This is a genomic window from Haloarchaeobius salinus, from assembly GCF_024464185.1.
GTDB lineage: Archaea > Halobacteriota > Halobacteria > Halobacteriales > Natrialbaceae > Haloarchaeobius > Haloarchaeobius salinus.
Genome location: NZ_JANHAU010000002.1, coordinates 331,763 through 386,789, shown reverse-complemented (window position 1 = coordinate 386,789; position 55,027 = coordinate 331,763). Strand labels below are relative to the sequence as shown.

Sequence of the window (55,027 nt, the reverse complement as noted above, 5' to 3'; positions counted from 1 at the left end):
CCAGCGTCGAGGCCGTGATCTCGACGTTCGTCCACAGTGTCTTCGCGGCCGTCCCCGTCGCGCTGACGTTGCCGAGCTCGCCGGCCGTCCAGACCGCCGTCGCGGCCGCGAACACCGCGAGCGGTGCACCACCCGGCACGTCCCGGTTCCGGACCGCGAATGCGGCGACCGCGACCGAGAGCACCAGCGAGCAGACCAGCGGCAGGTGGTACGGCGTCAGCTGCAGCGCCATCGCTCACCCCAGCGGAGCGGTCCGTCCCGCGGACCCACGGCTGGCTGCCGCTCGAACGACGGCGACCGACGGGGGGGACGAAGGACGATAATCGTCTGGTATGAGGCCCAGACGCCAAAGAAGGTTGTTGCCGTCAGTCCCGCCCGACGTACACCGTCTTCTCGACGGTCGCGTGCGTCGTCCCGTCGGCCGAGATGACGTCGACCTCGTACTCGCGGTCGACGCTCTCCTCGCTCCGCAGGCGCTCCCGGATCGTCGTCAGTTCCTCGTCGGACAGCCGGAACCGGGCGTACAGGTCCTCGGTGCCGGGGCGTTTGAACGCCACCGACGCAGCCCTGTCCCACACCGTGTACTCGTCCGGCAACGCCTGGATGAGCATCATCGCGTAGATGGGGTCACACGCCCCGTAGATGCTCCCGCCGAACGTCGTCCCCATGTAGTTCCGCGTCCGGAGGTTCCGCGGGATCTCGACCCTCACCTCCTGCCAGTCCTCGGCGATGTACCGGACCCGTCCGCCCGTCCCCCGATACGACGGCCACAGGTTGAACCCGAGCCGCTGCAGTCGGGTGCGCCACGATTCGCTCATTGGTTCTGTTCGAGGCCGTTCGAGGTTGTGAGTGCTGTGGAACTGATGTCGCGTCGTCTCGTGTTTTCGACGCCGCTGTGCTCGGTCGACGGAGTCGCGTGTGGCGGAGACAGCCAGATGCCCCGCCCGTCGATGGTATCGCTGCGATCGACATCGCCCAGAAAGTCCCGGGTAACAGACGACGAACGCTGGGTCAGGCCGGACACGTCGTACTGCCGACGATGGTGCCCTGCGGGCCGACGAGGGTGACGCGGCCGTCGGGGCAGAGCCGGTCGTCGCGGTTCGCGCCGCGGACGAACTTCGGGGGGTCTGAGCGGTCCATGCCCTCGAGGACGCTGGTGGACTCGACGGCGACCCAGCTCCCGGGTTCGAGCGTGAGGCGGTCGAACTCGTAGACGATGCCGTCGTCGTACTCCAGCAGGTAGCCGCGCATCGGCACGTCGGTGGTGCCGTCGTTGTGGACGTAGACGCGCTCGCCGTTCTCGCCGGGGCGTTCGATGTCGAGCCGGAGCTCGGCGTCGGGCGGGTGGGTGCCGGGGGGCTCGACGGTGTCGAACGTGCTGAGACAGCCGCCGAGGCTCGCGACGGCGGCGGTCAGGACGGCACGGCGGGACGCCGGGTGCATGGCACCGGCTTGCAGGGGAGGGTACAAATACGTGTGCGACGGGGGCGGTCGGAAACCCGGGACAGTGGGTCGACAGTTCTGGGACGTTTATGACGCGCCGGGTCGACGGGCGTGGTATGAAACCACGAGTCACGAACGAGGACGGGAATTCGGACCTGGTGTTCGTCCTCGGCTGGGGGAACCGCCACGAGCACGAGACCGTCGACTGGCTCGTCGGGCAGTTCGCCGACGCGGGCTACCGGGTCCACGCGCTCCAGATTCCGGTGTTCCCCGACGACTTCTACGCCGACTACGTGGAACCGGTGCAGTCGTACGTCGGCGACCTCGACGGGTTCCGGCTCGTGGGCCACAGCACGGGCGGGCTCATCGCGGCGTACCTCGACGGGGCCGAGACGACGACCTACCTGAGCCCGTGGTGGGACTTCCCGCCGGAGTCGAAGGGCGTACTGTTCTCGCTCGTCTCGAGACTCGGGTTCGACGCGAAGTTCGTCCCCTCGGAGGTGGACGACCGGTCGGTCATCGGCGAACTGACGACCGACCGGCAGCTGTCGGACATCCCGTCGAAGGTCTCGCCCAGATTCGTCCGCGAGGCGAGCCGCGGCCACCGGAACCGGCCCGCCGTCGACGACGACGCCGTCGTCTTCTGCTCGCTCCGGGACCGGGTCGTCAGCGTGCGGGCAGTGGGCGACGCGGCCGACGCCGACCAGATCCGACCCTACGAGGGCGGCCACGAGCTGTTCTCCTCGCGTCGCCGCGACGAGTACGTCGAGGACGTGCTCGCAGCCGTCGACGACGGACTCGCCGGGGTCGACTGCGGCCTCGACGCGGTCTGAGCCGACAGCGAAACCCGTATCCCGTCGGACGAGCTAGGCGTCGTCGATGACCGAGTGCACCAGGTGCGGCCGGGAGGCCGTCATGCACGCCGCCTACTCCGGCGCGCACCTCTGCGAACCGCACTTCTGCGAGTCCGTCGAGAAGCGGGTGCGAAAGCGCGTCCGCGAGGACGACCTGGTGCCACGCGACGCGACGCCCGACGACCCCGAGACGTGGGTCATCGGGCTCTCCGGCGGGAAGGACAGCGTCGTCCTCACCCACATCCTCGACGAGACGTTCGCCGAGGACCCCCGCATCGAGCTCCTCGCGCTGACCATCCACGAGGGTATCGAGGGCTACCGCGACGAGAGCGTCGACGCCTGCGTCGAACTCGCCGACGAGCTCTCGATGCGCCACGAGCTGGTCACCTACGAAGAGGAGTTCGGCGTCCGCATGGACGACGTGGTCGAGGACGACCCCGAGAACATGGCCGCCTGCGCGTACTGCGGCGTGTTCCGTCGCGACCTGCTCGAACGCTACGCCGACGAGTTCGGCGCGGACAAGCTGCTGACCGGCCACAACCTCGACGACGAGGCCCAGACGGCGATGATGAACTTCCTCGAGGGCGACGTCGCCCAGATGGCCAAGCACTTCGACGCCTCCATCGGCGGCTTCGACGGCGACGACGCCCGGAGCGAGCAGGACGAGTTCGTCCCCCGCGCGAAGCCGCTTCGCGACGTGCCCGAGAAGGAGGTCGCACTCTACTGCCACCTCCGCGACCTCCCGGCGCACATCACCGAGTGCCCGCACTCCAGCGAGGCCTACCGCGGGGAGATCCAGCAGCTGCTGTACGGGCTGGAGGAGAACCACCCCGGTACGCGCCACTCCATCATGGCCGGCTACGAGGAGCTGGCGGGCGTGCTCGCGGATCGGTACGACGAGGACGACGCAGGGCCGGACCTGAACGAGTGCGAGGACTGCGGCGCGACGACGACCAGAGAGCGCTGCCGGAAGTGCTCGCTGCTCGACTCCCTCGAGGCGGTCTGAACCGGCTGTTTTCACGGTCCACCTCGGACGTGAGACGCGTCGACGGCCTGGTGTGTGACGTGTAAGACACGCCCGCACCGCCGATCCCCAACGTACTCGAAACGGATTTCCGACGCGCCTCGAAACGCCGACCATGGGACTGCTCGACACGCTGCGGAGCCTGCTGCGGTCGTCGGGGTCGGACGATTCCATCGAGGACCCCGGAGAGCGTGCGACGCCGGCGGCCGACCCCGACCGGATGTACGCCACCGCACCGTCGGACGACGGCGACGGCCCGGACCCCGACCCCGTCGGGACCGACCGCCCGTCGGACCCACCCGAGCTGTTCGCCCACGAGGCAGCGGAGTGTGCCGACTTCTGGAGCGACTACGACCTCGACTTCACGACCGACTCCCTCTCGCGGCTCGACGACGCCGTCGACGAACGGTTCGAGTCGCGCCGGTTCGTCGGCGTCGACCCCGACTCCGGTGGGAGTCCAGACGCACGAGCGTTCGAGCGCGTCGTCCGCTCCTTCGGTAGCTACTGCGGCGAGACGCTCGTCCGCGACGCCGGCTGGGAGTGGGTCGAGCGCGGCGACTGGGTCGTCACCGACGGCGAGGAGACGGTCGATCCGTTCGCCATCGCGACGGGCGCGTTCCGCTCCGAGACGACGTTTACGTCCGCGCTGGACTGACTACCGACGGCTGCCGTCTCACATCGACCGAGCGCCGCCGCTGCCCGGTCGGGTCGAAAGAAGGGTGCGGATACCGAGTCAGCGGATGACGTCGAGTCCGTTGTTCTGCTCGATCTCGTCCTGGCCGCCGTCGCCCCAGGTGCTGCCGGAGTTCGAGCCGCCGTTCAGCGACTGGTTGCCGCCGTTCTGGGCGGGCTGTCCGCCGGGCTGGGCCTCGAACTCCGCCTCGTCGACGCCGTCGATGGCCTGGCGGGACTTGTTGGCCTGCTTCTGCGTGCTCGGGCCGAGCACCTGCGCGCTCTGGACGCCGGTCATGATGGCCATGACGCGGACCTTGCCCTTGTAGTTCTCCTGGATGCGTGCGCCCCAGATGACGTTCGCACTGGCCTCCAGCCGCTCGGTGATGTTGTTCGCGATGCCCTCGGCCTCCTTCAGCGTGAGGTCGGGGCCACCCGTGATGTGGACGAGTCCACCGGATGCACCACGGTAGTCCACGTCCAGCAGTGGGTGGTTCATCGCGTCGTTCACCACCTCACGCGTCTTGTTCTTGTCCTGTGTCTCGCCGACGAGCATCACCGCGACGCCACCCTGGTTCATGATGGACGTCATGTCGGCGTAGTCCAGGTTGATGAGACTCGGCTGCGTGATGGTCTCCGAGATGCCCTTGACGGTCTCTGCGATGATCTGGTCCATGACCGAGAACGCCTTGCCGATGGGCAGGTTCGGGACGTAGTCGAGCAGCCGGTTGTTGTCCAGCACGATGATGGAGTCGGCCTCCTCGCGGAGCTTCTCCAGGCCCTCCTCGGCCTTCACCGTGCGGGCGCGCTCGACGTTGAACGGCGTCGACACCATGCCGACGACGATCGCGCCCTGCTCCTTCGCGATACTGGAGACGACGGGCGCGGCACCGGTGCCGGTCCCGCCACCCATGCCGGCGGTCACGAACACGAGGTCCGCGTCGCCGAGCACCTCCTTGATCGTGCCCTGGGCCATCTCGGTCGCGCGCTCGCCCATCGAGGGGTCGCCGCCCGCGCCGAGCCCGTTGGTGAGGGACTTGCCGACCAGGATCTTCGTGTCGGCCTCGATCATCTTGAGGTGCTGCTTGTCGGTGTTGATGGCGACCGTGTCGGCACCGTCGACACCGATGTTGTACAGTCGGTTGACGGTGTTGTTGCCGGCACCACCGCAGCCGACGATGACGATGCGCGGATCGCCGAACTCGTCACCCGTCGCGTCGGCCTGCTGTTTCTGCTCTCGTTCCTCGTGTTCGAGGGCTTCTTGGACGATATCCTGCATCGTTACACCTTGGCCCAGGTCCGCTGGGACTTTTCGTTCGAGCGGTCGTTCTGCTCGTTGAGCATCTCACGGACTGCCGACCGGATCGCTTCGCTCCGGTTCGGGTACTCGCCCGTCTCGACCATCTGTTCTACCTCCTCGATCTGCTGCTTCGGTATTCGCAGTGTCACACGCTCCATGGTTCTGATTCCCCTTTGGGTAAGACGTCCCGCGTGGGATTCTTTCGCACGCGTTCCGTCTTACACACCGATTTCGCACGCGGGAGCCCCGTATTCTCCCGAATCCGTGGTGTGTAAGACACCCGTCTTACGCAATTGTATGCACTGTGTCATACATAATAAAGGTACCGCCTATTTCGAGGTCCGATTCGTCGCCATGTGTGACGACGACCCGGATCTGTCCTACGTGGAGTCCAACACGTCCGCCGCCGGCGTCCGACGCCCGCAGCCCGGGCAGAACGCCCAGTCCGACCTGATCTCGTCGCCGCAGTCACAGAAGACCCGGCGCGAGGCCTTCTCGCCGCAGTTCGGGCAGTACACGTGGTCCTCACCGAGCTCCTCGCCGCACTGGCCGCAACTCCGGTCCACCCCCTCGTGCTCGGGCGTCGCCACCGGCTCGTCGGACACCGACGCCCGACCCGCCGTCGCACCCTCGAGTCGGAGGTTCACGTTCACGTCCTGCTGTCGCGTGCGCATGTGGTGCTCAACGCGCTCGTCGACGAGTTCGGTCACACGCTCGGCGAGGAAGCCGTCCAGCGTGTCCACCGGCTCGTCGGACGATCCGCCCGATGGCTCGGTGGACCCGTCGTCGAGATACGCCCGGAGCGCCTCCCGGACGAGCTGGCTCTTCGACTCCTCGCGCGCCTCCAGGCGCTCGACCAGCTCGTCGTCCGCACGCACGGTAATCTTACTCATACCCGCTTCGCACACAGTTCTATGCGCCAACTATTTCAATCTATCTGCCGCGTCTGACACGCGTCGTACTACACGTCGCGGAACCACGAATGATAACCCTTAAATCGGACTCGGCGACTACGTCAGAGTGCGCCCGCCCTTAGCTCAGACTGGTAGAGCAGTCGACTGTAGATCGACTTGTCCCCCGTTCAAATCGGGGAGGGCGGACTTCTTTCGAAGACGGTTCACAGTAGCGATACTCGAGTACCCACAGGAGTTACGCCACTGGCTTCCCACCGGACGGGTATGACGACGGAGCTCACGGACGTCGAGACGGTCCACGACGAGCGGTCGTGGCTGTTCACCGCGCGGGACCCCTACGGCGAGCCCGAGGAGGTCATCCTCGTGCCCTGCGAGGACGGGGTCGAGGCGTGGGTGAACCGGTGCACGCACGAGGCACAGAAGCTCGACCGGGGGATGGGCGCGGCGATGCGGGACGGCCAGATCATCTGTCCGAAGCACGGATCGATGTTCGACGGCTGTTCGGGCTACTGCGACAACGGCGAGGCGGCGGAGACGACGCTCGTCGGCGTGGACGTGACCGTCGAGGACGGGACGGTGTACCTCGACGATGCGACCTACGAGTTCAGCCACGAGGGCGGCGCGGACGACGACGGCGACGACGATGACGACGACATGCCGAGTTCGACCTCCCACATCGGGCTGTAAGACGGTGCTGGCTCGTCGGCGACCGGGACCGCGTCGTTCAAGTAGAATTGCGCTAGTCTCACGGTAGTGGCAGTCTCGTTCGACCTGTTCGGGACGCTGGTCGAGCGCGTCGACGCCGGGGCAGGCGACCCGGCGGCGCGTGTCGCGGCCGAGCTGGCGACCCGCGACGTGGCGGTCCCGGACGACTGGGCGGCGGCCTACCGCGAGAGACACATCGACGCGCCGGAGGGCGCGGAGGTACCGCTCCCGGCGCACGTCTCCGCGGCGCTCGCGAGCCGCGGGGTCGACGCACCGGGCAACGCGGCCCGCCGGGCGGTCGTCGCCGCGTTCGACCCCGAGATACGTACCCGCGACGGCGCGGTCGACGCGGTCGCGGCCGCTCGCGAGCACGGCCCGGTCGCGCTCTGCTCGAACTGTTCGGTGCCGGAGCTCGTCGGCCGCACGCTGGTCCGCTCCGAGCTCTCCAGAGGCGACTTCGATGCGGTCGTGAGCAGCGTCGGCTGTGGCTGGCGCAAGCCCACCGCCGCGATGTTCGAGACGACGGCACGCCAGCTCGACGTCGAGCCCGCCGACCTCGTCCACGTCGGCGACGACCCCCGGACGGACGGCGGAATCGAGGCACTGGGCGGGCGGTTTGTCGACGTGACCGACGTCCCGCTCACCGAGCTCGCCGACGAGCTGGGGTGGTCGGGATGACGACGCGGCGGAGGGGCCGGCCGGCGCGGTCGAGTGGCCGACAGGCGCGTACGAGGTGGTCGCGGTGCCGGTGACCGCAGCCGCAGCGGTGGTCGTCGCGGTCGCTCTCGACGTCCTCGTCGGTGAACCCCCGACCCGGCTCCACCCGGTCGCGTGGTTCGGTCGACTCGTCGCACCCGTCGACCGGGAGTGGAACCGACCCCTGCTCGTCGGCGTGGTCGCAGCCGTCGCGCTCCCGCTGCTCGCCGCGGGGGTCGTCGCCGGCGTCGTCCGGCTGGCGGCACAGGTCGACCCGTGGGCGGGCGCGGTCGTCGCGGGCCTCGCGCTGGCGGTCGCGACGAGCCTGCGGATGCTCGTCGCGGAGGCACTCCACGTGGTCGAACTCTCGACCGAGGACGTCGACGCGGCACGGGAGTCGCTGCGCTCGCTCGCGGGGCGGGACGCCAGCGAGCTCTCGCCCGGGCTGCTCCGGAGCGCGGCCGTCGAGAGCGCCGCGGAGAACCTCGCGGACGGCTTCGTCGCCCCGCTCGGCGCGTTCGCCGCCCTCGCACCGTTCTCGCTCACGCTGGCGGCGGCGGGCGCGGCGTGGGTCAAGGCGGTGAACACGCTGGACTCGATGCTCGGCTACCGGTCGAAGCCCGTCGGCGGGCCGAGCGCGCGCCTCGACGACGTCGTGATGTGGCTCCCGGCACGACTCTCGGCGCTGCTGCTCGCGCAGGTCGCCGGGCGACCGTGGGCGCTGCTGCGGGCCCGGCAGTGGCTCCCCGAGGTGCCGTCGCCGAACTCCGGCTGGCCGATGGGGACCGTCGCGGCCGCACTGGAGGTCAGACTCGAGAAACCGGGCGTGTACGTGCTCAACGCCGGTGCGTCGCTGCCGTCGCCGCGGTCGGCCCAGCGCGGTGTCTTACAGGTGGCCTCCTCGGGCGTCGTCGCGTCCATCCTCGCGGGGGTGGTGGCGTGGCTCTGAGCGCGCTCCGGGGTGCGGTCGGCTTCCTCACGCGGCTCCCGGTCGGCCACGACGAGCACGCGTGGACCGCCTTCACGGCCGCGCCCGTCGCGGCCGTCCCGGTCGGGTACGTCGTCGGTGCGTGCCTCGCGCTGCCGTTCGTCGCGGCCGGGACAGCGCCGGCCACCGTCGTCGCGTTCGCCTACCTCGTCGCCACCTACGGGCTCACCGGCATCACCCACCTCGACGGCGTCGCGGACTGCGGCGACGCGGCGGTCGTCCACGGCGACCCCGAGCGCCGCCGTGAGGTGCTGAAGGACACGACGACGGGTGTCGGCGCGGTCGTGGCGGTCGCAGTCGTCGTCGCCGGGCTCGCGCTCGGTGCCGTCGCGGTCGCCGGGCTCGATGTCGGGGAATCGGTCGCCGTCGTCGTCGCCAGCGAGGTCGGTGCGAAGGCGGCGATGGCGGCGGTCGCGTCGGTCGCGGACCCACCCCACGAGGGGTTGGGGAGCGCGCTCGCCGACGGCTCGGGCGTGGTCGCGCTCGTCGCCGCGGTCGCCGTCGCACTCCCGATATCGGGGGTGGGCTGGTGGGCCGGCGGGGACCTCCCCGGACTCCTCGCTGGCGGTGCACCCGTCGCGGCCGCGCTCGTCGTCGCCGCCGTCGCGGTCGGCTGGGCGCGGAGCCGGCTCGGCGGCGTCTCCGGCGACGTGTTCGGCGCGACGAACGAGCTCGCCCGCGTCGTCGGGCTCCACGTGGGGGTGATCGCGTGGACGCTCTCGTGATGTGTGGCGGCGAGGGCAGCCGGTTCGAGGGCGACGTGGAGAAACCCCTGTTCCCAGTCGACGGCGTCCCGATGGTCGACCGCGTCTGCGACGCGCTCGGGGCCAGCCGGGTCGACGAGGTGTACGCCGCGGTGTCGCCGAACGCACCCAGTACTCGAACGCGGCTCGCGGAACGGCCCGACGTGACAGCCATCGAGACACCGGGCGAGGGCTACGTCGCGGACCTCGGCGTGGCCATCGAGGCGACCGGCGGCGGACCCGTCCTGACCGTCGCCGCCGACCTGCCGCTGCTCGCGGCAGGGCCGGTCGACCGGGCGCTCGACGCGGCGCTGTCGGCCGACGGCACGGTACGGAGCCTGAGTGTGGTCGTCCCCGTCGCGCTGAAGGAGCAACTCGGCGTCAGCGTCGACACCGAGATGGACGGGCTCGCACCCACGGGACTCAACGTGGTCGGCCCCGAAGCCGAGGACGAGACGCACGTGAACTTCGATGCCAGACTCGCCGTGAACGTGAACAGGGCGGGCGACGCGGCCGTCGCCGAGGCGCTCGCCGGGGAGGTGGACAGCCGTGAGTCGTGACCCGGGGGTGGACCGGCGTGGATCGTGAGTCCGTCCGCGACACCGACCGCGTGCCCCACGGCGGGACGACCGACCGGGACGTGCTGGACCTGAGCGCGAACACGAACCCCCGGTCGCCACCCGGCACGACGGCCGTCTACGAGGCCGCGCTCGCGGCGTCCAGACGGTACCCCGACGACGGGTACCCCGAGTTCCGCGAGGCCGCAGCGTCGGTCGTCGGCTGCGAGCCCGGGCAGGTCGTGCCGACGCCGGGCGGGCTCGCGGCCATCCGGCTCGCACTCGCGACCGCCGTCGACCCGGGCGACCGCGTCGCCGTTCCCGCCCCGAGTTTCGGTGAGTACGCCCGCGAGGTGCGCCTGCAGGGTGGTGACCCCGAGTTCGTCCCGTCGGACGGAATCCTGGACGTGGATCCCACCGACTACGCGGTCGTCGTGGTCTGCACGCCGAACAACCCGACCGGGGCGCTCCCCGACCGGGGCGACCTCGTCGCGCTCGTGGACCGCTGTGCCGATGCCGACACCCGCCTGCTCGCCGACGAGGCGTTCCTGGGGTACACCGAGCAGGCGTCGCTGGCCAGCCATCCGGCCGTCGTCGTCGCGCGGTCGCTGACGAAGCTGTACGGGCTGCCGGGTCTCCGGGCGGGCTACGCCGTCGCGACGGGCGCGGCGCGGGACGACCTCGCGACGGCTCGCCGTGCGTGGAACCTCGGTGCACCCGCGGCCGCCGTGGGCACGCACTGCCTGCGCCAGCACGAGTTCGTCCGGGAGACGCGCGAGGCGGTCCGTCGAGAGCGCCACCGGCTCCAGGAGGGCCTCGAGCCCGCGTTCGACGTGCACCCCTCGGCCGCGCCGTTCCTGCTGCTCGACTGCGGGGGGCAGGACGTGGATGAACTGCTGGCCGACGCCCGCGACCAGGGCGTGGTCCTCCGCGACGCCCGGACGTTCCGGGGGCTGGACTCGCACGTCAGGGTCGCGGTGAAGGACCACGCGGCGACCGACCGTGCGCTGGAGGTGTTGGATGTTCGAACCGACGACGCGTGACGGCGTGGTCCGCCTCGGTGCACCGGGCACGGAGTGGCTCTCGACGGGCTGGCGTGGCGGCCGCCGACGCGCCGACGCGGCCTACAGCGTCACCGTCCCCGAGGACTGGCGCTGCGACGACGTGGCGCGGTTCGTCACCGGCCGGCTCGAATCCGCGGGTTTCGACGCCGCCGAGTTCCACGACGGCGCGCCCGTCCTGCTGACCGGCGTCGCGACCCGTCACGCCCGGGGCGCACGTCTCGGCCCCGTCGTCGCCGTCGCCACGGCGGGCGTCTCGAACCCCGCCGAGCTGCCGATGGACCCTCCCGGCGGCGAGCTCCCCGACGGCGAACTCGTCCCCGGGACGGTCAACGTCGTCGTCGGGACGACCCGGTCGCTGGCCGACGGCGCGCTCGCGAACCTCGTCGCGGTCGCCGCGGAGGCGAAGGCCGCGACGCTCCTCGACGCGGTCGGCGTCCCGGGCACGACGAGCGACGCGGTCGTCGTCGCGAGCGACCCCGACGGCGAGCCCACGACGTTCTCCGGGAGCGCGACGCGTGTCGGCGCGGCCGCTCGGGCCTGCGTTCGTGAGTCGGTGTCGGCGGCGCTCGCGGCGAGATACGGTGAGGACGAGCCGCCGACTGGAGTCGAGGACGCGCGCTATGGCGTCAGCACCGACGCCCGAGCGGACGTGTTCGAACTCGGCGGCGAGTGAGTCAGGCCTGCTCCGTCGCCGGCTCGTCGTCGCCGTCGCCGGACTCCTCGACGACGGTCACATCCGTCGCGTCGACGACGGCGGTGCTCGACAGGTCGTCACCGCCGGTGGCGCTGTCGTCGCCGGTGCTGGCCGCCCGCGCGTCAGCGTCGTCGAGCAGCCGGTCGAGTCGAGAGGGCATCCGACTCCGGTCCAGCTCCTCCTCCTCGCGATGGAGCTGCTCCAGCTTGCGCTCGAACGTCTCGCCCGATATCTTCCCCTCGACGTAGTCCTCCTTGACCTGCGCGAGCTTCTCCTCGGCCGTCGGCTCGGGGGGTGCGAGCCAGCCCGAGAGGTCAGCTGCGCGCGCCGCCGGCACGTAGTACTCGACGGACGCAGCCGCCCGCGAGAGACGCTCGCTCTCCAGCCGCGGCGACGGGAGGGAGATGCGACTCGCCAGCGCGATGACGAGCCAGAGCAGCAGTCCGCCCGACAGCAGGACCAGAAGTACGGAGGCGAGCAGCCACGGCGCGACCGCGCCGACCACCGCCGCGAGCAGGGGCTGGCTGCCGGGCGCGAGCAGCGCGAGCAGGCCCTGGAGCAGCCCCCAGACGGTCGTCCCGACGAGGGCGAACAGGCTCAGCACCAGCCCGACGGTGAGGGCCTTGACCTTCGTGTCGCCGAAGCGTCCCATTGCGGAGGGGTATGCCGTCGCGACACTTCAACTGGACGGTGCCGCGTGGTCAGTCGTCGGACTCGTACGCCCGCTTCAGCTCGCGGAGGTCGGCCGCGAGCGCGTCCTCGTCGGGGTCCGGCTCGTGCTCGCTCAACACGTCGTGGACGTCGATGGCCGCACCCATCGAGTCGAGCTCCCGGATCAGGTCGTCGACCTCGGGGCTGTAGACATCTCTCCCGTGGGTCACGACGTCGGTGTATGGGCTGTCGCCCGGTTTGCCGTTCGGCATGGTGTTCGGACGGAGTCACCCATGGGGTAAAGCACTTACCGTTGGAAATCCGGTTCCGAGTATGCGCCGCCGCGCCCTCCTCGCCGGCCTGGCAGTCGGTCTCGCCGGCTGTTCCGGACGGGACGAGCCCACCGAGTCGACGACGAATCCGCCGTCGACCACAGACGGGACGACGGTTCGGACGACCAGCAACGACACCCAGACGCGGACACGGACCGAGCAGACCGACTCTCCGACGGAGTCGACCGATGAACCGACCGAGACGACCGACGAACCGACCGAGACCGTCGTCGTCGAGCCCGGAGACGACGTGGAACTGTATCAGGGACCCATCACGCTCGGAGAGTTCGTCGGCCCCCAGGCGAACTTCGGCACGTGGCGTCGATACGGTGGACGTGTCCTGGGCGGTGACGACCGGATATACGCCGTCTTCGACGCGGACCTGTCGGACTACGACAGCAGGAACATCATCGCCGGCAGCCAGTGCGAGGTGACCGTGAACGGCGACCCGATATCGCTCGAGTACGCCGAACTCGGAGCGGATTTCAGCGAGAATCTCGACGGCCAGGCTGCCCGACTCGCTGCCCCCTTGCCGGTCGGCGAGGTGCCCGAGACTGCCGCGCTCCTGTTCTACGGCTCGGACCGGCTGTACCGACTCCCGATCCCCGAGCACATCCGGACCGCGATGGGCCATACGCCGGACCTCTCTGTCACGGCCTCTATCCCAGAGACCATCGCGACCGCGGACGACCCGGCCGAGGTCGATATCGAGTTCCTCGTGACGAACGACGGTGACCGGTCGTGGACACTCGACTATCGGGTCGACCACGACAGAGTTATAGACGGCGGGTGGTCCGCACAGCTGACAGTGCCGCCGGGTGAGCAACGGCGTCCGTCACTGACCGTGTGGGTCCCGGTCAGGGAGGCTCAAGAGGTGACCATCGACGCCTCCTGGGGGTTCGGCAATATGGAGCGAACGGTCCCAATCGAGCGGGAGAACTGAGGACAGACCCTCGGTCGTGCCGGAAATCGCACGAGACGGTCGACCTTACTCCCTGCGGTCGTTCGGTCGCTGCGACCCGCTGACTTTAGACACTCATTCGGCCTGTGGCCTCAGTCGTGTCTAAAGCACCGTGACAGCAGAGCTGTCACGAGTTTCAGACACTCACTCGCTGGCGCTCAATCGTGTCTGAAAGCGCGTGAGACTCGCTCCGCTCGTCTCACTGCTTTCCGGCACTCCCTCGCTAGCGCTCAGTCGTGCCGGAAACACCGCTGCCCGGTCATGACCATCGCCATCCCGAGCTCGTCGCAGGCCTCGATGACCTGGTCGTCGCGCTTCGAACCGCCGGGCTGGATGACGGCCTCGATGCCGGCCTCGGCGGCCTTCTCGACAGCGTCCGGGAACGGGAAGAACGCGTCCGATCCCATCACGGCGCCCTCGGCGGACTTGCCCTCGGCGTCGCGGTCGGCCTTCATCGCGGCGATCTCGACCGCGTCGACTCGGGAGACCTGGCCGACGCCGAGGCCGACCGTCTCCGTGTCCGTGGCGAACACGATGCCGTTGGACTTCACGTGCTTCTGGACCTTCCAGGCGAACAGCATCGTCTCGATCTCCTCGTCGGTGGGCTCGCGCTCGGTGACGACCTCGAGGTCGCGGCGGGTGACCTCCGCGAGGTCGCGCTCCTGCACGAGCGTGCCGCCGACGAGGTCCTTGCTGGTCATCGGCTCGGAACGCTCGCGCAGTGCGGCGGGCTCGCAGCCGAGGTCGAGCACGCGAAGGTTCTTCTTCTCGGTGAGGGTCGCGAGCGCGTCGTCGGTGTAGCCGGGCGCGACGACGACCTCCTTGAACGAGTCATTGATCAGCTCGGCGGTCTCGGCGTCGCACTCGCGGTTCAGGGCGACGATGCCGCCGTAGGCCGACTTCGCGTCGGTCGAGAGCGCGTCCGAGTACGCCTCGGCGAGCGTGTCGGCGGTGGCACAGCCGGCCGGGTTCGTGTGCTTGATGACGGCGGCGGCGGGCTCGTCGAACTCCTTGACGAGGTTCAGCGCGCCGTCGGCGTCGTTGTAGTTGTTGTAGCTGAGCGCCTTCGCGCCCTCGTTCAGCTGGTCGGCGTGGACGACGCTCGGCTCCTCGCAGGTGTAGTCGGCGTAGAGCGCGGCGTCCTGATGGGGGTTCTCGCCGTAGCGCAGGTCGGCGTGGCGGTCCTCGGTGACGACGCGACGTGCCGGGAGGGGGCCGCCCTCGTCGCCCTCGACGGAGACCGTGTTCGACTCGCAGTCGACCGTGGCGCGACCCTCGGCGAACCACTTCACGGCACGCGGGTAGGCCGTGAACTCGCCCTCGTAGAGCACGCGCTCCTTCAGGCTCTCACGGTCGTCGCCCTCGTAGACGGGGACGGGCTCCTGCGTGACGATGGGGCCGCCGTCGACCTCGCTCTCGACGACGTCGCCGTCCTCGTCGGTCGCGTCGGTGACGACGTGGACGGTGCAGCCGACCGTTTTGACGCCCGCGTCGAGCGCGTCGCCCCAGGCGTCCATGCCGGGGAACGACGGGAGGAGGCTCGGGTGGACGTTCAGCGTCGTCGGCGTCTCGTCGAGGAACGTGTCGGAGAGGATGCGCATGTAGCCGTCGAGGCAGACGAGGTCGAACTCGTGGTCCGCGAGCGCGTCGAGCACCCGTCGCTCGTGGTCGCGGCGGGACTCGTCGTCGCCGAGCGGGACGACTTCGGTGGGGATGCCGCGCTCCGCTGCGGCGTCCAGCACCGGGGCGTCGGGGGCCGTCGCGAGCACGACGGCGAGCTCGGCGCCGCCCGGTTCGAGGTCGTCGATGTGCAGGAGGTTCCGGCCGCGGTTGCCGGCGAGGCCAGCGATGCGTGTCATACCAGAAGTGGGTCCGGCCCGGGCAAAAGGAGTTGCGGTCTCCGCCGGTATTCTATGCACCTACCGACATACTCCATGGCTCGAAGGCACTACGATATGCACGTTTCTGCATAAAACGGCGGCTCGTGGGGGAACGCATCCGACACGCTTTTTCCGGGTCGGGGAGCAGTGACGCGTATGCCCGACCCCCTCGACGCCGTCTCGCCGCTGGACGGTCGCTACGCCGGTCGCACACGTCCGCTCGCGCCGTACGCCAGCGAGTCCGCGCTCCTGCGCGCTCGCGTGCACGTGGAAGTCGAGTACCTGCTCGCGCTCGCCGACCTCGACGCCACGCCGCTGGCCATCGACGCCGACCAGCGCGCCGCACTCCGGTCGCTCTACGAGGACTGGGACAGCGAGGACGCCGAGCTCGTCAAGACCATCGAGACGGCGGGGTACGAGGACCTCCCCGCGACGAACCACGACGTGAAGGCCGTCGAGTACTTCGTCCGGCTGCACCTGCCCGACGACCTCGACGCCGCGCAGTGGATCCACTTCGGCCTGACCAGCGAGGACGTGAACAACCTCGCCCACCGGCTGCTCGTCCGTGGGGCCGTCGAAGACGTGCTGCTGCCCGAACTCGCGTCCATCCGCGAGACGCTGACCGAGATGGCCCGCGAGCACCGCGACGTGCCGATGCTCGCCCACACCCACGGCCAGCCCGCCACCCCCACGACGTTCGGCAAGGAGTTCGCCGTCTACGCCGCCCGCCTCGGACGTGCGGAGGCCCGCATCCGCGCCGCCACCGAGGACGTCACCGGCAAGCTCGGCGGGGCATCCGGGACGCTCGCGGCCCACGTCGCCGCCTACCCCGACGTCGACTGGCGTGCGTTCAGCCGCGAGTTCGTCACCGGCCTCGGCTTCGCGCACGAGCCGCTGACGACGCAGGTCAACCCCTGCGACGACCTCGCCGCCGTCTTCGACGCGGTGCGGGGCGCGAACAACGTCCTGCTCGACTTCGACCGCGACGCCTGGCTCTACGTCTCCAAGCGGTACCTCGGCCAGGAGACCACGGCCGGCGAGACCGGCTCGTCGACGATGCCCCACAAGGTCAACCCCATCGACTTCGAGAACAGCGAGGGCAACCTCTCGAAGGCGAACTCGGACCTCACGTTCCTCGCGGACTACGTCACCACCTCCCGGCTCCAGCGCGACCTCTCCGACTCGACGGTCAAGCGCAACATCGGCGCGGCGTTCGCCCACTGCCTCGTCGCCTACGGCAAGACGGGGAGCGGGCTCGCGAAGGTCGTGCCGAACGAACGGGTCGCCCGCGACGACCTCGAATCGACCCCCGAGGTCATCGGCGAGGCCGTCCAGACCATCCTCCGGCGCGAGGGCGACACCGCGGCCTACGAGCGCGTCAAGGAGCTCACCCGGGGCAAGCGCGTCACCCTCGACGACTTCCACGACCTGTTCGACGACCTCGACGTGGACGAGAGCGTCCGCGAGGAACTGAAGGCGCTCACCCCGGCCGGCTACGTCGGCGTCGGGAGCGAACTCGTCGACGAACTCGACTGACAACGGTCCGCACACCTCCACAAAGGATTTTACAGCGGTTCCCGACACTCCTGGCAACGATGAGTCACTGAACTCGCCCGGCCGTCGGGTCCGCCGACCCCGACAACCGCGTAGCCCCGACTGGACTCGACGCCGGTTCCCGCCGACCGTGACCCCCCGATAGCGTCCGCGTCGGCGGTGTTCTTCCGTATTCACCAGTAGCCAGCCGACCGGCCGTCGCACGTCGACGGCTCGCACGCTGGGCTCCGCACCATCGCAACACAGCGACCAGCCAGCCATGCACGCTTCCACACCCGACACCACGGACCGTCCCGACGACCGACGCATCGCCTCCACGACCACGCACAGTCAGCAGACACGAACCACAGAGACACACGACAGATGAACTACGACAGAACCGCGGATAGCGACACGATTCAACGGATGGTACAGCTGATCGAACCGAACTGGCAGATAACCGAATCGACGCCCGCGACGGCCGGCCACCAGATCGTCTACCTGCTCACCGTCGAGACCGGGAGCGGACCGCGCGACTGCGTCCTCAAGGCGACGCCCGAGGGCAAACCGGCTAGCTGCGACGTGGAGGCACGGATGCTCGCCATCGTCGACGAACACACCACCGTTCCCGTCCCCGAGGTGTTCGGGGTCGTGGACGAGCACGACGCGCTCCCGGCCCCCTTCTTCCTCTCGTCGCGGGTACCCGGCGAGGACTTCGACCGGACCGGCCTCGGCGGGCTGCCCGACGACCGAATCGACGCCCTCGCACGCTCGTCCGGCCGGCATCTCGCCAGCCTGCACGCGATGGACGCCGTCGACGGCTACGGCTACGTCGGCGTCGAGTACGACGAGGCGCTCGCGGGCGGTCGCCCGAGCGGCGACACCGACCAGCTCGTCGTCACCGACGCGACCGACGACTGGACGGCCTGCCTCCGGGCGTCGGTCGAGGGCGTCGTCGACGGACTGGACGAGACGCGCTTCGCCGACCTCCAGACGACGGTGGAACCGGCGGTCGAGGCCGCCATCGAGGCGGTCGACGACCCCGCCGACCCGACCGTCTGTCGCGTCGACCACTCGCTCGACAACCTGCTCGTCGACCCCGACAGCGGCGAGACGACGGCGTTCCTCGACTGGGAGTTCCAGTTCGCCGGCACGCCCGCCTACGACCTCGCGTTCGTCGAGCGCAGTCTGGCCGGCGGCTCCTGGTCGTTCACGCCCGACGCGCCGGACCAGCACGGCCGCATCCGTGCCGCCCTCGTCGCGGGCTACCGCGAGGCCGCCCCCGACACGGTCACCGACCGCCTCGAGTCGAACCGCACGGCCTACCAGCTACTCGTCGACTGCCACGAGCTGTTCAACTTCGACGACGCGCTCGACGTGTTCGGCGTGCCCGAGCCGCAGCGCGAGGCGGCGGCCGACCGGCTTCGGACGACCGTCCACGAGCGCTGCGCCCGGTGGGAGGCGTAGCGCCTACGCTGTCAGGCCCTTCGCCACCGCCCGGATGACGAGGTCCCGCGTCTCCCGGTAGCGGTCCCGGCCGATGTCCTCCCGATGCAGCGTCAGGAAGGAGACCGACCGGATGGCGTTCGCGACGACCTCGGGACTCGGCCCCTCCACCTGCCCCGCCTCGTACCACGCCTCGACGTACGGCAGGAAGTACGCGAGGCTCCGTTCGCGCTCCTCGCGCAGCTCCGTCCCGGTGTGGTGCTCGCGCAGCCTGTCGAGCTCGTCGGTTTCGATGACGAGCTGTCGCACCAGCGGGTTCGTCTCTATCTCGTCCAGCAACGTGGTGAGGAACCCGACGATGGCGTCCTCGGGGTCGTCGTGCTCCTCGAACGGCGCGAGCATCTGCGGGAGCAGTTTCTCCCCCTCTCGGTCGAGGATTTCGAGGTAGAGTGCCTCCTTCGAGTCGAAGAACTGGTAGAACGTGCTCGTCGCGATCCCGACGGGGTCGGTGAGGTCGGCGAGCGTCGTCTTCGACAGGCCGTAGCGGCTGAACAGCTCTCGACCCTCGGCGACGAGCCCCTCGCGGATCCGCTCGCGTTCGGCGTCGCTGAACCCGCCGCTCATTGGATGTCCTTCCGCCGGAACAGCTCCCGGCTGACGAGCACGAGCACGAGCGTCGCCACGAGCAGGATACCCGCCCCCTGGAGGTCCCAGCTGCTGCGGACGAGGATCGCGGCCGGGTCGTAGTAGCGGGTCGGCGAGAGCGCCCCGAGCCACGCGAAGTCGGTGCTCGAGGTGACTGAGTCGACGAGGAAGAGCCCGAACACGACGCCCATCGCGGCGCGCTGGGCGATGCTCGCCCGGTCGAACGCGACCGACGCGAGGAGCCCGACCGACGCCGCCGCGAGCAGGTACGGGATCGACAGCGCGTGCACCATCACGAGGTCCGCGACGGGGATGGACTCGTCGATGGCCAGCACACCGACGTAGACGATGACCGGCATCACCAGGTTCACGAGGAACACCGGCACGAGCATCGACGCGAACTTCTCCAGCAGTACGCGCGACCGGGTCACCGGCAGCGAGAGCGTCATGTCCATCCGGCCGTGCTCCACGTCGTCGGCGACGAGCGACGCCGCGCTGTAGGCGACGTACAGCCCGAGCAGGATGACCCAGCCGAAGGCGTACAGCTCCGTCGCGAGGAACCCCTCGATGGTCGAAAGCGACTCCACGCCGAACGCCTCCCGGAGCGCGGGCGGCCACGCTTCGACGTACTCGTCCAGGTTCACCTCGCTGGTGATGGTCGGGAACATGTAGACGTACAGCGCCGTCATCAGGCCGAGGCCGACGGTCAGCGCGCCCGCACCCTTTATCCGTCGACGGCCGTGGTACCACGCGAACTCGAACATCAGGCGGTCACCTCCCCGTCGTCGTAGAACCGCATGAATATCTCCTCCAGCGGAGCCTCCTCGACATCGAGTTCGAGCACTTCGAAGTCGGCCACGAAGTCGACCAACGCGTTCAGGTCGCCCGTGAAGGTGAACGTGAGTTCGGTCGCCGTCGCGGTGACGGTCCCGCCCGCGCCACCAGCGGCCGCCTCGGCGGCGACGCCGTCCACGGGCCGAACGGAGACGTCGTGGACCCCGTCGAGCGTGACGTCGTCCGCGCCCACCTCGCTGGCGACGGCGAGCCGGACGAACTTCCCACTGCGGTCGAGCAGGTCGCCGACGCGCTCGACCGTGACGATGCGGCCGTCGCGGATGATGCCGACCCGGTCACAGACCCGTCGCACCTCGCTCAGGACGTGCGAGGAGAGGAAGACGGTCGTCCCGTCCGCCGTCTCGTCGCGGATGAACTCGTTGAACCGCTGCTGGACGAGGGGGTCAAGCCCCGCGGTCGGCTCGTCCATCACGACGAGGTCGGGGTCGTGCATGAACGCCTGCACGAGCCCGAGCTTCTGCTTCTGTCCGGTCGAGTAGCTCCGTATCTTCCGCTCGACGGGGACGTCGAACAGGTCGAGCAGTTCCGCGCGGCGCGGATCACCCTTGACCGACGCGTGGAGGTCGAGTATCTCCATCCCGGTCGCCGTCTCGTCGAAGCCGGGGTTCGACGGGAGGTAGCCGACGTTCGCCTTCGCCTCGACGAGCGCAGCCTCGTCACGTACGTCCGCACCGAGCACCGTCGCCGTCCCCGCGGTCGGCGACTGGAATCCCATCAGGGTCCTGATGGTCGTCGTCTTCCCGGCCCCGTTCGGACCGAGGTAGCCGAACGTCTCGCCCTCGGCGACCTCGAACGACACCGCGTCGTTGGCGAGGACGTCGCCGTACTCCTTCGTCAGCCCGTCCACCGATATCGCGCTCATAATTCGGATATTCGATACGTGAACTCATAAATATTCCGTTCAGATATTTTTGAACCGCGTTGTGGCCTCAAGCACCGGGTTCCGATACAGGACGGGCCACAGGGCGAGCTACCGCACCCGAGATAGTTTCCCCGACAACGCTATCCGCTCCGGGCGGGGGTTCAAGTACCGGCACGCGACCAGACCCGGCGTGGTCTGAGCACCGCCGTACCGTGGCCAGGGCGGGAGTGCGGCACACCCGGTACGGCAGCAGACGTGCCGCCTGTTCGCCAGTCGAAGTCGGTAGCTGCCGCGCCGCGCTCAGCCGACCAGCGCGTCGACCGCGTCCGTCACCACCGCCGCCGCCTCCTCGACGGCCACGACGGTGACGTACTCCCGCGGCGCGTGCGCCACCGCTCCCTCGTCGTCGGCTAGCACTCCGGGACCGAAGACGACCGTCGGCGCGTGCTCGGCGAAGTACGACGCCTCCGTCGCGGCGGTGAACGGCCGGGCCTCGCGAGCGCCAGCCTCGCGCATCGCCCGGACGACGGCCGCGTCCTCGTCGGTCGCCCAGGGCCCGAGGAACGGGGTCTCGCGGTCGGAGAAGGCGAAGTCGACCCCCACGTCGCCGGGCACCGCCTCGCGGAGGTGGTCGAGCAGCGCCGCCCGGAAGCCCTCGGCCGCCTCCGGCGGGACCGAGCGCCGGTCCAGCACCAGCCGGGCCGACGCCGGCACCTGATTCGTCGCCGACCCGCCCTCGACGGTCGTCGGCGTCAGCGTCGCCCCGCCGAGCTGCGGGTGCGTCCCGGGCGCGTCGTCGCGCTCGTCGAACGTCGCCAGCGCGTCGAGCACCCGCGCCAGCGCGCTCACGGCGTTGACTCCCGAGTCAGGTTCGGCGGCGTGGGCGTTCTCGCCCGAGAGCGTCACCGTCCCCTGGAACCGGCCCTTCGCAGCGGTGCAGACGTCGAGATTCGTCGGCTCGCCGACGACGAACGCGTCGGCGTCGGCAATAGCGTCGACGGGCTCACCGTCGTTGCCCGTGACGAGGTGGTGCGCGCCGGTCGACAGCACCTCCTCGTCGGGTGTCACCGCGAGTGTCACCCGGCCGTCGCCGGGGTCGACCGTGAGAAAGGCCGCGAGCAGCGCCGCCAGTGGGCCCTTCGCGTCGCAGGACCCGCGCCCCCGAACCACGCCAGCATCGGCGTCGTACTCGTAGGGGACGTGCGGCGTGACCGTGTCGATGTGCGTGTTCAGGACGACGTGCGGGTGCCCCGTCCCGCGTGTCGCCAGGGTGTTGCCGGCGTCGTCGACCGTCGCATCGACGCCGTGTGTCGCCAGTTCGTCCACGAGGAGCGTCCGCATCTCGGAGACGTCCTCGTGGGACGCGACCGGCACCGCCCGCTGCAGGAACTCGACCGGGTCGAACGCCTCGCCCATCAGTCGGCCGTCGGCGGCGTCACCGGCACCTCGCCGTCGAACTCGTGGGCGACCGGCCCGTAGAGGACGGCCGGGCCGTCGTCCGGCACCTCGACGCGGAGGTCCCCGCCCGGCGGCGAGACGGTGGCCACGTCGTCCTCGCAGCGCCCGAGGTGGGCGGCGACGGCGGCGATGGCGACCGCGCCGGTGCCACAGGAGAGCGTCTCGCCCTCGACGCCGCGCTCGAACGTGCGCTGGTCGTAGCCGCCGTCGTCGCGAGGGGCGGCAAACGTGACGTTCGCGCCCTCGGGAAAGACGTCGTGGTGTCGGATGGGCGGCGCGTCGGCCGCGAGGTCGACCGCGTCGACGTCGTCGACGAAGATGACCGCGTGCGGGACACCAGTGTTGATGCCGGTGACCGCGTAGCCCCCGAGCTGGCCCTCGACGAGCGGTTCGTCGCGGTCCAGCGGGACGATCTCCGGTGCGAACGATGGCTCGCCCATCTCGATAGCGACCTCGGGCCCGCCGTCTGGCCCGTCGACCCGTCGTGCGTGGCGGGTGCCGGCCTGCGTGTCGATCATGACCTCGCTCGCGCCGGTGCGGGCCATCGCCCACTCGGCGGCGACGCGTGCGCCGTTGCCGCACATCTCGGCGGTCGAGCCGTCGGGCTGGACGAGCGTCATGACGACGCGTGGTGGACTGTACTTCTCCTCGAGCGCGAGGAACAGCACGCCGTCCGCGCCGGCGCGCTCGCCGTCGCCTGCGATACCGTCGGTGCGGTCGCAGTGGTGTGCCGCGAACGCGCCCCGGTCGGGGACGTACTCGTCCGCGTCGACGACGATGAAGTCGTTGCCGGTGCCGTTGTACTTGCCGTATCGTACGTGTCGTTGTGAGATGCTCATTCTGGTACCTCCGGTCTCGTGACGTCGGCGAGCGTCTCGCGCCGTCGCGCGAGCGTCGCCGTCCCCGCCGCGATAGAGACCGTGGCTGGTCGCGGGCGGGAGTTGTAGTGGCTCGCCATCTCGTAGCCGTACGCGCCGGCGTTGCCGACGGCGAGCGTGTCGCCGCGCTCCGGGGCGGGGAGCGGGCGGTCCGTACAGAACGTGTCCGAACTCTCGCAGATGGGGCCGGCGACGGTCTGGGGGACCGTCTCGCGGCCGTCCGCGGAGAGGTTCCGAATCGCGTGGTACGCGCCGTACATCGCCGGGCGCGCGAGCGTCGTCATGCCGGCGTCGACGCCGGTGACGACGGTGTCGGGCGTCTCCTTCACGGTGTTGACCGTGGTCAGGAGCACGCCCGCGTCGGCCACCACGTAGCGGCCGGGCTCGACCCGGAGCGTCGCGTCCACGTCGCCGAGGGCGTCGCGGGTGGCTGCGGCGACGGCGTCGAGGTCGAGCGGTGCGTCGTCCTCGTGGTAGGGGACGCCGAAGCCGCCGCCCACGTCGACGAACGCCAGGTCGACTGGGGCCTCGCGAGCGAGGTCGCCCATCCGACCGACGAGCTCGCGGTGGGCCGCGAGGTCCGCGGCGTCGGTGATGCCCGAGCCGGCGTGGGCGTGGATGCCGACCACGTCGAAGCCGCGGTCGGATGCGGCGGCGAGCGCGTCACCAGCGCGGTCGTACGGCACGCCGAAGGTGGCGTCGCCGCCGGTGCGGACCTTCTCGTGGTGGCCCGCGCCGACGCCGGGCGTGACGCGCAGGCAGAGCCGGCCGTCGTAGCCGCGCTCGGCGAGCCGGTCGAGCGTGTCGAGCGCGCCGACCGTGACGGTCAGCCCGGGGTGCTCGCGCCATCGGTCGACGACGAGGTCGAGGTCGCGCGCCGGCGGGTTGACCGCCGTGTACTGGACACGGTCGGCGGGAACGCCGGCGTCGAGCGCACGGAGCACCTCGCCGGCGCTCGCACACTCGACGCCCGCGCCCTCGTCGGCGAGCGCGGCGAGCGTCCGGCCGAGCGTGTTGGCCTTCGCCGCGTAGTACACGTCGGCGTCGGGGAACGCCGCCGCGAGCCGGCGGTAGTTCTCCCGGACGCGGTCGAGGTCGAGGACGTACAGCGGACCGCCGAAGTCGGCGACGAGGTCACGCAGGACGCCCGCATCCCAGTCGTCGAGCCGGCGGATGTCGGGGCCACCTTCGGCCGCGGGGCCGTCGTCGAACGGTGCGCCAGCGGCGGCGCTGCCGTGAGCGTCTCCACCGGCTTCGTCGCGGTCGTCCCGCGCGACCTCGCCGTTCATTCGCGCAGCACCTCCTCGCGCTGGGTTGCTTCGAGCGTCTCTGCCTCCAGTCCGGTGGCGACGACGGCGGGCTTGTACGCGCCGCCGTCGATGAGGTCGTGCTCGCCGAGCGAGGACTCGACGAAGCGCTGGAACGCCCGGCGCTCGGGCGGGAGTTCGCCGTACAGGATCTCCTCCTCGACGAGGTCGTACACCGGAATCCGGGGCGTGAGCAGCGTGTTCTCCCCGACGACCGAGTTCGCGCCGACGACGAAGCCCGAGGTGACCCGACAGCCAGCCCCGAGCGAGACGCCGTCCTCGACGACGACCGGCGCGCCCTCGACGGGTTCGAGGACGCCGCCGATGAGCGTGTTCGCGCCGAGCTTGACGTTCGCTCCGATCTGGGCGCAGGAGCCGACGGTGTCACAGGAGTCCACGAGCGTGCCGTCGCCGACGTGCGCGCCGATGTTGACGAAGCTCGGGCTCATCATGATGCAGTCCGAGCCGATGTGCGCGCCCGCCCGGACGACCGTGCCATCGGGCGTGTTCCGGCTGCCGCGCGCGCCGAGGTCGCTCGTGTCCTGCAGCGGGAGCACGTCGTTGTACGTCACCCCGCCGTAGTCGTAGGCGGCGATGTCGTGGCAGACGAAGTTGAGCAGGACGCCCTGCTTCACCCACTCGTTCGCCTCCCAGGACCCGTCGCGCTTCTCCGCGGCGCGGACCTCGCCGGCTTCGAGCGCGTCGAGGAGCGCGTGGAGCACGTCGTGGGTCTCGGGGGCGTGCGCGTCGAGTTCGTCGGCCTCGTGGCGCGCCCAGAGGTCCCGGATATCGGATTCGAGGCTCATGCGCCCACCTCCAGCACTTCGGCGAAACTGTATTCGCCCGCGTCGCGTCCGGCGAGCCACGCGGCGGCGTCGAGCGCGCCCTCGGCGAACACGCGGCGCGACTCGGCGCGGTGGGTGAGCCGGAGCTCCTCGCGACCGCCGGCGAGCCACACCTCGTGCATCCCGGTCACGTCGCCCGCGCGGACGGCGTGGACGCCGATCTCGCCCTCCCTTCTGGGTGCTTCGCCCTCGCGCCCGTGGACGCGCGGCGACTCGCCGCGGGCGTCGTCCACGGCGTCGAGCAGCGAGAGCGCCGTGCCGGAGGGGGCGTCGGTCTTGCCGTCGTGGTGGGCCTCGACGAGCTCCACGTCGTAGTCCGCGAGTGCGGCGGCGGCCTCGCCCACGAGCTGGGTGAGGACGGCGACGCCCTTCGAGAAGTTCGGCGCGTGGAGCACCGGGACGGACCCGGCCGCGTCGGCCAGTGCGCCCCGGTGGTCGTCGGTCAGCCCGGTGGTACCCGTCACGAGCGCGACGCCGGCGTCGGCGCAGGCGGCGGCGGAGTCGGCGAGGGCGTCCGGTGCGGTGAAGTCGACGAGGACGTCGACCTCGTGCGCCGCGAGCGCGGCGGGGAGGTCGGCGTCCGCGACGATCTCCGTTTCCGCGTCGACCGCCCCCGTATCGACGGCAGCCGGGTCGGACGAGACGGCCAGCACCACGCTCTCCGCGCGGTCGGCCGCGGCGGCGAGTACCTCACCGCCCATCCGTCCGGACGTGCCCGTGACGGCCAGTCGCATCAGTTGCCCACCTCCGCGAGGTGCGCGTCCGCGGCGTCTTCGAGCTCGGCCAGCAGGTCCGCCAGCGGCTCGACGTGCTCCTCGGAGAGACGCGTGAGGGGCAGGCGCAGGTGCGGCGGCGCGTGGCCCCGGATGTGCAGCGCCTCCTTCACCGGGATGGGGTTGGTCTCGACGAACAGTCCACGGGTGAGCGGCGCGAGCTCGTGGTGGATCTCGCGGGCACGCTCGTAGTCGTCGTCGAGGGCGGCCTGGACGAGTGCGCAGGTCCGCTCCGGCTCGACGTTGGCGACCACCGAGATGGTGCCGACGCCACCGACCGAGCAGATGGGCAGCGTCAGGCCGTCGTCGCCGGAGAGCACCGCGAACTCCTCGTCGCGCGTGCGCTCTGCGATCTCGCTGATCTCGCCGAGGTCACCGGTCGCGGCCTTGAAGCCCGCGATGTTCTCGTGGCTCGCGAGCTCGACGACGGTATCGGGCGCGAGGCCCTGCCCCGTGCGCGAGGGCACGTCGTAGACGATCTGGGGGACGTCGACCTCGTCGGCGATGGTGCGGTAGTGCTCGACCAGTCCGCGCTGCTCGGGCTTGTTGTAGTACGGCGAGATGAGCAGGAGCGCGTCGGCACCGGCCTCGACGGACCGGCGCGAGAGCGAGAGCGCCTCGGCGGTGTTGTTGCTGCCGGAGCCGGCGATGACCGGCACGTCGGAGACGGTGTCGGCGACGGCCGCGACCACGTCGACGTGTTCGTCGTGGCTGAGGGTCGCGGACTCGCCGGTCGAGCCGACGGGGACGATGCCGTCGACGCCTGCCGATTCGAGGCGCCCGACGTTCGCGCGGAGTGTGTCGTAGTCGATGCTGCCGTCGTCGTGAAACGGTGTCGTGATGGCGGGGTAGACGCCACTGAGTTCGATTGTCGTCATTTCGTTCGGGTTTCGTCGGGAGTCGTCGGTCGTCACACGGTTCAGAAGTCGAGTGCACCCGGAACGGGGTCGCCACGCCCGCACCGAGCACTTACCGTGTATAGAATTTCCCTGTAAAGCCGAAACCGAACGCGCCGCTCGTCTCGGGTCGAGCCCGGATGGGAGCGGCGGTGGTCATCACATGGTTCACGGTGCGCGACCGATATAACGCTTGTGTTGCCCGGCAGAAGCTGTCGCGGGTCGAAGCGAGTGACATGGGTCGCGGTGACGTGGAAACCGGTCACACTCCGCGGGAACCCGTGTCACCTTTGGACGGCATTTAAGAGGGACGCACCGTTACCCGCCGGGTATGCAACACACAGGTCTCAAACTCAGGATGGCGTTCGTCGGGACCATCCTGTTCGGCTTCTACTCGGCGCTGGCGCTCGTCGCTCTCAGCGTGTTCGGCACGGGCGTCTGGCCGTTCGTCGCCGTCGGGACGCTGCTGTTCGTCGGCGTCCAGTACAAGATCGGCAAGTGGGCCGCGCTCCGCAGCGTCGGCGCACAGGACATGCCGGAGGGGGAGTTCCGCGAGATACACCGCATGGTCGAGGACCTCTCCGACGATATGGGCATCGAGAAGCCCGAGCTCAAGCTCGCCCGGATGGGCGTCCCCAACGCCTTCGCGACCGGCCGGAAGGGTGCGGGCGTCGTCGTCGTCTCCACCGAGCTCCTGCAGGTGCTCGAACCGGACGAGGTCGAGGCCGTCCTCGCCCACGAGCTCGCGCACATCAAGAACCGGGACGTCGTGACGATGGTCGTCGGCCAGTCCATCGCCGCCATGATCGGCATGGCCGTCCAATGGGTCGTCATCCTCGCCGGCGACAACGCCATCGTCGACTGGATCCTCGGCTGGATCGCCGGCATGGTCGCCCAGATGCTCGTCATGGTGTTCGTGCTCGCCATCTCCCGGTACCGCGAGTACGTCGCCGACGCCGACGCCCGCCAGTACGTCGGCAGCGGCGACCCGCTCGCCCGCGCGCTCCAGAAGATCCAGGTGAGCAGCGAGAACGCCGGCGAGACCCGCATCGACAGCAGCACCGCCGCGCTCTGCATCTTCGACAGCGACAAGAGCCTCCTCCGGCGGGTCCTCGCGACCCACCCGCCGGTCGAGAAGCGCATCGAGCGGCTGCAGAGCTGAATTCCGGTTCCGGGGTTTCCGTCGTTCTTCGTCGTTCGAGTAGCCGGTGGCGTCGCGGTCGAACCGGTTAATAGATTACATATATTGTAAACTTTTCACCGCCGGCGCGCGCTGGCGAGCGTGTCGAGCATCGCGAGGCCTCGAGCCGCCGGCGCGCGAGGGATGAGCGAGGGAGCCTGCGACCGAGCGAAGAGGCTGGGGAGGCGTGAGGTGCGGTCGTGGTGCTGTGCGGGGTGGGACTGAAAGGGGCGAGCGTCTCGACGAACCCGGCCGAAGCAAGGACCGCAGCCACGAAGATCGCAGCGAGTTCTCCGCGAGCCTGCGAGCGGAGGGCAGCGAGACGACGGAGGAGTCTCGCCAGTCCCGGGAGTCGAGACGCTCGGGGCTTTCTGCGTGTTCGAACCCCAGGTGATGCCCCCACTGCAGGAGAACGACCTCCGAAAACAAATCTACACGAAAACAGCTACTCGTACCGCGCGAACGTCAGGTAGCCGGTGTGCCCGACGCCGCGCGTCGACGGCCGCGACCCGCGGTCGTCGAACTGCATCTCGCGCTGGATGGTCTCGTAGGTGGTCACACCCGAGAGGTCGGCCTCGCGGGCGGCCTCGGCGGCGGCCCGGGTCTGCTCGACGAACGGGGAGTAGACCGCGACGAAGCCGCCGCTGTCGAGGAGTCCGGGTGCGCGCGCCACCACGTCGGCGGCGTCGCCGGTGTCGAGTGTGATGACGTCGAAGTTGCCGAGGTCGTCGAGGTGGGGGCGGACGTCGCCGCTGCGGACGTCGACCCTGTCGTCGACGCCGGCGAGGCGCATGTTCTCGCGAGCGACGTCGGCGAACTCGTCGTCGCGCTCGAACGTGACGACGTGTGCGCCCGCGCGGGCGAGGTAGGCGGCGAGGACGCCGGTCCCGGTACCGGCGTCGAGGACGCGGTCGCCCTCGCCGACGCCGGTCTCGCCCATGACGAGGCCGATGTCGCGGGGCATCATCGGCGCGCCGGTGCGCTCGAAGTGGCTGAAGAGGTCGGGGCCACGCAATGCACGGACGGTGAAGGGCTCGCCGAGATGGGTCTCCAGCGTGGTTCCCGGTTCGGGGTCCTCGGGGACCTCCAGCACGCCGAGGTCGGTCTGGAGCTCGTCGCCGGGCGCGACGAGGTACTCGCGGTCGCCGTGGACGAGGACGACGCTCACTCTAGCTGGTCGACGGCCGCGGCGAGGTCGCCGTCGTTGGCCTTCAGCGCGGCGCGGGCCTCGTCCTCGCGGGCACCCGTGCGTGCGACGACGATGTCGATGTCGTCCTGCGGGATGCCGCCGTCGTCGTCTTCGTCGCTGTCGGCGTCAGCGCCGGCGTCGCCGGACTCGAGCTCGCCGTGGGCCTGCTCCGAGGGCTCGCCGACGATCTGGTAGGTCTCCTGTCCGCGAGCGTCCATCTTCGTGACCTCGGCGTCCTCGAAGACGAGGTCGTGCTCCTCCGTGCGGATGACGACCTCTTCGGCGTCGATCTCGGTGACGTCGATCCCCATCTGCTTCATCATCTGCTTCATCTTGCGGGGGTTGAGCCCGCCGCCTCCTCCGAACATACCCGGAACCAGCGCACGTACCGGCAAAAACATGACGAACTCCGGGGCGGCGCGGGGGTGGGCGTCGCCGTCGGCTGGTACCGTTACGGCCGGTCGGGTTTCGGACGATGCGTGACCGGCAGCCGGTCAGTCGCCAGCGCCGCTCCTGACGAAGACGGCCATCCCCGACTCGAAGTCGCACATCGAGCCGGCGTCGAGCTCGGCGCGGCCGACCGCGAGCAGGTGGCCGTCGTGGTGGACGACACAGACCTCGTCGCCGGGGCGCACCGCGGGGTCGACCTCGCGGACGAACTTCGCGAACACGTTCTTCCCCTCGCGGACGAACGGCTCGCTGTCGTCGCCGACGACGACCCGTGCCGTGGGGTGGTCGAGGGAGTCGTGCAGCCGGCGGCCGCCAGCGAGACCCAGCGTGAACCGGCCGTCGACGCCGTGGCTGACCAGCCGACCCTCGTCGGCGATGACCTGCTCGGGGCGGCCGGAGCTGGTCCGGCGCACCTCCAGGTCGTCGGTGGCGGGGAACAGCGCCGCGCCGGCACCGGCCCCGAACTGGTAGTCCGCGAGCGTCCGCAGGTCGGGGACGTCGTGGTCCTCGTCGCTCATACCCCGGCGTTGCGTGGCCGCGGATAAACGCGTGTCGAACCCGTGCTGTGGGGATGCGAGCGGCAGCCACACTCACCGAGGATCTCGTCACGGAGAGTCATGCGTACTGTTACCATTCTTCGAAGTGAAGAACAAGAGAAACATATATGCGGGCTCTCTGCCAGTCACAACACGAAATGAACACGACCAAGATCGCGCTCGGGGCGGTGCTCCTGTTCCTGAGCTCGGCCATCCTGCTCATGATGGGCTCACCCGGGAGCCCCATCCCGATGCTCGCCGGCGGTGCTGCCTCGCTCGCGATGGCGGCCGGCGCGCTGCTCGTCGGTACGTCCGAGGGCGGTCGCCCCGTCTGAACGGGCGATTCTTCTCCGGTCCGCAGCGTCAGAGTAGAAACGTCTCCGGCCGGTCGGAGAGGTCGATGAACCGGTCGGTCGCCTCGACGAGCTCGTCCGCCGTCGAGCTCTCGAAGCCCATCACCTCCACGCGCACCCCCTCGTGGCGCAGGTGCGAGCAGAGCCGCGAGAAGTCGCCGTCGCCCGTACAGAGGATCATCGTGTCGACCTTCTTCGCGAGCGTGACCGCGTCGAGGCTCATCCCCACGTCCCAGTCGGCCTTCTTCGAGCCGTCCGAGAACGTCTTGATGTCCTTGATCTTCGGCTCGAAGCCGATATCCTCCAGCGCCTCGAAGAAGCTCTCCTCCTCGGGCGAGTCCGCCCGGATGACGTACGCGATGGCCCGGGTGAGTTCGCGCCCCTGCACCCCCTTCTCCAGCAGGGCGGAGTAGTCGATGTTGCGGGTGTAGATGCTCTGTGCCGTGTGGTAGAGGTTCTGCGCGTCCACGAGCATGGCGACGCGCTGGCCGGAGTGAATCTCGGTCATGGATGAACCTCGTGCGGGCTCCCTGAAAGCACTTTATCTCGGTGTCCCGGGGGCTCGTGACGACGGGGCACCGCGACAGCAACCCCTTTGCTCGGCGTCCCCGACACCCAGAGTGTGTCCGCGACGATACTGGTGGCCGGGACGGCGAGCCACGTCGGCAAGTCGACGGTCGCGGCCGGGCTCTGCCGACTGCTCGCCGACCGTGGGGTGCGCGTGGCCCCGTTCAAGGCCCAGAACATGTCGAACAACGCGCGGGCGGTCCCGGCCCCGCACGTCGACGAGGCGTGGGGCGAGATCGGCGTCTCGCAGTACGTCCAGGCCCGGGCGGCCGGGGTCCAGCCGACGACCGACCACAACCCGGTGCTGCTGAAGCCCAGCGGTTCGGGCGCGTCGCAGCTCGTCGTCGACGGTCGCGCGGTCGGCACGTACGAGGCGGGCTCGTACTACGACGAGCACTGGGCCACCGCGCGCGAGGCGGCCGAGCGGGCCCACGAGAGACTTGCCGGCGAGCACGACGTGGTCGTCGCCGAGGGTGCGGGCAGCATCGCGGAGATCAACCTCCACGACCGCGACCTGGCGAACGTCGAGACCGCGCGCTTTTCCGACGCGAGCGTCGTCCTCGTCGCCGACATCGAGCGCGGCGGCGTGTTCGCGTCGCTCGTGGGGACGCTCGAACTGGTGCCCGACGACGTGCGCGACCGGGTCGTCGGCGCGGTGGTGACGAAGTTCCGCGGCGACGAGGCCATCCTCGAACCCGGCCTCCGCGAGTTCGAGGACCGGACCGGCGTGCCGATACTCGGCGTCGTCCCGTACGACGATCCCGGGCTCCCCGAGGAGGACAGCGTCGCGCTCCCGGCGGTCGGCGAGCGACACGTCGTGGGGCGGGACGAGCACGACGACCCGGTCCGGGTCGGCGTCGTCCGGCTCCCGCGGGCGTCGAACGTCACCGACGTGGAGCCACTGGCCCGCGAGCCGGGCGTCCGGGTGGTGTACGTGCCGCCCGGCGACGACCTGCGCGACCTCGACGCCGTCGTCCTCCCGGGGACGAAGAACACGGTCGACGACCTGCTGGCCTGCCGCGACGCGGGGCTCGGCGACACACTCGCCGAGTTCGACGGCCCGGTCGTCGGCCTCTGCGGCGGCTACCAGCTCCTCGGCGAGCGCATCGAGAACGCGAGCGTCGAGGGCCGCGACGAGTCGGTCGGCGCGGGCGAGGCCGACGCAGTACCCAGCCTCGGCCTGCTCCCGGTCGTCACGCGCTTCGACCACGAGAAGGCGGTTCGTCGGGCGACGTACGAGCTCGACGGCGTCGGCCCGCTCGCGGGGGCGACCGGGACCGCGTCGGGCTACGAGATACACATGGGCGAGACGCGCGCCGTCGCCGCCGTGGAGACGCCGTTCGCGGTCGACGGCAAGGCGAGCGCGGCGTTCGGTGCGTCGGCCGGGAACGTCTGTGGCACCTACCTCCACGGACTGTTCGGGAACGGGGTCGCACGACGAGGGCTGCTGGCGGCCGTCGGTGTGGAGGCCGGTCGGGCCGGGGCAGACACCGACTCAGAGGCCGGAGATCCGTACGACAGCACGGCGACGCTCCTCCGCGAGTCGGTCGACGTGGACGCGTTGTTGTCTGCCGCCGGAGTGTGTGTTAATTACTGACGTATCGGCCACAACAGTTACTAGCGGGGGCCGTCTCCGTACACGTGGTTGGGGCACCCCCCGGCCAGTCACACGCTCGGCGTGGATGGCAGCTACTCCCCCCTACCGATTCCCCCATCGGTTTTCTTTCATCCTGTAGCGACACGTAACCTCTTTGTACGGACGGGCAGCAGTCGTGGTATGGTCGAAGCCGTCGCCGTGGCGAGCGGCAAGGGGGGCACCGGCAAGACGACGGCGACGCTCGCGCTCGGGATGGCGCTCGCGGAGCGCCACGACGTGACCGTCGTCGACGCCGACACCGGCATGGCGAACCTGCTGTTCCACGCCGGCCTCGCCGACGCACCCGTCACGCTCCACGACCTGCTGCTCGGCGACGCCGACGTGGCGGTCGAGGACGCGGTCTACCACCGCTTCGGGATGGACGTCGTCCCCTGTGGCACCTCGCTCGACGGCTTCCGCGAGGCGGACCCGACCCGCCTGCGCGACGTGGTCGCCGAGCTGGCGAGCGACACCGACGTGCTCCTGCTCGACTCCCCGGCCGCCCTCGGCAGCGTCAGCGCCGTCCTCCCCGTCGTGCTCGCCGACCGCATCGTCGTCGTCCTCCAACCGACGGTCCCAGCGCTCTCTGACGGCCTGAAGGTGCAGGAGTACGCCCGCTCCTACGGCACCGAGGGCGCGGGCGTCCTGTTCAACAAGGTCCACGACGACGACAGCGTCGAGCGCATCGCCGAGCAGACCGAGCGTTACTTCGACGGCCCGGTGCTCGCGAGCGTCCCCGACGCCGACGCCGCCCGCGAGGCCCGTGACGCCGGCGAGCCGCTGCTCGCACACGCCCCCGGATCAGCGGCCGCCGCGGCGTTCCGCGAGGCCGCCGCCGGGATCGAGATCCGCGACGAGGACGCCGACGACGTGGCCGCACGCTTCCGGAGCGCGGTCGTCCCCGAGCAGCCATGAGGCTCCCGCGCGGCGACCTCGTGCGCTCGCGCACCGCGACAGCTCCCGACGACACGCTCGCCTGGGCGCTCGACGCGGCACACACCGGCTACCTCGTCCTCGAACCGGCCGACGCGCTGCTCGGCGGCGACGACGACGCGTGCGTCCTCACACTCGCCGACGGCGTGCCCCGGCTCGCGTACCACACCGGTACCGAGCGCGGCGGCACGTCCGCGCTCGCCGACGTCGCCGGGGCCGGGCCGTACAGCGCCGACTGCTACGCGGTCGACCGGGCCGCCATCGAGGACGTCCCCGACGCGGGCGAGCTCGTCGTCTCCCCGGACGCGCCGGCGGAACGGCTCGCCGGAGACTCGGAGCTCGCGGAACGGACCCGGGCGGCCGCGCCACCGGCGTGGACGGACGACGACGCGGCACCCTCGGACCCGGTGGCGGCGTTCCTCGCCGACGAGGAGCGACTGGACGCCATCCGCGACCGGGCACGCGAGGAGGCCCGTCGGAAGGCACGGGAGTGGGACCTCACGGACGCACTCGTCGACAGCGACGAAAACTGAGCCGTGCGGTCGGCGTCCTCAGAGTCGCCGACGACGCGTGTACACGGTGTGTGCGAGCGCCACGACGAGGAAGAGTCCGGCACCGACCGCCGCCGTGGCGAAGCCGTTGCCGCCGAAGAACGGCATGACACCCGTCGCCGCCGCGAGCACGAACGCCGCGTTGACCGCCGCGACGCCGACCGCGAAGTCGCTCCAGGGTATCTCGTCCCCCTCGAGCACCTCCAGGTAGACGTCGAGTTCGTCGACGGTGTCGGTCCGTTCGATGGTCCCGCGGTTGCAGTCGTACTCGACCACGTCGAGCTCGTGCAGCTTCGGCAGGTGCGACTGGTACAGTGACGTGTACACCCGCTTGCGCTGCTTGTAGGTGACCTCCTCGACCGGGATGTCGTTCTCCCAGGCCGCGATCTGCTCCGCGAGGTCGCGCAGCTCGACGCGTTCGTCCGTCGCGTGCTGGTTCAGGTACTTGATCGCGAACCGACGACGCGCGTTCGACAGGACGGTGAAGACGCTGTCCTGCGAGAGTGTCGTGTCTCGGTTCGTCGGTTCGGCTCCGCCTGTGGTAGATAGTTCGGGCTGATCGAGTTGCAAGCTAGTTCCCCCCCAGACACTCCGGCGACGTACGTCACTATAAAGGGAGCCAACTGTTCACTCTCTATCACTGTTCACGGGTACTACAGGTCTGTCCTAACACCGCGTTAGCAGATCGATTCTCGCCCGAAATCGACAGGCTGCGGCCGGGTACCGAGCGCTATCGAGGACTCCGGAGCGCACCCCCCTCCAGTCGATTGGTCGGAACGCACACAGGCCGATGCGTGCTCGACACGGCACAGAGGTCCGGAGACACGAACTGTTTCGCGTGGGTGTATATACCGGTGTGTGGAGCCCCACCGTGGCGGTCGCACGCGCGGTGGACGGCTCAGTCCCGCAGGCTCTGTCGGATGTACCACCGGTTCGTCCAGAGCTGGTAGGTGACCAGCAGGGCGAACAGCGCGAGCGACCCGCTCGTCCACAGCACCGGATCGACCGCCGAGACCACCGGGAGGCCGACGAGCGACCAGAGCACCAGCGTCAGCGAGGCGACGCCGAGGCTCCGGTACACCTCGCTCCAGGTGACGCCGTGGCTCGTGACGACCTCCATGTACTGGTCGACGTCGCGCGCGTGCTCGCTCGGGTGGACCTCCCGGGCCTCCCGGTCGTAGTCCACGACGCCCAGCTCCTCGAGCTTCGGCAGGTGCGTCTGATGCAGCGAGTTGTAGACGCTCTCGCGCGCGGCGCGCGGGGGCGGTGACTCGCCCGTCTCGCTCGCCGCGATCTCCTGTGAGAGCTCGTGCAGCGTCGTCGGTTCGCCCGACGACTCGACGGTGAGGTGTCTGATCGTCTCCCGTCGACGGTCGTTCGCCAGTACCTCGTATATCGTCCCCTCCGGTAGTGTGTCCGTCCTGAACATATCTCCCCCCTCCCCAGGGTCTGCTGTTCGGTCCGACGGGTGGAAGCACCGTCACCATGAGGAGCATACGGGTTCGGTATGCGAGCGTTGTACTTCGGGGGGTGATCCGACGTGTCCACTTATGACACGTTATCGGTGCTCTGACACGCTGGTTCGCCCCGACGCAGTCGGCCGATATCGAGTGTTTAGGAGTCTGATAACACCCCCGCCGACCACCGACCGTCGTCGGTCGTGACCGCCCCCGCTCGGGGAAGCGGTCGTTTACCCACCTGTATCGCGCCGTTCGAGGCCGCTCTCGACCTCAATTCCGGGATTGAACGGTGACGTGGTGACGGATAACTACGGGGGTATCTCTGCATGTAAACGACAACCGAACGCCCCCGCTGGAGGGGGGTTCGGGGGGAAACTACAATGTCAGACAAGAAAATCGGACTGTCGCGCCGGCGCGTCCTCGGTGGCCTCGGTGCCATCGGCGTCGCGTCCGCGGGCGCAGGACTCGGTACGAGTGCGTACTTCAGCGACACAGAATCGTTCGTCGGAAACATCCTCGAAGCTGGCTCGCTCGACCTGTACGTCCACGTGGACTACGAGGAGGACCAGGGCAGCTACGGTGACTACGAAATCGACGGCGTCATCCAGGGCGACACCTTCGGCGAGGACCCCGACGGTGAAGCGCTCACCATCGACGTGGACGACCTGAAGCCCGGGGACTCCGGCGAAGGGGAACTCTGCTTCTCCATCGTCGACAACCCCGCGTGGATGTGGATGTGTGGGGAGCTTACCGCCAACGACGAGAACTCGGTCACTGAGCCGGAGGCCGACGCGGACGGTGAGGACAACGATTACGACCCGGATGGGGACATCGACGGCGAGGGCGAACTCGCCGACGCGATGATGGTCTCGCTGACGTACTGTGACGAGGACGGCGACCCGATCCTCGACGACGACGAGGAGCCGATCGTCATCCTCGAAGGGACGCTCGGGGAGGTCATGTCCCAGCTCGACAATGGTGTCGCACTCGACGGCGACCTCGAGGAGGACGACCGGAGCCCCTTCCCGGGCGTCGAGTCCTCGAACGAGACGGCAGGTCCTTGCGTCTGCGTCGAGTGGTGGGTCCCGACCGACGTCGGTAACGAGATCCAGACAGACTCCGTCGAGTTCGACTTCTCGTTCGTCGCGGTGCAGTCGCGCCACAACGACGGCGACGTGAACCCGTGTATCACGTCGACCAGCGGTGAGGACTGGGGCAAGTTCCAGTTCGGCGACGAGGCCGAGACGTGGTTCGGTCGCCTGAAGGCTGGCGATGGCCCCGGAGGTGGCGCAGCACAGGGCGAGCTCTACATCGGAAACAATGCTGCTGGCGGTGACTACAACCAGGACCAGTACGACTGGCCGGACACGTTCGAGGGCTCGTTCTCCGTCGAATACGACTCGGACGCGAACGAGGGGACGATCACGCTGTACGACAGTGGCGGCTCGTCGCTCTCCTCGGCGACGTACACCGGGCTGGACGACCAGGCGTCGACGGGCGACGGCTCGGCCGACGAACTGGGGATTACCGCGAAGGCCAACACTGCTGGCTCGAGTGTCGACGTGAGCAACGTGATGCTCAACGGGACCTCGCCGAGCGGTGCGACAAGCGTCTCCGCGAGCGGTGACGGAACGAGTCCCACGCACCTGCACATCACGGATGTCGACACGACCGTCGACTGGACGCTCACCGGTGACGTGAACATCGAGTTCGCCGGCGCAACCGGCGAGAACGTCGCGATGGACGTCCACGTCGACTGAACCAACCGCGGCCGACCCATTCGGAGCACGGTATCGCTGATATCTGCGATGCCACGGCGGTTCGACTCCGCCGGTGGGTCTTCCCCGTATGGGGGGAGATACGATGTCAGAGAAACCAATCGCACTCTCACGGCGGAAGATACTGGCCGGCATCGGCGCAGCGGGCGTCGCGAGCGTCGGCGCAGGGCTGGGGACTAGCGCGTACTTCAGCGACACCGAGTCGTTCGAGGGGAACACGCTCACTGCAGGCTCGCTCGACATGAAGGTCGACTGGGAAGAGCACTACAACTACCCACAGCTCTACGATATGGGTGATCCGACCGACGGGCTGGACGTCACGATAGATCCCGAGGATCCAGAGAACTACACGGCGTTCCCGCCGGGGGTCGAGGCCACGAGCGATTACGACCCGCTCCTGTACGTCCACAACGACGACGTGCCCGCGTACATGGACAACACGTCCATCGAGGCGTTCCCCGACGAGGACGACGACGGAATCCAGGACGAGTTCGACGAGGAGGACGCCTGTGACGTGCTCGCTGACGTCGGTGGCGAGAGCGGCGGGCTCAGCTCGGATTCCCGGACGGAGAACGCGGCGACTGAACCTGGGGACCCGCTGATCGAACTCGAAGACGTCAAACCCGGCGACTTCGGCGAGGTCACGCTGAGCTTCCATCTCTGCAACAACCCGGGCTACGTCTGGATGCAAGCGGCGAACGTCGACGCCTCCGAGAACGGCGTTACCGAACCCGAGGGCGAAAGCGAGGACGAGGAGGAGGGTGTCGTGGAACTCGTCGAGAACATCCAGACGGCCCTGTGGTACGACGACGACTGTGACAATCTGGTCGACAGCGGCTCCGGAGGTACCACTGAGGAAGTCGACGTCGTCATCGTGCTGGACGAGTCCGGGTCGATGGATTTCGAGACTGGAAAGTTCGATGCCGCCAAGAACGGTGCCAAAGCGCTCGCTTCCGAAGTCCTCTCGAACCCCGGAACGAAGGTCGGCCTGGTCTCGTTCGACTCCAGTGCGTACCTTCAACAGGGCCTGACGACAGATTACTCCGACATCGAGACTGCTGTCGATGGTCTGACTGCTGGCGGAGGGACCGACTTCTCGGACGCGCTAAATGCGGGTAACGAGGAACTGACCGGGAACGACGTTTCCCCCCAGATCACGGCGAGCGGCGGGCACCGTTCTGGCGCACAGAAGGTGATGGTCTTCCTGTCCAACGGAAGCAGCGGTGGGGACTACAGTACCGAAGCCCAGGCAGTGAAAAATATCCCTGCAGATATCTACGCAATCGCGTACGGGGACGATGCTGATGACAGCGTCATGCAAGAAATCGCGAGTGACCCCGACAGCACGTACTTCTTCGACGCACCGACCCAGTCGGAGGTCGAAGACGCCTTCGACGACATCGGTGGCGAGATATCGTCGAGTGGCGAGGAGATCTTCTTCCAAGGGAATCTCGCAAGCGCACTGGACGCACTCAGCGCAGACAACGGTATCCCGCTGGACGGCGACGGCGGCGACGACTTCGACGAACTGGAGGACGAGCCCGACGCTTCCGAACGGGGTTGCTTCGAGCCGACACCCGAGACCAACTGCATTGGCTTCTCGTGGTGGCTCCCCACCGAGGTGGGCAACGAAGTCCAGTCCGACACCGTGAGCTTCGATCTCGGCTTCTACACCGAGCAGTGCCGCCACAACGACGGTAGCGGGCAGAGCGACGAGAACGGCGAAAACAACGACAACATAGCAGCGACGTAACGGACGGCGACCACGACCCACACCGGTGAACGCTCGGTATCACATCCGCGCGTCGACGGTTCGACTCCGTCGGTGGGTCCTCCCCGGAGGGGGGTACAATGAGCAACGAGAACATCGGACTTTCACGGCGGAAGATACTGGCCGGCATCGGCGCGGCGGGCGTCGCCAGCGTCGGCGCAGGCCTGGGGACCAGTGCCTACTTCAACGACGTCGAGTCGTTCGACGGGAACACCATCGCGGCCGGCGAACTCGACCTGAAGGTCGACTGGGAGGAGCACTACGCCTACCCCCAGCTGCTCGGCTTCGAAGACCCGACGAACGGCCTCGACTACGACATCCTGTACGAGGAACCGGACGGCGACGACGGCTACGTCGGCTTCCCGGACCCGGAGAACCCACACGTCTGGGTCCACGAGGACGACATCCCGACGTACATGGCCAACACCGCCATCGAGGCGTTCCCGGACCCGGACGGTGACGGGCAACAGGAGATGGACAACGACGAATTCACCTACTGGCCGTGCGACCACGGTGCGGACCTGCCGATGCACCTCGACCCAAGCGCTGAGGGTGCACTTAGAACTGACAACGGCGACACCTGGAACGAGGAGGAGGAGGACTACAAACCCCTCCTCAGTCTCGACGACGTGAAGCCCGGCGACTTCGGGGAGTTCACGCTGAGCTTCCACCTCTGTGACAACCCCGGCTACGTCTGGCTCCAGGCGGCGAACGTCTCGGAGTCCGAGAACGGACTGACCGACCCCGAGAGCGAGGTCGACGACTCGCCGGAGGAGCCCGAACTCGCCGAGAACATCCAGACCGCCTGGTGGTACGACACGAACGGGAACAACGTCATCGACTCCTCCATCGGCGAGGTGGACGTGATGATCGCCGTCGACACGTCCGGGTCACTCGACCAGGAGGACCTGGACCAGCTCGAGGGGTTCGCGAACGATCTCTCGACCTCGCTGGACGACACGGGTAACGCCAGAGTCGGTGGCCTCTCGTTCGGGGGTGGGATGGTCGAGGACTTCACCAGCCTGGCCGACGGTCCGGCCATGTTCAGCGACCTCGAGGCGAACGGGAACACGCCGATGCCCGCAGCGCTCGACGTCGCACGCGAGGAACTCGACGTCAACGGCCGGTCTGACGCCGAGACGTTCATCATCGTCTTCAGCGATGGCGGACCGAACTACCCGAACGCCGGGTACGACGAGTTCCCCATCGGCGGCGGGTACACGCCAGGGCCTTACGCCGACGGCGACTCGAGCAACGCCATCGTCGAGAACGCGGAGCTCTGTGAGACCGCGACCATCGCAGCCGACATCAGGGCAGACCACCGCATCCTCACCGTCGGTATCGACGATGACGGGGCGATCACGGGGAACCCCGATGCGGAGGACTGCGATGGGAACTCTATCACCACGCTCTCGGCGTACCTCCGGGACTACATCTCGGGCGCGGACGCGGACTACTACAGTGCGGAGAGCATCGGCGATATCGGGCCGATACTCGACGACATCCTTGCGAACGTCGCCATGGAAGAGGAGGTGTTCCACCGGGGGACCCTCGCGGACGACCTGGAGGCGCTGGCCGACGGGAACGGCATCCCGCTCGACGGGGACCTGTCGACGGAGTTCGACGAGTTGAACGACCCGGCCGACGACCCCGACCGGGAGTGCTTCGATCCGGGTGTGAACTACTTCGTCGGCTTCGCGTGGTGGCTCCCCCGGGAGGTCGGCAACGAAGTCCAGAGCGACTCGGTCGGCTTCGACCTCGGCTTCTACACCGAGCAGTGCCGCCACAACGACGGCAGCGGTGAAACCTCCGCATAGAACGACGAACAACGACCCACACCGGTGAACGCCCGGGTTCGCGCCCGTGCGTCGACGGTTCGACTCCGTCGGTGGGTCCTCCCCGGAGGGGGGGAATACAACGATGACGAGAAAGGATATCGAACTGTCACGGCGGAAGATACTGGCCGGCATCGGCGCGGCGGGCGTCGCCAGCGTCGGTGCTGGCATGGGAACGAGCGCGTACTTCAGCGACACCGAATCGTTCGACGGCAACACCATGGCTGCCGGCGAGCTCGACCTCAAGGTGGACTGGCAGCAGACCTATAACGGGCCGATTCCCAGCAGTGGGGGTGAGGTCGGAGAGCACCCGGTGAACGCCTACCCGGATAGTGCAGTCGGGGAGGAAACGTATGGCGACGGTCTCCAGGATCTCGACGGCGTCAACTACTCCGGCGCGGGCGAGACCGACCCGGTGTTCAACGCTGCCGAGGTCCCCGCCTGCTGTGACTGTGACGAAGACGAGTACTACGTCACCTACGCTGGCGAATCGTACTGTATCAGCGCAATCTCGGAGGACGAAAGCGTAGAGGAGTTCTACGATTACGATACGGGGGAATGGTCGTCACTGAACAGTGACATTCAGCGACGGAACACGACTGTTCTCTTCCTGTACGAGGATGATGAAGGTGACCTCCACCTTTTCATTATCCATAATCAACTCGACAACACCAGAAGCTCGGATAATGGGTTCGTCGCTTCAGTCACTGTCGAAGGTGCTGAGGGAAACCAGTGGTTAAACGCAGCGTGGGTCGGTCAGGATGAACCTGGCACCGACATCGACACCTATCAGAACGCCAATGGGAGCAACGTCGCGATGGCTGACTGGGCCTGGCAGAATCGAAAAACCGACGGCGGCGTTCTCGGTACGTTGGACGAAGACTTCGCTCTACGGGTTACTCCGGCGTTGAACGATGCAGCTACGTACGATGGAAACTCGGTCTTCCAAGATCAGACTGACATCGAACGATTGGTGCTCCTTGACGGAGATACGTCCACAGAGGTAGTCCTCGAAGATACTGTCGGAACCGACGGTGACCTCGATTCGATCACCATCCACAGTTCCTGCGGGATCGACAGCGGCTCGCAACTGGAGACGCCCGCAGTCTTCCAGAGCGAGAACTACCCCGACCAAGAGCACCTCATCGAACTCGACGACGTGAAACCGGGAGACAGTGGAGAGATAACGTTCTCGCTGCACCTATGTGACAACCCTGGATACGTCTGGTTCACCGCCGCCGGCTTCTCACAGGACGGCGGCGCGAACCCCGAGCCCGAGCAGGTCGCTGAGGGTGACGCCGATAACGACGCGGACCTCGCCGAGAACGTCGACGTGACTCTCTGGTACGACGAGGACTGCGACAACCTCTACGACGAAGAGGAGACGGAGATCTTCGCAGGGACCCTCGCCCAACTGATGGAGAATCTCGGTGTCGAAGAGGACGCCGAGGAGGGCGACGAGGGCTTCGAGGGGATGCTCCAGCTGGACGCCGAACCGGATACCGGGGACGTTGAGTGCTTCCCCGCCGAAGCCGGCTTCTGTGTCGGCTTCGAGTGGGAGGTCTCGACGGACGTCGGCAACGTCATCCAGGGTGACACGACCACCTTCGATCTCGGCTTCTACACCGAGCAGTGCCGACACAACGACGGGAGTGGGCCGGACGGTACGACCGAGGCACCGACGACCGAGTGACTGCAGGCGGTAGACCCACGTCGGTGCTCGTCCGGGCACACACCCCGGACGGCGGCGGTTCGACTCCGGTGGTCGGTCTCTGATACGACTCCAAACATGATAGAACGACTCAATCGCAGACGGTTGCTCGCCGGACTCGGAGCCACCGGTGTCGCCTCGGTCGGTGGGCTCGCCCTGCTGACCGAGGGAGCGAAGGCGTACCCGGACTCAACGGCGCTCGCATCGACACCCCTTCGGTACGACTGGCGGGAGACGTACAACGGGACGACTGTCGACGGCGGGACGACCGTGACCGGAACGGAGACCGGGCCACGGCTAGCCGTCTCGAACGTGCTCCCCGGCGACAGGGGATCACTGAGCATCAGGCTCCGGCTCGACGACACGTCGGAGGACGTCGCCGTCCAGCCGTTCCTCTCACTCGACCTGGCTGCGACCCCGGAGAACGGCATAAACGATTCCGAGGCGAGCCTCGACGACACTCCCGAGCGAGGGGAGCTACAGGAGTTCCTGACCGTCTCGCTCTGGTACGACACCGGCCTTCGAGGTTTCGACGCGTTCGGTGCGGAGAACGGGATCCAGGACGTTGGCGAGTCGCTCGTCCACCCCGACGCGAACGGGTCGCTCACGTCGGTGGCTACTGCCCTCTCGACGCCGACGCTACTCGACCCTGCGGAGGGAGGCCCAACGAGCGATTCCTGCCTGTCCGGCGACGACTCGATCGGGTTCGTCCTGGCCTGGTCGTTCGACGGGGACGCCGACCCCCGCGACGTCAACGTGACCCAGTCGGACGGTGTCGTGTTCGACCTCGGCTTGTACACCGAGCAGTGCCGCCACGACGACGGTAGTTGACCGAGCAGCAGTGGCGACGGCAACGAGGCACCAGCGGCGGGAATGTCGCCCTTGACCCGGTGACCGAAAGCGTCCTCACCGAGTCCGCCGACTTCGAATCGTTCGAGAGCGATCCGACCGCGTCGCCGTAGTCACGCTCGTGTCGGCCACCCCAGCGTCCCCACCTTTGCGACTAGTTGCTGGCCTGAAAACCACCGATTACCACCGCATAGGAACTATATACCGCCACGATATTCGGTCGTTGCTGCCCGGTACGACACTCATTCATATGCCCCTGCTTGGGGTACGTTGTTCCACGAACACGCCCGTCCGGTGGGGGCCGGACGGACGAGGGGGGAGACCTGTGAATCCAGGCATATCCGACGGCGACAGTCGAACGGGCGGGACAGGACACCTCGCGGGAGGTGAGACGCCGTGAGCCGCGAGCGCGCCTCGTTGAGCCGGCGGCAGCTGCTCGGGAGTGTCGGCACCGTCGGCGCGCTCAGTGGCGCGTCGGGGCTCGGGACGTGGGCGCTCTTCGAGGACAGTGAGACGTTCGCCGCCTCGATGAGCGCCGGCGAGGTCGGTGTGAGCATCGACTGTGACAGCTGTGCGACCGGGAGCGACGGCTCGGTGTCGTTCGGCCTGGGCGGGCTGGAACCCGACGACGTCGTCCGAACCGAGCGGTTCCACATCACCGCCGACGCGAACCCGGTTCGAGCCTGGCTGCGGACCAACTGCCCGGGACCCGTCGACCCGCTCGGCGACGCCGTCGAGGTGCGGCTGTCCCGAGACCCCGGCTGCGATGGAAGCGGGACCACACAGGTGTATCCGTCCGAGGACGGCTCGTGGGGAACGCTGAACGGGTTCCGGTCCGACCTCCGTGGCGGACTGCGACTCGACAATCTCGACGGCGAGCCGTGTCTCGACGGCACGCTCTGCTTGGACCTCGAGTACAAGCTGCCCGAGGACGCGACATGGGCGGAGGATCTCTCGACCGAGCTGACGTTCGAGGTCGCCGCGGAGCAGTGCCGCCACGTCTCCGAGGAGAGCGCCACCTCGCCGTTCCAGCCTTCCGACTGCCCAGAGCCGGACTGCCCAGATTGCGTCGAGGTCGGGACGGTCGAGGTCCCGGAGAATCAGCTGGTACCGGGCGAGACCTACCCCCTCGAGGACGACCCGACGTACGAGATCGAGGTGCTGACAGTGAAGAACAAGGACGATGGGGACAGGGAGGAGACGGTGTGTGCGTCGTTCGCGCTGCTGGCCGACGGGGCGGAAACGGACGCACCGCCGCTGTGTTCGGTCGCGATCAAGGGTGGAAACGAGACCGTCACGTACGACGGCGACGACCTGGGTCCGCTCTCGACACGAACCCCGGGGGAGCTCTGCTCACCCGGAGACGGTAACTCGGCCGGCAGCCTCCCCGCCATCAGCAACATCACCATCTCGGTCTGTGGCGAGGATGACGACCCCGGCAACTGCGTGAGCTGCCCGCCCGAGGGGGGTGGGGAGGGCGAACGCATCGACCAGGCGACGTTCGGCTACACGGGACCGGGCGGTGTCGACGTGCTGTTCGACCAGCAGTCGTCCGGGAACGGCGGGGAGAACAGCAATGGCAACGGAAACGGCAACGGGAACAACAACGACAACGGTGGCCAGCCCGAGAACGACGTGCTCGTCGAAGACGTCACCGACGGCCAGCCGATCACCGTGACTCTCAACGGCTCCGGGCAGCCGAACTTCGTCGTGAGCGTCGACGGCACGACGCTCTCGGTACCGGCGCAGTCCAACACGGATGCGCTGCACACCAGCTGCTCGGATGTCTTCGGTATCGGGATGGAACTCGTCGACGACCAGGACGACCCGACGTACACGCTGACGGTCGAATCGGCGCGGAACAAGGCCGGCGAGAGCCTCTGCGAGGTGGACGACTGATGGTGGACGCGAGGCGCATCCTGCACGTCCTCGGGCTGCTCGTGCTCGTCGTGGTCGTCGTGCCGTTCGTCGTCTACGCCTTCCCCGGGGCCGTCGGCGCGGACCACAGCTTCGTGGTGCTCTCGGGCAGCATGGAGCCAGAGATCTCCCCCGGGGACGTGGTCATCGTCGACGAGCGCCCGACCGCGGCCATCGAGGAGGGTGACGTCGTCACCTTCGTCAGGGGCGAGGGCGACAAGCCGGTGACCCACCGCGTCGTCGGGGTGGAGGAGCGCGGCGACACCACGGTGTTCACGACGAAGGGCGACGCGAACGAGGACGTCGACTCCCAGCCGATACCAGCCGGGAACGTCATCGGCGAGGTGGCCGTCACCATCCCGTACATCGGCCACGTCATCCAGTTCGCCCAGCGGCCGGTCGGCTTCGTCGTGCTCGTGCTCCTGCCGCTCGGGCTGCTCGGGCTCTCGGAGGTCTGGGCCATCGTCCGGAAGCAGGGCGGTGACGGAGGCACCGTGGCCGACGGAGGTGGCGGGACCGTCGCGACGAGCGCGACCACCACCGGCTCGGCGACGGTGACGGAGGCCGATGCGGACGACGGCGACGGCGAGGTCACCCTCACGGCGACGGACCTCACGCTCGCGACCGGCATCCTCCTGCTGGTGGCACCGTACACCGTGTACGTCGCCCTCCAGCTCCGGAACCCGGTGACGTTCACGGCCGCGTTCGCCGCCGTCTTCTCGTTCCTCGGCGTCGCCGGGCTCTGGCTCACCGCCCGACGCGGCGACACGGGACAGCCCGCGACCGCCCCCGATTCGCCGGGCGACGGTGACGGCGGCGAAGACGGCGACGAGGACGGGTTCTCGTTCGTCGACGACAGCTGGGAGGACGAGGCCGACTGGACACTTCCGGACGACGACAGCTTCGGGTTCGACGGGGACGACGGCCTCGACGACGGCGAACCCGACACCGCGTTCGGCACCAGCGCAGCGGGAGCCGACGACGGTGCAGCGGTGGCGGGTGACCCGGCACCGGACGCCAGTCAGACCGCACCGGAACCCGAACAGCGCGACGGCACGTCGGTCGACGACGGCTTCTTCGACGAGCCAGCTCCCGACGTCGAACCGACCGACTCCGGCGTGTTCGACGACACCACCGGCGGCACGGAGGAGGTGGACTGAATGGACCGAACCGCCCTCTTCGCGCTCGGTTGCAGCGCACTGCTCGTCTCGGCCGCGTACCTCGCCGGCTTCGGGACCGTCGCGACGCTCACCGACTCCGCCACCGCCAACGGGAACGTCTCGAGTGCGGACGACTTCGGTGCCGACGTGACCGTCGTCGACGCCGTCGCGAACAGCCAGCCGGGCGGCGGTGGCGACGGCACGGGTCAGCAGTGCGGTTCGGGACAGGGGTCGGCCGGGAACGCACCGTCCAGCAGCGCGGGCAACGCACCGTCCAGCAGTGCGGGCAACGCACCGTCCGGCAGCGCGGGCAACGCGCCCGCCGGGAACGGGCTCGCGGGCTGCGGCGGCTCCGGCGGCAACGACGGCGGCCGGTACGTCGCACCCGCTGCCCGGCCCCTCACCCTCGGAGGACGGCGATGAACGCGCCGCCCCAGCAGTCGGGTCCGCCGGCGGCGGACGAGGACGAGCCACCGGGCGACGGCATGCCAGTCGCACCGCTCGAACCGTTTCACCGGGTCGACAAGCGCTCGGTGGTGCTGGGACTGTGGCTCCTGCTCGCCCTCGCGGTGCTGTACGGTCTCCTCGTCGGGCCCTGACTCAGTCGTCGGGCTCGTCGCCGTTGCGGTTCACGTGTGCCGTCACGACCTTCGAGAGCGACTTCCGGAGGTGGCTGTGGAACGTCGACGAGGCGATGTCCATCGCGTCGGCGATCTCCTCGGCCGTGCTCTCGCGGGGCCACTCGAAGTAGCCGGCGTTGTGGGCGGCGACGACGGCCTCCCGCTGGCGGTCGGTGAGTCCCTCGATAGCGGCGGCGCGAACCCCGTCCTCCGCCACCGGTGGGCGCTCCTGCTTCGAGCGCAGGGTCACCGGCCCGACGGCCTCCTCGAGCGCCTCCGTCAACTCCCGGACTGCGTTCCCGGTGGCGGTCTCCGCGACGAACGTCAGTTCACCGTCGCGGGCGCTGGCCTCCCCGAGCCGTGCGCCGCGGGCGGTCACGACACCGAGTACCGACGGGCCACGGAGCCGGACCTCGACGGTGTCGCGGTTCGGGACCCGTCGGGCGCGTTCGACCTCGTCGGCGTCCCCGAGCGTCGAGACGACCGCCTCGACGTCGTCGCAGTCCGCGACCTCGATGTAACACAGCAGGCCGGAGTCCTCGACCGGGACCGTCCCCTCGACCGTGAGGGTGCAGTCGTGGGCGGCGCTGACGCGGGCGAGGACCGACCCCTCGGCCGGTACCCGGTAGGTGAGCACGACGAGACTGTCCGAGAGCAGTGTCTCGCGCGTCTCGATGGCGTTCAGCGCCATGCCGACGCTGGCGCACAGCTCCTCGAGGATGGTCAGCTCGTGGTCGTCGAACGCACCCTCGCGCTCGCTCTCGACGGCGAGCGTGCCGTAGCCGACGGAGGCGAAGGCGATCGGGACCTGCGCCCGCATCCGGCCGCCGTCGGTCTCCTCGACCGCGGTCTCCGCCACGGTCTCGTCGCTGATCTCCGGGTCGACGTACCAGGGCGTGGTCGCGAGACGGTTGGCGACGCCGTCGAGCAGCTCCGGTCTGGACTGCGCGCGGACGATGCTCGTGAGCACGCTCCGGATGGACTGGTTGATGGCGTCGAGTTCGCGCAGCTCGGTCCGCTGGCGCTCGAGCTCGTCCTGCCGGCGTTCGAGCTCGGCGAGCCGGTGCTCGCGCTCGGTCACGTCGTGGAGCAGGTAGGCGGTGCCGACCGGACGTCCCCAGCCGTCCTCGACCGGCGAGGCGGACACCTCGAACTGGTGCCCGTCGCTGGCGATGAGCGCGGACTCGCCGCCCGGGTCGGGCCGCTCCGGGAGGAGTGCGTCGATGGCGACCCCGATGAGGCCGGTCCCGCGCTCGTCGTCGGGCAACGTCGTGGGCATCGAGAGCACGTCGCGGGCCGCCTGGTTGTCGGTCACGACGGTGCCCTCGCCGTCGGTGATGAGGACGGGGTCGTTGAGCGTGCCGAGTGCCGAGGTGCGCCCGAGCTGGAGGATGGAGGGCGGCCGCTCGAACAGGTCATGCTCGAAGACGGCGATGGCGAACGCGAGCCCGGTGATGCTGAACGCGTAGGGCGTCATGTCGTGACCCTCGTAGATGGCGTAGCCCAGCACCGAGAGCAGGTTCGCGACGGTCGGCGTCGCGATGCCGAGGACGAGTGCGGCGCTCGCCGCGGAGAACGACTGTTCCGACCGCCGGACCGTATACAGGAGCAGCACGACCCCGCCGCCGAGCAGCAGGTAGGTGTAGAGCAGGTTGATGCGGTACCAGGGACCCTGTTGCTGGGTGGCGACGGTCACGCCGTCGACGGCATGGAACGTCCAGTCCCGCCAGACCAGCGGGTGGTACTGGCTCGTCCAGACGAGCACCAGCGTCACCGCCGGGACGATGCACAGCCCCGCGACGACGGCCGGGCGCTGGAGCTCCTCGAACCCGGTGTACTCGGCGAAGAAGAGCAGGACGAAGACGGGCGCGAGGACGATCCCGAACCACTGGAGCTGCTCGAAGAACAGTCGGAGTGCATCCTGATCGGCAGGCGTGAGCAGGCCGGCGGCGTAGCCGGCGCTCCAGACGCTCGCGACCGCCATCATCCCGGTGAACGGCGTCGCCCCCGGGCGGCCACGGTTTTGCCAGCCCACGACCGCGAGCCACGTCGTCAGCAGTGCGGAGAGTCCGAGCAACGACACGTGGAACGCCGCAGCCAACCCGACCATCTATCGTCTGAACCGTATGCGACCCGCGAGCCATAGGGTTTGTGATACGTGCAGTTCCGAAAATAACGCCGACGGCGGCGAGATGCACGTTAACATATCAACCACCGCCTATACCACGCTCCCTCGTGCAGTGTCAGCCATGACAGGGACCGACGACAGCGTCGAGCCGCCCGAGCTGACCGGCGACGACGTCCTGCGGATCGACGACGCCGACTTCGAGGCCGACCGCGTCGCGCTCGTGACCGGCGCGGCGTCGGGCATCGGCCGTGCCACGTCGCTGGTGCTGGCGGCGAACGGGCTCACGGTCGTCGCGACGGACGTCGACGAGAACGGCCTCGCGGACACCCGCGAGCGCGGCGCGGAACTGGGCTTCCCGGGCGACATCCACCCCGAGCCCGCCGACCTCACCGACGACGAGCACCTCGAATCGGTCGTCGCGGCCGCGGCCGAGTACGGCGACCTCGCGTATCTCGCCAACATCGCCGGCATGCAGCACATCTCGCCGCTGGAGGAGTTCCCGATGGAGGTGTACGACACCATGCACGAGGTGATGCTCCGGGCCCCGGTCTACCTCTCGAAGCTCGTCCTCCCGCACCTCCGCGACAGCGGCGGTGGCTGCGTCGGCAACATGGCGTCGGTCCACGGCCACTACGTCACCGCCGACAAGGTCGCCTACAACGTCGCCAAGTTCGGGCTCCGGGGGCTCACGCAGTCCATCGCGGCCGAGGGGGCGGGCACTGTCCGGTCGTTCTCGGTCAGCACCGGCTACGTGAAGACGCCGCTCGTCACCGACCAGATCCCGGACACCGCCGAGCAGCGCGGCATCTCCGTGCAGGAGGTCGTCGAGGACGTGATGCTCGGGCAGGCGAGGACGAAGGAGATGATGGAGCCCGTCGACGTCGGCAACCTGTTCGCGTTCGGCTTCTCGAAGCACGCCCACCACCTCAACGGCGGCGACCTGCTGTTCGACGGCGGGATGACGTTGACGTACGAGTAATTAAAATATTTCCAGAACTAATTTCCGCTAATGGCGTTGTATGGGCCTATGTCCCTACCTCCTCCAAAATATATCTATAAGAAATAAAAATAGATTAAGTAAAATATTATCAGGACTTTTTTATATCTGCTCTTTCTCAGTCGAGTCGCATGCTTATGTAGAAAATGAACTATAAAGAACATAAATTCAAGTACCTGGGAGTGATGCTGCTGTTAATCGCCTCGATACTGGGCCTTAGTTACATGTATGCCACCAACGTGATGCAGCAACCGACAGGAGAAAATCCTGATACCTCGCTCCTCAGCGTTGAACAAGTGGAGTCCCCAGATAATCGTAGTGTCCTTTCATTCGAAAACTTGACCGACGAACAACAACAGGAATTTCAGAAAGCACTGAACGCCTCCGACCAAACTGCCGAACTTCCAGACCCGGTTGAACTGGAATCTATCGACAACGATCGCTTCTATATCGAGTACGAAGGTACTCTGTATCGATTCAGCTTCCCGGTTGGGTGATCCCAGGTTCCATATCTAGTATCGTTTGAATTCACCGTGAGCGAAACATGACGGTTCCGTACGCGAACAGCGCGACGCCCGCCAGCAGGTAGACGACGGGCGGGAGCGTCCACGTGATGGTGTCGGTCAGGTTGCCGACCCCCAGAACGAGCAGCCCGACAGCCAGCCCGAGCTGGAGTGCGACCCGGACCCGCTGGCGGCGTCCTCCACTCGTTCCCGTATCGGAACTCGTCATACCTCTTGAATCGTCGCTGATTCGTATAAATCGCCACCATCATCGATAGTCGACGAGAAAGTACTTACCTCACGACTGTATCAGATTTCAGATACACGTTCACGATGGTCGACACCGACGCCGTCCTGACCGCGGCCGCCGTCCTCGTGCTCTGGGTGCTCATCCTCGTGGGCGTCGGGTTCTTCTTCGCCGTCACCGAGATGCGACAGCCCGCGGGTCACGACGCGGACGGGCAGTCCGTCACCATCGAGGCGGTCGAGGAGCCCGAGAACGACACCGTCGTCCACTTCGAGAACCTCTCCGCGGAGCAACAGCGCGAGTTCCGGCGCGTCCTGAACGCGTCCAACCGGAGCACGACCCTGCCGAGACCGGTCGAGCTGGAGTCCGCAGACGGCTACCGCACCTACATCGAGTACCAGGGCCGGCTGTACAGCGTCGCGTTCCCGACGCCGTGACCGACGAATATCCGTCTCACCTTCATATCGCTGTTCAGCACTTCCGTCCACACAGAGGCCGCCTCAGTGGTTCTCTCGTCGCTTCATCTGGCCCTCACGGCACAAACACGAGGTTCATATAACATGAACTATGTATATACTCTGGAGATGCGTCACGGCGCGTCTCGGTGACTTTCAATGGACCTCGACGAATTCAAGACACGGAACGCACCGAAGGAGGGAGGGGACGTCTTCCAGCTGGAGAACTCGAAGCTGCTCGACGTGAACGTGAACGGCTCCGTCATGGCGAAGGCGGGCTCGATGATCGCCTACGAGGGCGACATCTCGTTCGAACAGAAATCCAGCGGTGGCCTGACGGGCATGATCAAGAAGAAGGCGACGGGCGAGGGCTCGACGATGATGCGGGCCAGCGGCAACGGCCAGCTCTTCCTCGCTGACGAGGGCAAGAACGTCCAGGTCATCGAACTCGACCCCGGCGAGGAGATCAGCGTCAACGGCAACGACGTGCTCGCGTTCGAGGACCGCGTCGAGTGGGACATCAAGACCATCAGCAGCATCAGCGGCGCGAGCGCCGGCGGGATGTTCAACGTCTTCCTGAAGGGCCCCGGCTTCGTCGCCATCACCACCCACGGCGACCCGCTCGTGCTGGAGACGCCGGTTCGGACGGACCCGCAGGCGACCGTCGCCTGGAGCGGGAACGTCTCGCCCGGCTCGCACCGTGACATGAACCTCAAGTCGTTCATCGGGAAGACCTCCGGCGAGACGTTCCAGCTCGACTTCGGCCAGCCCGGCGGCTGGGTCATCGTCCAGCCCTACGAGGAAGTCGGCCCGGAACAGTAGTCCGGTCGGCACCTACTTCTCGTGACGACAGTCTGTCGAGCGGAAGCACCGCCCCCGGCCGTCGTAGGACCCGTCAGTCGAGGTCCCGCTCGTCGTCCCCTCCGTCGGCCTCCACGGTCGGCCGGTCAGAACTCCACGGTGCACGCAGGTCACGGGTCGCGTCGGCGACGGTGCGCCGGACGACCCGACCGAACCCCACCGCCGCGTAGGCAGCGATGGCGACGAGCACGATAGCCCCCCCGGCCGCCACGTCGTAGACGTACGAGAGTGTCGCACCGGTGGTCGTCGCGAACAGTCCGACGAGGACCGACGCGACGATGGCCCGCCGGAACCCCCGGAGCGAGGAGACCGTGGCGACCGGGATCACGAGCATCGCGGCGACGAGGATGACGCCCATGATCTGCATCGCGCCGACGACGACGACGGCCGTCAGGACAACCAGCAGCAGGTTGTAGCGGCCGACGTGGAGCCCGGCCGCGCGCGCACCGACCGGGTCGAACGTCGCGTAGAGCAGCGGCCGGTAGGCGAGGACGACGACCGTCGTCACCAGCAGCGTCATCGCCAGCAGGATGCCGACGCTCCCGCGCAGGACCGTCGCCAGCGAGCCGAACAGGTAGGCGTCGATGCCGACGGCGATGCCGCCGTCGGTCGCCGTCACCAGCACGCTGCCGACCGCGAACGAGCCCGTCAGCACGACCGCCAGCGAGGTGTCGGTGTAGGTCCCGACGCGGTCGACGAGCAGCTGGACGAGCACCGCCGCGACGACGGCGACCACCAGCGCGGTCAGCAGCGGCGGCACCGACAGGGCGAACGTCGCGTTCACGAACAGGCCGACGGCGACGCCCGCGAACGCCGAGTGCGCGAGCGTGTCGCCGATCATCGCCATCTCCCGGTGGACCAGGAAGCTCCCGACGAGCGGCCCGATGATGGCGATGCAGACCGCCGCGAGGTACGCCCGCTGCATGAACGGGTAGCCGAGCATCTCGACGCCGATGACCGCCGCGAGCGCGTCGAGGAGGGTCCCCCACACGTCGTCGAGGACCCAGTCGAGCAACCCGGCCAGCACGAGCGGCAGTCCGGCTACGGAGAGCGTTCCCCCCGTCATGGGTGGTCGTGCGCGAGCACGTGCTGGTTCCCGCCGTAGGCGTCCGCGAGGGCGTCCGTCTCCACGAACGTCTCCGGGTCGCCGTGGAAGAACAGCTCGCGGTTGAGACAGGCGACCTCGCTCGCGTGGCTCGTCACGACGCCGATGTCGTGTTCGACGAGGATGACCGTGAGGCCCGACGCGTTCAGTTCTGCCAGCAGCTCGTAGAACGCCTCGCGCGACTCGGCGTCGACGCCGACCGTCGGCTCGTCGAGCGCGAGGAGGTCTGCCTCCGCCGCGAGCGTGCGTGCGATGGCGACGCGCTGGCGCTGCCCGCCCGAGAGGCGGTCGACGCGTCGGTCCGCCAGGTCGCGGATACCGACGCGGTCGAGCGCGGACTCGATGGCTCGTCGGTCGTCGTCCGAGAACCGGCCGAAGGGCCGGTGGGGGTACCGCCCCATCCGGACGGCCTCGCGGACGGTCACCGGCATCCGGCCGCCCGTGTGCGTCGCGTCCTGTGCGACGTAGCCGACGCGCTCGCCGTCGGCGAACGAGTGGGCGGGCTCGCCGAACAGCGAGACGCTCCCGGCGTCGGGTCGGCGCAGCCCCACGAGCAGTTCGAGCAGCGTCGTCTTCCCGGAGCCGTTCGGGCCGACAAGCCCGAGGAACGCGCCGGGTTCGACGGCGAGCGAGACGTCCTCGACGACCGGCGTGTCGCCGTACCCGAACGTCACGCCCTCGGCCTCGACGACCGCCATCACGCCTCCAGCGCCCGCTCGAGCGTCGGGCGGTTCACGTTCTCGACGACGTCGACGTAGCCCCAGTCCCGGTCGGCCCAGTCGGCGTGCAGGCCGGGCAGGGCGGTCAACGGCAGCACCTCGGTGGCGTCGGTCTCCGCGACGAGCTGCTCGGCGGCGCGCTGGGACTCGAGCGGGTCCGCACAGATGTACTGCAGGTCGTGGTGTTCGATTACCTCCTGTGCGCGTTCGATGTCCCGCGCCGTCGGCTGGGAGTCGGGCGACATCCCGGTGAGCGCCTCGACCTCGATCCCGTACCTGTCGCCGAGGTACTGGAACGCGTCGTGGCCGGCGACGAGGAGCGTCCCCTTCGACGCGTCGGCGACGGTCGCCTCGAGGTCGGCGTGGAGCGAGTCGAGTCGCTGCCGGTACGCCGTCGCGTTCGACTCGTAGACGTCGGCGTTCGCCGGGTCGACCGCCACGAGCCGCTCGCGGACCGTGTCGACGGCGGTCCGGACACGGAGCGGGTCGAGCCAGAAGTGCGGGTCGAACTCGCCGCCGTGGTCGTGGCCGTCGTCGTGC

At 68.7% G+C, this 55,027-nt stretch carries 60 protein-coding genes and 1 tRNA gene (2 of these 61 cut by a window edge); 32 read left to right on the top strand and 29 right to left on the bottom strand.

The features are described 5' to 3' along the window. From NO345_RS08520 to NO345_RS08510, 3 genes are all read right to left on the bottom strand, one after another. Positions 1–232 carry the 5' portion of a histidine kinase N-terminal 7TM domain-containing protein gene (locus tag NO345_RS08520; RefSeq protein ID WP_256298304.1) on the bottom strand. Its footprint begins 1,901 nt before the window's first position, so the window shows 232 of its 2,133 coding nt (coding positions 1–232); it begins with the start codon at positions 230–232; the stop codon falls past the left edge of the window. A 133-nt stretch (positions 233–365) separates the two neighbouring features. Beyond that, positions 366–818 carry a DUF4442 domain-containing protein gene (locus NO345_RS08515; RefSeq protein ID WP_256298302.1) on the bottom strand — a complete coding sequence of 151 codons (453 nt, stop codon included), beginning with the start codon at positions 816–818 and terminating at the stop codon, positions 366–368. 193 nt (positions 819–1,011) lie between these two features. Then, a complete protein-coding gene (locus NO345_RS08510; RefSeq protein ID WP_256298300.1) occupies positions 1,012–1,443 on the bottom strand; it encodes a lamin tail domain-containing protein in 432 nt (143 codons plus the stop codon). A 116-nt stretch (positions 1,444–1,559) separates the two neighbouring features. Here NO345_RS08510 and NO345_RS08505 point away from each other — a divergent pair, with 116 nt between their 5' ends. The 3 genes from NO345_RS08505 to NO345_RS08495 all read left to right on the top strand — a co-directional run bounded on the left by NO345_RS08505 (position 1,560) and on the right by NO345_RS08495 (position 3,976). Beyond that, the gene (locus NO345_RS08505) at positions 1,560–2,276 is read left to right on the top strand and encodes an alpha/beta fold hydrolase (protein ID WP_256298298.1); all 717 of its coding nucleotides are present in this window, start codon (positions 1,560–1,562) and stop codon (positions 2,274–2,276) included. 46 nt (positions 2,277–2,322) lie between these two features. Further along, positions 2,323–3,303 (top strand): tRNA 2-thiolation protein NcsA, encoded by a 981-nt coding sequence (gene ncsA / locus NO345_RS08500; RefSeq protein ID WP_256298296.1) that lies wholly within the window; start codon positions 2,323–2,325, stop codon positions 3,301–3,303. A 133-nt stretch (positions 3,304–3,436) separates the two neighbouring features. Then, positions 3,437–3,976, top strand: coding sequence for a hypothetical protein (locus NO345_RS08495; RefSeq protein ID WP_256298294.1), 540 nt, complete (start codon positions 3,437–3,439; stop codon positions 3,974–3,976). 78 nt (positions 3,977–4,054) lie between these two features. Here NO345_RS08495 and ftsZ read toward each other — a convergent pair whose 3' ends face one another. The 3 genes from ftsZ to NO345_RS08480 form a co-directional block, all read right to left on the bottom strand. Then, positions 4,055–5,272: a cell division protein FtsZ gene (gene ftsZ, locus NO345_RS08490; protein ID WP_256298292.1), complete on the bottom strand. Its 1,218-nt coding sequence runs from the start codon at positions 5,270–5,272 to the stop codon at positions 4,055–4,057. 2 nt (positions 5,273–5,274) lie between these two features. Continuing rightward, positions 5,275–5,451: a transcriptional regulator CdrS gene (gene cdrS, locus NO345_RS08485; RefSeq protein WP_089735902.1), complete on the bottom strand. Its 177-nt coding sequence runs from the start codon at positions 5,449–5,451 to the stop codon at positions 5,275–5,277. 222 nt (positions 5,452–5,673) lie between these two features. Further along, a complete protein-coding gene (locus tag NO345_RS08480) occupies positions 5,674–6,186 on the bottom strand; it encodes a double zinc ribbon domain-containing protein (RefSeq protein ID WP_256298290.1) in 513 nt (170 codons plus the stop codon). 133 nt (positions 6,187–6,319) lie between these two features. Here NO345_RS08480 and NO345_RS08475 point away from each other — a divergent pair. The 8 genes from NO345_RS08475 to NO345_RS08440 all read left to right on the top strand — a co-directional run bounded on the left by NO345_RS08475 (position 6,320) and on the right by NO345_RS08440 (position 11,633). Then, positions 6,320–6,393, top strand: a tRNA-Tyr gene (locus NO345_RS08475). Between the two features lie 78 nt (positions 6,394–6,471). Next, positions 6,472–6,894, top strand: a complete 423-nt coding sequence (locus NO345_RS08470; protein ID WP_256298288.1) for a Rieske (2Fe-2S) protein — start codon at positions 6,472–6,474, stop codon at positions 6,892–6,894. A 66-nt stretch (positions 6,895–6,960) separates the two neighbouring features. After that, the gene (locus NO345_RS08465) at positions 6,961–7,590 is read left to right on the top strand and encodes an HAD family hydrolase (protein WP_256298286.1); all 630 of its coding nucleotides are present in this window, start codon (positions 6,961–6,963) and stop codon (positions 7,588–7,590) included. 64 nt (positions 7,591–7,654) lie between these two features. Next, complete coding sequence (gene cbiB / locus NO345_RS08460; RefSeq protein WP_368407855.1) at positions 7,655–8,557, top strand: adenosylcobinamide-phosphate synthase CbiB; 903 nt, start codon at positions 7,655–7,657, stop codon at positions 8,555–8,557. Then, the gene (gene cobS / locus NO345_RS08455; RefSeq protein WP_256298283.1) at positions 8,548–9,321 is read left to right on the top strand and encodes an adenosylcobinamide-GDP ribazoletransferase; all 774 of its coding nucleotides are present in this window, start codon (positions 8,548–8,550) and stop codon (positions 9,319–9,321) included. Before cbiB ends, cobS begins: the two co-directional genes overlap by 10 nt. Further along, entirely contained in the window at positions 9,321–9,899 is a 579-nt protein-coding gene (locus tag NO345_RS08450) for an NTP transferase domain-containing protein (RefSeq protein WP_256299550.1), read from the top strand. The genes cobS and NO345_RS08450 overlap by 1 nt, the downstream gene beginning before the upstream one ends. 17 nt (positions 9,900–9,916) lie before the next feature. Then, on the top strand, positions 9,917–10,939 hold the full coding sequence (locus NO345_RS08445; protein ID WP_256298282.1) for a threonine-phosphate decarboxylase: 1,023 nt from the start codon (positions 9,917–9,919) through the stop codon (positions 10,937–10,939). Further along, positions 10,917–11,633, top strand: coding sequence for an adenosylcobinamide amidohydrolase (locus tag NO345_RS08440; RefSeq protein ID WP_256298281.1), 717 nt, complete (start codon positions 10,917–10,919; stop codon positions 11,631–11,633). The genes NO345_RS08445 and NO345_RS08440 overlap by 23 nt, the downstream gene beginning before the upstream one ends. A gap of 1 nt (position 11,634) precedes the next feature. On the opposite strand, the gene NO345_RS08435 is transcribed toward NO345_RS08440, so the two are convergent. After that, positions 11,635–12,306 carry a hypothetical protein gene (locus NO345_RS08435; protein ID WP_256298280.1) on the bottom strand — a complete coding sequence of 224 codons (672 nt, stop codon included), beginning with the start codon at positions 12,304–12,306 and terminating at the stop codon, positions 11,635–11,637. A gap of 49 nt (positions 12,307–12,355) precedes the next feature. Next, positions 12,356–12,577 (bottom strand): hypothetical protein, encoded by a 222-nt coding sequence (locus NO345_RS08430; protein ID WP_256298279.1) that lies wholly within the window; start codon positions 12,575–12,577, stop codon positions 12,356–12,358. A 61-nt stretch (positions 12,578–12,638) separates the two neighbouring features. Here NO345_RS08430 and NO345_RS08425 point away from each other — a divergent pair, with 61 nt between their 5' ends. After that, on the top strand, positions 12,639–13,580 hold the full coding sequence (locus tag NO345_RS08425; RefSeq protein WP_256298278.1) for a hypothetical protein: 942 nt from the start codon (positions 12,639–12,641) through the stop codon (positions 13,578–13,580). A gap of 248 nt (positions 13,581–13,828) precedes the next feature. On the opposite strand, the gene purH is transcribed toward NO345_RS08425, so the two are convergent. Continuing rightward, on the bottom strand, positions 13,829–15,457 hold the full coding sequence (gene purH / locus NO345_RS08420) for a bifunctional phosphoribosylaminoimidazolecarboxamide formyltransferase/IMP cyclohydrolase (protein ID WP_256298277.1): 1,629 nt from the start codon (positions 15,455–15,457) through the stop codon (positions 13,829–13,831). A 177-nt stretch (positions 15,458–15,634) separates the two neighbouring features. Between purH and purB the strand changes: the two genes are divergently transcribed. After that, entirely contained in the window at positions 15,635–17,014 is a 1,380-nt protein-coding gene (gene purB / locus NO345_RS08415) for an adenylosuccinate lyase (RefSeq protein WP_256298276.1), read from the top strand. Positions 17,015–17,437: 423 nt separating this feature from the next. Continuing rightward, positions 17,438–18,478: a phosphotransferase family protein gene (locus tag NO345_RS08410; RefSeq protein WP_256298275.1), complete on the top strand. Its 1,041-nt coding sequence runs from the start codon at positions 17,438–17,440 to the stop codon at positions 18,476–18,478. A 3-nt stretch (positions 18,479–18,481) separates the two neighbouring features. Here the strand turns inward: NO345_RS08410 and NO345_RS08405 are convergent, their stop codons facing one another. The 9 genes from NO345_RS08405 to dapA form a co-directional block, all read right to left on the bottom strand. After that, on the bottom strand, positions 18,482–19,081 hold the full coding sequence (locus NO345_RS08405) for a TetR/AcrR family transcriptional regulator (RefSeq protein WP_256298274.1): 600 nt from the start codon (positions 19,079–19,081) through the stop codon (positions 18,482–18,484). Further along, a complete protein-coding gene (locus NO345_RS08400) occupies positions 19,078–19,866 on the bottom strand; it encodes an ABC transporter permease (protein ID WP_256298272.1) in 789 nt (262 codons plus the stop codon). The genes NO345_RS08405 and NO345_RS08400 overlap by 4 nt, the downstream gene beginning before the upstream one ends. After that, complete coding sequence (locus NO345_RS08395; protein ID WP_256298270.1) at positions 19,866–20,819, bottom strand: ABC transporter ATP-binding protein; 954 nt, start codon at positions 20,817–20,819, stop codon at positions 19,866–19,868. Before NO345_RS08395 ends, NO345_RS08400 begins: the two co-directional genes overlap by 1 nt. Positions 20,820–21,119: 300 nt before the next feature. Continuing rightward, a complete protein-coding gene (locus tag NO345_RS08390) occupies positions 21,120–22,235 on the bottom strand; it encodes a M20/M25/M40 family metallo-hydrolase (protein WP_256298268.1) in 1,116 nt (371 codons plus the stop codon). Continuing rightward, positions 22,235–23,116 carry a diaminopimelate epimerase gene (dapF, locus tag NO345_RS08385; protein ID WP_256298266.1) on the bottom strand — a complete coding sequence of 294 codons (882 nt, stop codon included), beginning with the start codon at positions 23,114–23,116 and terminating at the stop codon, positions 22,235–22,237. The genes NO345_RS08390 and dapF overlap by 1 nt, the downstream gene beginning before the upstream one ends. Next, positions 23,113–24,444, bottom strand: a complete 1,332-nt coding sequence (gene lysA / locus NO345_RS08380; protein ID WP_256298264.1) for a diaminopimelate decarboxylase — start codon at positions 24,442–24,444, stop codon at positions 23,113–23,115. The genes dapF and lysA overlap by 4 nt, the downstream gene beginning before the upstream one ends. Then, positions 24,441–25,268 (bottom strand): 2,3,4,5-tetrahydropyridine-2,6-dicarboxylate N-succinyltransferase, encoded by an 828-nt coding sequence (locus NO345_RS08375; protein ID WP_256298263.1) that lies wholly within the window; start codon positions 25,266–25,268, stop codon positions 24,441–24,443. Before NO345_RS08375 ends, lysA begins: the two co-directional genes overlap by 4 nt. Then, a complete protein-coding gene (gene dapB / locus NO345_RS08370; protein ID WP_368407854.1) occupies positions 25,265–26,041 on the bottom strand; it encodes a 4-hydroxy-tetrahydrodipicolinate reductase in 777 nt (258 codons plus the stop codon). The genes NO345_RS08375 and dapB overlap by 4 nt, the downstream gene beginning before the upstream one ends. Then, positions 26,041–26,958, bottom strand: a complete 918-nt coding sequence (gene dapA, locus NO345_RS08365) for a 4-hydroxy-tetrahydrodipicolinate synthase (protein ID WP_256298261.1) — start codon at positions 26,956–26,958, stop codon at positions 26,041–26,043. The genes dapB and dapA overlap by 1 nt, the downstream gene beginning before the upstream one ends. A 349-nt stretch (positions 26,959–27,307) precedes the next feature. Between dapA and NO345_RS08360 the strand changes: the two genes are divergently transcribed. Further along, positions 27,308–28,138 (top strand): M48 family metallopeptidase, encoded by an 831-nt coding sequence (locus NO345_RS08360; protein ID WP_256298259.1) that lies wholly within the window; start codon positions 27,308–27,310, stop codon positions 28,136–28,138. Positions 28,139–28,601: 463 nt separating this feature from the next. On the opposite strand, the gene NO345_RS08355 is transcribed toward NO345_RS08360, so the two are convergent. The 3 genes from NO345_RS08355 to NO345_RS08345 form a co-directional block, all read right to left on the bottom strand. Further along, positions 28,602–29,324, bottom strand: a complete 723-nt coding sequence (locus NO345_RS08355) for a methyltransferase domain-containing protein (RefSeq protein ID WP_256298257.1) — start codon at positions 29,322–29,324, stop codon at positions 28,602–28,604. Beyond that, the gene (locus tag NO345_RS08350; RefSeq protein ID WP_256298255.1) at positions 29,321–29,713 is read right to left on the bottom strand and encodes a nascent polypeptide-associated complex protein; all 393 of its coding nucleotides are present in this window, start codon (positions 29,711–29,713) and stop codon (positions 29,321–29,323) included. The genes NO345_RS08355 and NO345_RS08350 overlap by 4 nt, the downstream gene beginning before the upstream one ends. 126 nt (positions 29,714–29,839) lie before the next feature. Next, positions 29,840–30,313, bottom strand: coding sequence for a PUA domain-containing protein (locus NO345_RS08345; protein WP_256298253.1), 474 nt, complete (start codon positions 30,311–30,313; stop codon positions 29,840–29,842). Between the two features lie 176 nt (positions 30,314–30,489). Here NO345_RS08345 and NO345_RS08340 point away from each other — a divergent pair, with 176 nt between their 5' ends. Further along, positions 30,490–30,666 carry a hypothetical protein gene (locus NO345_RS08340; RefSeq protein WP_256298251.1) on the top strand — a complete coding sequence of 59 codons (177 nt, stop codon included), beginning with the start codon at positions 30,490–30,492 and terminating at the stop codon, positions 30,664–30,666. A gap of 28 nt (positions 30,667–30,694) precedes the next feature. Here the strand turns inward: NO345_RS08340 and NO345_RS08335 are convergent, their stop codons facing one another. Beyond that, positions 30,695–31,192 (bottom strand): LabA-like NYN domain-containing protein, encoded by a 498-nt coding sequence (locus NO345_RS08335; protein WP_256298249.1) that lies wholly within the window; start codon positions 31,190–31,192, stop codon positions 30,695–30,697. A gap of 114 nt (positions 31,193–31,306) precedes the next feature. Here NO345_RS08335 and NO345_RS08330 point away from each other — a divergent pair, with 114 nt between their 5' ends. From NO345_RS08330 to NO345_RS08320, 3 genes are all read left to right on the top strand, one after another. Then, complete coding sequence (locus NO345_RS08330) at positions 31,307–32,848, top strand: cobyric acid synthase (protein ID WP_256298247.1); 1,542 nt, start codon at positions 31,307–31,309, stop codon at positions 32,846–32,848. A gap of 180 nt (positions 32,849–33,028) precedes the next feature. Further along, complete coding sequence (locus tag NO345_RS08325) at positions 33,029–33,802, top strand: nucleotide-binding protein (RefSeq protein WP_256298246.1); 774 nt, start codon at positions 33,029–33,031, stop codon at positions 33,800–33,802. Continuing rightward, the gene (locus NO345_RS08320; protein WP_256298245.1) at positions 33,799–34,353 is read left to right on the top strand and encodes a DUF8054 family protein; all 555 of its coding nucleotides are present in this window, start codon (positions 33,799–33,801) and stop codon (positions 34,351–34,353) included. The genes NO345_RS08325 and NO345_RS08320 overlap by 4 nt, the downstream gene beginning before the upstream one ends. 18 nt (positions 34,354–34,371) lie before the next feature. Here NO345_RS08320 and NO345_RS08315 read toward each other — a convergent pair whose 3' ends face one another. After that, on the bottom strand, positions 34,372–34,941 hold the full coding sequence (locus NO345_RS08315) for a DUF7344 domain-containing protein (RefSeq protein WP_256298243.1): 570 nt from the start codon (positions 34,939–34,941) through the stop codon (positions 34,372–34,374). 328 nt (positions 34,942–35,269) lie between these two features. Next, positions 35,270–35,800: a DUF7344 domain-containing protein gene (locus NO345_RS08310; protein ID WP_256298241.1), complete on the bottom strand. Its 531-nt coding sequence runs from the start codon at positions 35,798–35,800 to the stop codon at positions 35,270–35,272. Positions 35,801–36,211: 411 nt separating this feature from the next. On the opposite strand from NO345_RS08310, the gene NO345_RS08305 reads away from it, so the two are divergent. The 9 genes from NO345_RS08305 (at position 36,212) to NO345_RS08265 (ending at position 47,451) form a co-directional block, all read left to right on the top strand. After that, the gene (locus NO345_RS08305) at positions 36,212–37,591 is read left to right on the top strand and encodes a choice-of-anchor W domain-containing protein (RefSeq protein WP_256298239.1); all 1,380 of its coding nucleotides are present in this window, start codon (positions 36,212–36,214) and stop codon (positions 37,589–37,591) included. Between the two features lie 103 nt (positions 37,592–37,694). Then, a complete protein-coding gene (locus tag NO345_RS08300; RefSeq protein WP_256298238.1) occupies positions 37,695–39,362 on the top strand; it encodes a VWA domain-containing protein in 1,668 nt (555 codons plus the stop codon). A 98-nt stretch (positions 39,363–39,460) separates the two neighbouring features. Then, positions 39,461–41,197, top strand: a complete 1,737-nt coding sequence (locus NO345_RS08295; RefSeq protein WP_256298236.1) for a SipW-dependent-type signal peptide and vWA domain-containing protein — start codon at positions 39,461–39,463, stop codon at positions 41,195–41,197. A 103-nt stretch (positions 41,198–41,300) separates the two neighbouring features. Continuing rightward, on the top strand, positions 41,301–42,908 hold the full coding sequence (locus tag NO345_RS08290) for a SipW-dependent-type signal peptide-containing protein (protein ID WP_256298234.1): 1,608 nt from the start codon (positions 41,301–41,303) through the stop codon (positions 42,906–42,908). Positions 42,909–43,004: 96 nt separating this feature from the next. After that, positions 43,005–43,757: a hypothetical protein gene (locus NO345_RS08285; protein ID WP_256298232.1), complete on the top strand. Its 753-nt coding sequence runs from the start codon at positions 43,005–43,007 to the stop codon at positions 43,755–43,757. A gap of 414 nt (positions 43,758–44,171) precedes the next feature. Continuing rightward, positions 44,172–45,674, top strand: a complete 1,503-nt coding sequence (locus tag NO345_RS08280) for a hypothetical protein (protein WP_256298230.1) — start codon at positions 44,172–44,174, stop codon at positions 45,672–45,674. After that, on the top strand, positions 45,674–46,852 hold the full coding sequence (locus NO345_RS08275) for a signal peptidase I (RefSeq protein ID WP_256298228.1): 1,179 nt from the start codon (positions 45,674–45,676) through the stop codon (positions 46,850–46,852). Before NO345_RS08280 ends, NO345_RS08275 begins: the two co-directional genes overlap by 1 nt. After that, positions 46,853–47,275 (top strand): hypothetical protein, encoded by a 423-nt coding sequence (locus NO345_RS08270; RefSeq protein ID WP_256298226.1) that lies wholly within the window; start codon positions 46,853–46,855, stop codon positions 47,273–47,275. Continuing rightward, entirely contained in the window at positions 47,272–47,451 is a 180-nt protein-coding gene (locus tag NO345_RS08265) for a hypothetical protein (protein ID WP_256298224.1), read from the top strand. Before NO345_RS08270 ends, NO345_RS08265 begins: the two co-directional genes overlap by 4 nt. A 1-nt stretch (position 47,452) precedes the next feature. Here NO345_RS08265 and NO345_RS08260 read toward each other — a convergent pair whose 3' ends face one another. Continuing rightward, positions 47,453–49,582 carry a histidine kinase N-terminal 7TM domain-containing protein gene (locus NO345_RS08260; RefSeq protein WP_256298222.1) on the bottom strand — a complete coding sequence of 710 codons (2,130 nt, stop codon included), beginning with the start codon at positions 49,580–49,582 and terminating at the stop codon, positions 47,453–47,455. 139 nt (positions 49,583–49,721) lie between these two features. Between NO345_RS08260 and NO345_RS08255 the strand changes: the two genes are divergently transcribed. Beyond that, entirely contained in the window at positions 49,722–50,579 is an 858-nt protein-coding gene (locus NO345_RS08255) for an SDR family oxidoreductase (RefSeq protein ID WP_256298220.1), read from the top strand. 164 nt (positions 50,580–50,743) lie between these two features. Next, positions 50,744–51,094 (top strand): DUF7979 domain-containing protein, encoded by a 351-nt coding sequence (locus NO345_RS08250; RefSeq protein WP_256298218.1) that lies wholly within the window; start codon positions 50,744–50,746, stop codon positions 51,092–51,094. Positions 51,095–51,125: 31 nt separating this feature from the next. Here NO345_RS08250 and NO345_RS08245 read toward each other — a convergent pair whose 3' ends face one another. Then, complete coding sequence (locus NO345_RS08245) at positions 51,126–51,329, bottom strand: hypothetical protein (protein WP_256298216.1); 204 nt, start codon at positions 51,327–51,329, stop codon at positions 51,126–51,128. Between the two features lie 104 nt (positions 51,330–51,433). Here NO345_RS08245 and NO345_RS08240 point away from each other — a divergent pair, with 104 nt between their 5' ends. Together NO345_RS08240 and NO345_RS08235 are read left to right on the top strand one after the other, a co-directional pair. Beyond that, the gene (locus NO345_RS08240) at positions 51,434–51,784 is read left to right on the top strand and encodes a DUF7979 domain-containing protein (RefSeq protein WP_256298214.1); all 351 of its coding nucleotides are present in this window, start codon (positions 51,434–51,436) and stop codon (positions 51,782–51,784) included. A 177-nt stretch (positions 51,785–51,961) separates the two neighbouring features. Then, entirely contained in the window at positions 51,962–52,624 is a 663-nt protein-coding gene (locus NO345_RS08235; protein ID WP_256298212.1) for an AIM24 family protein, read from the top strand. Between the two features lie 73 nt (positions 52,625–52,697). On the opposite strand, the gene NO345_RS08230 is transcribed toward NO345_RS08235, so the two are convergent. The 3 genes in view from NO345_RS08230 to NO345_RS08220 are tightly spaced (each overlapping or abutting the next) and all read right to left on the bottom strand, a layout consistent with a single transcriptional unit that may run on beyond the window. After that, the gene (locus NO345_RS08230) at positions 52,698–53,729 is read right to left on the bottom strand and encodes a metal ABC transporter permease (protein WP_256298210.1); all 1,032 of its coding nucleotides are present in this window, start codon (positions 53,727–53,729) and stop codon (positions 52,698–52,700) included. Further along, positions 53,726–54,466 carry a metal ABC transporter ATP-binding protein gene (locus NO345_RS08225; protein ID WP_256298209.1) on the bottom strand — a complete coding sequence of 247 codons (741 nt, stop codon included), beginning with the start codon at positions 54,464–54,466 and terminating at the stop codon, positions 53,726–53,728. Before NO345_RS08225 ends, NO345_RS08230 begins: the two co-directional genes overlap by 4 nt. Beyond that, positions 54,466–55,027, bottom strand: partial view of a metal ABC transporter substrate-binding protein gene (locus tag NO345_RS08220; RefSeq protein ID WP_256298207.1) — the 3' portion only. 539 nt of this gene lie beyond the right edge of the window; only the last 562 of its 1,101 coding nucleotides appear in the window; its start codon lies off the right edge, out of view — the gene reads right to left on this strand; its stop codon occupies positions 54,466–54,468. The genes NO345_RS08225 and NO345_RS08220 overlap by 1 nt, the downstream gene beginning before the upstream one ends.

Coding starts and splice junctions, on each gene's coding strand:
- NO345_RS08395 (WP_256298270.1), bottom strand. CDS start 20,819: ATGAGCGCGATATCGGTGGACGGGCTGACGAAGGAGTACGGCGACGTC.
- NO345_RS08230 (WP_256298210.1), bottom strand. CDS start 53,729: ATGACGGGGGGAACGCTCTCCGTAGCCGGACTGCCGCTCGTGCTGGCC.
- NO345_RS08440 (WP_256298281.1), top strand. CDS start 10,917: ATGTTCGAACCGACGACGCGTGACGGCGTGGTCCGCCTCGGTGCACCG.
- ncsA (WP_256298296.1), top strand. CDS start 2,323: ATGACCGAGTGCACCAGGTGCGGCCGGGAGGCCGTCATGCACGCCGCC.
- purB (WP_256298276.1), top strand. CDS start 15,635: ATGCCCGACCCCCTCGACGCCGTCTCGCCGCTGGACGGTCGCTACGCC.
- NO345_RS08340 (WP_256298251.1), top strand. CDS start 30,490: ATGAACACGACCAAGATCGCGCTCGGGGCGGTGCTCCTGTTCCTGAGC.
- NO345_RS08265 (WP_256298224.1), top strand. CDS start 47,272: ATGAACGCGCCGCCCCAGCAGTCGGGTCCGCCGGCGGCGGACGAGGAC.
- NO345_RS08430 (WP_256298279.1), bottom strand. CDS start 12,577: ATGCCGAACGGCAAACCGGGCGACAGCCCATACACCGACGTCGTGACC.
- NO345_RS08250 (WP_256298218.1), top strand. CDS start 50,744: ATGAACTATAAAGAACATAAATTCAAGTACCTGGGAGTGATGCTGCTG.
- NO345_RS08285 (WP_256298232.1), top strand. CDS start 43,005: ATGATAGAACGACTCAATCGCAGACGGTTGCTCGCCGGACTCGGAGCC.
- NO345_RS08260 (WP_256298222.1), bottom strand. CDS start 49,582: ATGGTCGGGTTGGCTGCGGCGTTCCACGTGTCGTTGCTCGGACTCTCC.
- NO345_RS08235 (WP_256298212.1), top strand. CDS start 51,962: ATGGACCTCGACGAATTCAAGACACGGAACGCACCGAAGGAGGGAGGG.
- dapF (WP_256298266.1), bottom strand. CDS start 23,116: ATGAGCATCTCACAACGACACGTACGATACGGCAAGTACAACGGCACC.
- NO345_RS08225 (WP_256298209.1), bottom strand. CDS start 54,466: ATGGCGGTCGTCGAGGCCGAGGGCGTGACGTTCGGGTACGGCGACACG.
- NO345_RS08305 (WP_256298239.1), top strand. CDS start 36,212: ATGTCAGACAAGAAAATCGGACTGTCGCGCCGGCGCGTCCTCGGTGGC.
- NO345_RS08320 (WP_256298245.1), top strand. CDS start 33,799: ATGAGGCTCCCGCGCGGCGACCTCGTGCGCTCGCGCACCGCGACAGCT.
- NO345_RS08345 (WP_256298253.1), bottom strand. CDS start 30,313: ATGAGCGACGAGGACCACGACGTCCCCGACCTGCGGACGCTCGCGGAC.
- NO345_RS08405 (WP_256298274.1), bottom strand. CDS start 19,081: ATGAGCGGCGGGTTCAGCGACGCCGAACGCGAGCGGATCCGCGAGGGG.
- cdrS (WP_089735902.1), bottom strand. CDS start 5,451: ATGGAGCGTGTGACACTGCGAATACCGAAGCAGCAGATCGAGGAGGTA.
- NO345_RS08505 (WP_256298298.1), top strand. CDS start 1,560: ATGAAACCACGAGTCACGAACGAGGACGGGAATTCGGACCTGGTGTTC.
- NO345_RS08375 (WP_256298263.1), bottom strand. CDS start 25,268: ATGAGCCTCGAATCCGATATCCGGGACCTCTGGGCGCGCCACGAGGCC.
- NO345_RS08410 (WP_256298275.1), top strand. CDS start 17,438: ATGGTACAGCTGATCGAACCGAACTGGCAGATAACCGAATCGACGCCC.
- NO345_RS08335 (WP_256298249.1), bottom strand. CDS start 31,192: ATGACCGAGATTCACTCCGGCCAGCGCGTCGCCATGCTCGTGGACGCG.
- NO345_RS08310 (WP_256298241.1), bottom strand. CDS start 35,800: ATGTTCAGGACGGACACACTACCGGAGGGGACGATATACGAGGTACTG.
- NO345_RS08325 (WP_256298246.1), top strand. CDS start 33,029: ATGGTCGAAGCCGTCGCCGTGGCGAGCGGCAAGGGGGGCACCGGCAAG.
- NO345_RS08245 (WP_256298216.1), bottom strand. CDS start 51,329: ATGACGAGTTCCGATACGGGAACGAGTGGAGGACGCCGCCAGCGGGTC.
- NO345_RS08270 (WP_256298226.1), top strand. CDS start 46,853: ATGGACCGAACCGCCCTCTTCGCGCTCGGTTGCAGCGCACTGCTCGTC.
- dapB (WP_368407854.1), bottom strand. CDS start 26,041: ATGCGACTGGCCGTCACGGGCACGTCCGGACGGATGGGCGGTGAGGTA.
- NO345_RS08470 (WP_256298288.1), top strand. CDS start 6,472: ATGACGACGGAGCTCACGGACGTCGAGACGGTCCACGACGAGCGGTCG.
- ftsZ (WP_256298292.1), bottom strand. CDS start 5,272: ATGCAGGATATCGTCCAAGAAGCCCTCGAACACGAGGAACGAGAGCAG.
- NO345_RS08360 (WP_256298259.1), top strand. CDS start 27,308: ATGCAACACACAGGTCTCAAACTCAGGATGGCGTTCGTCGGGACCATC.
- NO345_RS08510 (WP_256298300.1), bottom strand. CDS start 1,443: ATGCACCCGGCGTCCCGCCGTGCCGTCCTGACCGCCGCCGTCGCGAGC.
- NO345_RS08480 (WP_256298290.1), bottom strand. CDS start 6,186: ATGAGTAAGATTACCGTGCGTGCGGACGACGAGCTGGTCGAGCGCCTG.
- lysA (WP_256298264.1), bottom strand. CDS start 24,444: ATGAACGGCGAGGTCGCGCGGGACGACCGCGACGAAGCCGGTGGAGAC.
- purH (WP_256298277.1), bottom strand. CDS start 15,457: ATGACACGCATCGCTGGCCTCGCCGGCAACCGCGGCCGGAACCTCCTG.
- dapA (WP_256298261.1), bottom strand. CDS start 26,958: ATGACGACAATCGAACTCAGTGGCGTCTACCCCGCCATCACGACACCG.
- NO345_RS08390 (WP_256298268.1), bottom strand. CDS start 22,235: ATGGGCGAGGCGTTCGACCCGGTCGAGTTCCTGCAGCGGGCGGTGCCG.
- NO345_RS08435 (WP_256298280.1), bottom strand. CDS start 12,306: ATGGGACGCTTCGGCGACACGAAGGTCAAGGCCCTCACCGTCGGGCTG.
- NO345_RS08495 (WP_256298294.1), top strand. CDS start 3,437: ATGGGACTGCTCGACACGCTGCGGAGCCTGCTGCGGTCGTCGGGGTCG.
- NO345_RS08450 (WP_256299550.1), top strand. CDS start 9,321: ATGTGTGGCGGCGAGGGCAGCCGGTTCGAGGGCGACGTGGAGAAACCC.
- NO345_RS08275 (WP_256298228.1), top strand. CDS start 45,674: ATGGTGGACGCGAGGCGCATCCTGCACGTCCTCGGGCTGCTCGTGCTC.
- NO345_RS08515 (WP_256298302.1), bottom strand. CDS start 818: ATGAGCGAATCGTGGCGCACCCGACTGCAGCGGCTCGGGTTCAACCTG.
- NO345_RS08300 (WP_256298238.1), top strand. CDS start 37,695: ATGTCAGAGAAACCAATCGCACTCTCACGGCGGAAGATACTGGCCGGC.
- NO345_RS08350 (WP_256298255.1), bottom strand. CDS start 29,713: ATGTTCGGAGGAGGCGGCGGGCTCAACCCCCGCAAGATGAAGCAGATG.
- NO345_RS08295 (WP_256298236.1), top strand. CDS start 39,461: ATGAGCAACGAGAACATCGGACTTTCACGGCGGAAGATACTGGCCGGC.
- NO345_RS08425 (WP_256298278.1), top strand. CDS start 12,639: ATGCGCCGCCGCGCCCTCCTCGCCGGCCTGGCAGTCGGTCTCGCCGGC.
- NO345_RS08255 (WP_256298220.1), top strand. CDS start 49,722: ATGACAGGGACCGACGACAGCGTCGAGCCGCCCGAGCTGACCGGCGAC.
- NO345_RS08290 (WP_256298234.1), top strand. CDS start 41,301: ATGACGAGAAAGGATATCGAACTGTCACGGCGGAAGATACTGGCCGGC.
- NO345_RS08240 (WP_256298214.1), top strand. CDS start 51,434: ATGGTCGACACCGACGCCGTCCTGACCGCGGCCGCCGTCCTCGTGCTC.
- NO345_RS08400 (WP_256298272.1), bottom strand. CDS start 19,866: ATGTTCGAGTTCGCGTGGTACCACGGCCGTCGACGGATAAAGGGTGCG.